This window comes from Rathayibacter oskolensis (genome assembly GCF_900177245.1).
Lineage (GTDB): Bacteria > Actinomycetota > Actinomycetes > Actinomycetales > Microbacteriaceae > Rathayibacter > Rathayibacter oskolensis.
In genome coordinates this window covers 166534-224204 of the sequence record NZ_FXBM01000003.1, presented here as the reverse complement: position 1 = coordinate 224204, position 57671 = coordinate 166534, and the positions used below count along the sequence as shown (strand labels likewise).

The window sequence follows — 57671 nt, the reverse complement described above, 5'->3', positions numbered from 1 at the left end:
GGCGAGAATCGCGTGCCAGCGATTCTCGGCAGCCGACGCGACCCGCTCCGTGGAACGGGCCGCTCCGACAAGCCGACTGCGGAGAGCCGCGCTAGGAGCGGCTCTCGCAATGGGCACCGTGGGGGTACCAGGACTTGAACCTGGGACCTCTTCATTATCAGTGAAGCGCTCTAACCGCCTGAGCTATACCCCCGAAATGGCCAGATGAGACTCTACCCGACGCCGGGTCAGAATCCCAATCGGCCGCTCCGCGACCCTACTGGTTGGTGAAGCCGACCAGGAGGCCGCCGGTGATCTTGACGCTGAGGTTGTAGAGCAGCGCCACGATCGCACCGAGGGCGGTGGTCACGATCGTGTTCAGCACCGCGACGACGACCGCGAAGCCCATGATCTGGGGCAGCGAGATGATCGTGTTGAGGTCGAACGCCTCCGCACCCGCGATGTCCTGGACCAGTCCGTTGACCTCGTCGAACACGCCCGTCTGCGCGAGGACGGTGTAGACGAGGTAGGTGACGACGATCGTGATGATCGCGAGCGTGAGCCCGAGCAGGAACGAGAGCTTCACGGACGACCAGAAGTCGACGTAGACGAGCTTGAGTCTGACCTGCTTGGCCGCCGGGCTCTTTGCGGACTTCTTGGCGAGCTTCTCGGCGACGGTGCTACTCATCTACGGACCCCTCCTCCTCCGACACCGGGTCGGAGTCACCGGACGCCACTGCGGCGTCGGGATCCTCGTCCTGGGCGTCGAGATTGCGTTCGGTGTTCTTGGCGAGTGCGATGATGCGGTCGTCCTCTGCGAATCGTGCGAAGACGACTCCCATGGTGTCGCGACCCTTGGCCGGTACCTCGGCCACGGCAGAGCGTACCACCTTGCCACTCGCGAGGACGACGAGCACCTCGTCGTCCTCTCCGGTGATGATCGCGCCGACGAGATCGCCCCGCTTGTCCTCGAGCTTGGCCACCTTGATGCCCAGGCCACCGCGCCCCTGGAGGCGGTACTGGTCGACCGCGGTGCGCTTCGCGTAGCCGCCCTCGGTGACGATGAACACGTAGCCCTCGTCGCTGACGACGTTCGCGTCGAGCAGGTGGTCGTCGCCTCGGAACGACATGCCCATGACTCCGGAGGTGGAGCGGCCCATCGGACGCAGGGCCGAGTCGGACGCCGTGAAGCGGATCGACATGCCCTTGCGCGAGACGAGCAGCACGTCGCTGTCCTCCTCGACCAGCAGTGCCGAGACGAGCTCGTCGCCCTCGCGCAGCTTGATCGCGATGATGCCGCCCGAGCGGTTCGTGTCGTACTCGGAGAGAGCGGTCTTCTTGACGAGGCCGTCACGCGTCGCGAGGACGAGGTAGCGCGCCGCTTCGTAGTCGCGGATGTCGAGGATCTGCGCGATCTGCTCCCCCGGCTCGAGCGCGAGCAGATTGGCGATGTGCTGGCCCTTGGCGTCGCGGCCGGCCTCCTGCAGCTCGTAGGTCTTGGCGCGGTAGACGCGACCCGTGTTCGTGAAGAACAGCAGCCAGTGGTGGGTGGTGGTGACGAAGAAGTGCTCGACGATGTCGTCGGCCTTCAGCTGCGCCCCGCGCACCCCGCGTCCGCCCCGGTGCTGGGCTCGGTAGGAGTCGCTGCGGGTGCGCTTGAGGTAGCCGCCGCGGGTGACGGTGACGACCATCTCCTCCTCGGGGATCAGGTCCTCGACGCTCATGTCGCCGTCGAAGCCGAAGAGGATCTCGGTGCGCCGGTCGTCTCCGAAGCGGTCGACGATCTCGTCGAGCTCGTCCGAGATGATCGTGCGCTGACGCTCGGGGCTCGCGAGGATCGACTTGTAGTCCTCGATCTCGGCCTGGATGCGGTCGTGCTCGTCGGTGATCTTCTGGCGCTCGAGCGCGGCGAGGCGGCGCAGCTGCATGTCGAGGATCGCGCGCGACTGCACCTCGTCGATGTCGAGGAGCTCCATCAGGCCGTCGCGCGCCTCCTCGACGGTGGGGGAGCGCCGGATGAGGGCGATGACCTCGTCGAGCGCGTCGAGCGCCTTGAGGTAGCCGCGCAAGATGTGGATGCGCGCCTCGGCCTCGTCGAGCAGGTACTGGGTGCGGCGGACGATGACCTCGACCTGGTGGTCGACCCACGCGCGGATGAAGCCGTCGAGCGAGAGGGTGCGCGGGATCCCGTCGACGATCGCGAGCATGTTCGCGCCGAAGTTCTCCTGCAGCGGGGTGTGCTTGTAGAGGTTGTTGAGCACGACCTTGGCGACCGCGTCGCGCTTGAGGACGACGACGAGTCGCTGGCCGGTGCGGCCGGAGGTCTCGTCGCGGATGTCGGCGATGCCGGAGACGCGGCCGTCCTTGACCAGCTCGGCGATCTTGATCGCGAGGTTGTCGGGATTGACCTGGTAGGGCAGCTCGGTGACGACGAGGCAGGTGCGGCCCTGGATCTCCTCGATCGAGACGACGGCGCGCATCGTGATCGAGCCGCGGCCGGTGCGGTAGGCGTCCTGGATTCCGCGCACCCCGAGGATCTGAGCCCCGGTGGGGAAGTCGGGTCCCTTGATGCGCTGGAGCAGCGCCTCGAGGAGCTCCTCGCGCGTCGCCTCCGGGTTCTCGAGCGCCCACTTGGCGCCCGCTGCGACCTCGCGGAGATTGTGCGGGGGGATGTTCGTCGCCATGCCGACCGCGATGCCCACGGAGCCGTTGACGAGGAGGTTGGGGAAGCGCGCCGGGAGGATCGCCGGCTCGCGGGTGCGGCCGTCGTAGTTGTCCTGGAAGTCGACGGTGTTCTTGTCGATGTCGCGGACCATCTCGAGGGCGAGCGGCGCCATCTTGGTCTCGGTGTACCGCGGGGCGGCCGCGCCGTCGTTGCCGGGGGAGCCGAAGTTGCCCTGCCCCAGCGCCAGCGGGTAGCGGAGGCTCCACGGCTGAACGAGGCGGACCAGCGCGTCGTAGATGGCGGAGTCACCGTGCGGGTGGAACTGGCCCATGACGTCGCCGACGACGCGCGAGCACTTCGAGAACGCCTTGTCGGGGCGGTATCCCCCGTCGTACATCGCGTAGATCACCCGGCGGTGGACGGGCTTCAGGCCGTCGCGCACCTCGGGCAGCGCGCGACCGACGATGACGCTCATCGCGTAGTCGAGGTAGGAGCGCTGCATCTCGAGCTGCAGGTCCACCGGCTCGATCTTGTCGTGCCCGTGGATCACGACTCCGGTCTCGGTGACGATGTCCTCGCCCTCGTCGGGGCCGGTGGGGGTGATGGGTTCGTCTGCCATGGTCTCTGGTCTCTCAGATGGTTCCGGTCCCCGGGTCGTGGTCGGGGGCGGTCGCGCTGGGTGTCAGTTGGTGTGGTGTGGAGGGCGAGTGAAGGTCGCTGTCGCGTTCTTGTCGGGGATGCGACCCATTGAGGGTCGCCGTCACGTGTTCGAGGTGGTCACCTGCCGCGGCCGTGTGCCGCGGGGCTGCCGCCTTTCGGATCGCGATGCGATCCGGGCAGCCGCCATGCTGGGGAACTAGATGTCCAAGAAGCGGACATCCTTCGCATTCTTCTGGATGAAGGAGCGGCGGGACTCGACGTCCTCGCCCATGAGGGTCGAGAACACCTCGTCGGCCGCAGCCGCGTCGTCGAGGGTGACCTGGAGCAGGGTCCGCGTCGCCGGATCCATCGTGGTCTCCCACAGCTCCTTGTAGTCCATCTCGCCGAGACCCTTGTAGCGCTGGATCCCGTTGTCCTTCGGCATGCGCTTGTTCGTCGCGGCACCGTGCGCGAGGAGGGCGTCGCGCTCGCGGTCGCTGTAGACGTACTCGTGCGGCGAGTTCGACCACTTGAGGCGGTAGAGGGGCGGCTGCGCGAGATAGACGTAGCCGAGATCGATCAGCGGGCGCATGTAACGGAACAGCAGCGTCAGCAGCAGCGTCGTGATGTGCTGGCCGTCGACGTCGGCGTCGGCCATCAGGATGATCTTGTGGTACCGCGCCTTATCGGGGTTGAAGTCCTCGCCGATCCCCGCGCCGAAGGCGGTGATCATCGCCTGGACCTCGTTGTTGCCGAGAGCCCTGTCGAGGCGGGCCTTCTCGACGTTGAGGATCTTGCCGCGGAGGGGGAGGATCGCCTGCGTCTCGGGGTTGCGACCCTGGACGGCCGAGCCGCCGGCCGAGTCGCCCTCGACGATGAAGATCTCCGAGATCGACGGGTCCTTCGACTGGCAGTCCTTGAGCTTGCCGGGCATCCCGCCGCCCTCGAGGAGTCCCTTGCGACGCGCGGTCTCGCGGGCCTTGCGGGCGGCCATCCGGGCGGAGGCGGCCTGGATCGCCTTGCGGATGATGTCCTTGGCCTGGTTCGGGTTGCGGTCGAACCAGTCGGCGAGCTGCTCGCCCGTCACGCGCTGCACGAACGCCTTCGCCTCGGTGTTGCCGAGCTTGGTCTTGGTCTGGCCCTCGAACTGCGGCTCGCCGAGCTTGATCGACACGACGGCGGTGAGGCCCTCGCGGATGTCGTCGCCCGAGAGGTTCTCGTCCTTCTCCTTCAGGAGGTTGTTGGCGCGCGCGTACTTGTTCACGAGGGTCGTGAGCGCCGCGCGGAACCCCTCCTCGTGCGTGCCGCCCTCGTGGGTGTTGATCGTGTTCGCGTAGGTGTGGACGCTCTCGGTGTAGGCCGTGGTCCACTGCATCGCGACCTCGAGCGAGATGCGGCGCTCGGTGTCCTCGGTCTCGAAGTCGATGATCTCGGAGTGGACGAGATCGGACTTCTTCAGCGAGTTGATGTACTCGACGTAGTCGACGAGGCCCTTCTCGTAGAGGAAGACGTCGGTGCGGGGGCCGGACGTCTCGTTCTCGCCCTCGCCGTCGAACTCGACCTCGTTCTCGTCGGTCAGCGCGATCCGGAGCCCCTTGTTGAGGAACGCCATCTGCTGGAAGCGCGCGCGGAGGGTCTCGTAGTCGAACTCGACCGTCTCGAAGATCTCGGCGTTCGGCCAGAAGGTGATGGTCGTGCCCGTCTCGTCGCTGGCCTCGCCCTCGCTGAGGGGAGCCTCCGGCACGCCGTCCGCAAAGGTCATCCGGTAGACGGCGCCCTGGCGCTTCACCTCGACCTCGAGCCGGCTCGACAGCGCGTTGACCACGGAGGAGCCGACGCCGTGCAGACCGCCCGACACCGCGTAGCCCCCGCCGCCGAACTTGCCTCCGGCGTGCAGCACGGTGAGCACGAGCTCGACGGTCGAGATGCCCTCGGTGGGGTGCATGTCGACGGGGATGCCGCGGCCGTTGTCGGAGACGCGGACGCCTCCGTCGGCGCGCATCACCACCTCGATGTTGTCGCAGTAGCCCGCGAGCGCCTCGTCGACGGCGTTGTCGACGATCTCGTAGACCAGGTGGTGCAGCCCGCGCGGGCCCGTCGATCCGATGTACATGCCGGGGCGCTTGCGCACCGCCTCGAGGCCCTCGAGGACCTGGATCTGGTTGGCGCCGTAGTCACCGGAGGACTTGGTCGACATGCCCGAGGAGGGGCTGGCGGAGCCGGTCGCGTCCAGGTCGTTCGCTGCGGGTGACGTGGAGTCGGTCGGCTCGGATGTCATAGCTGTTGAGTTCTCCTCTGACGGTCCGTCGCGGCGCGCGCAGCGATCTGGAGATCTCCTGCGGGGGAGGCGTCGCTGCGGTTCGGCGGCCCTCCATTCTACCGCGTGCGGGGTCGGTCCGAGGCGCTGGGAGGCGATCTGAAGCCCGATTCTCTCGCGGTCGACCGAAAATGCGTCCTCAGCCGTAGGTATCGCGCGGACCACGCCCTGGAATCGACCTGGGGCCCTTTTTCCAGTTCGGGGCGTCGGGCCCCTGGAAACGGATCGAGGAGATGCCCGCGTCGGGGTGGTTCACCGCGATGTGGTTCATGATCTCGATCCGCATCAGCCGCAGCTGCGTCGACCACGCCGTCGACTCGCACGCGACCGTCAGGACCCCGTCGACGACGCCGAGCGGAGTCGAGTGCTTCGCGGTCTCCTCCCCCGCTATCGCGGTCCACGACGAGATCAGATCGCCCTGCGCCAGCGGAGTCGTCCAGCCGAGCTTCTTCGTGAGCCCGTCGAGCACGTCGCCGAGATCGTGCGGGTCCCGGCCCTTGCCGAACGGGGCGGCGTCGCCTCGGGGTTCCGCACGCTCCACGGTCTTCCGGATGCGTCGCGGGCCGTCCCCGCCGAACACCTCCCTGAGGTGCCGGTAGACCCGGGCCGCCTCGGAGTCGGCAGCGGGGGATCCCCGCCGGGTCGGCTCAGGCACGGTCCGGCTCCTCCGGGGCGCCGTCAACGGCCGCGATCGCCGGGTCGGCTGCAGCGGGCTCGTCCGACGCGACGATGCTGCCCGCCTCGATGCGCACGGTGTGGGCGGCGAGAGCCGGGGGGACGTCGTCGAGCACGGCCGCCGTGATCAGCACCTGCTCGTAGTCACCGACCACGGAGGCGAGGCGCTCGCGTCGCCGCGCATCCAGCTCGGCGAAGACGTCGTCGAGCATCAGCACCGGATCGCCCATCGGCGAGTCCCGGCGCAGCAGCTCGGCCGCACCCAGCTTCAGGGCGAGGGCGAACGACCAGCTCTCGCCGTGACTGGCGTAGCCCTTGGCCGGCAGGTCGTTGAGCTCGAACTGCACGTCGTCGCGGTGCGGACCGACGAGCGAGATGCCGCGATCGAGCTCGCGGCGGCGCACCGAGGTCAGCGCCGTGGCGAATCCGGCGGCGAGGGCTGCGGAGTCGGCGGACGACGGGGCGGAGTCGGTCGCGTCGACGGGCTCGCCGTCGTCGTCGACCGCCCCCTCGATGCTGAGACGCGGGCGGAGGAGCGGCCGCTGGTCGGCGCCGGCGACGGCCTCGTAGGCCGCGCGGACCGGGACGGACAGCTCCTCCACCAGCGTGAGCCGCGACAGCATGATCTCGGAGCCGAGCGCGATAAGGCGCTCGTCCCAGATGTCGAGGGTGCCGAGCTTGGCCGTGTCGCGGATGCCGCTCGCCCTCGCCGACTTGAGGAGCGAGTTGCGCTGGCGGAGGACGCGCTCGTAGTCGGACTGCACCGCGCTCATCCGCGGCGATCGGAGCACGACCAGCTGATCGAGGAAGCGCCGGCGGGCCGATGGGTCGCCCCGGATCAGGAGCAGATCCTCGGGAGCGAAGAGGACGCTCGAGAAGAAGCGGGGCAGCTCGCGCGGCTTGATGCCGCCGCGGTTGATCTGCGCGCGATTGGGGGAGGAGCGGTTGAGCTGCACCTCGGCCAGCAGCTCCCGCTCGCCGTTCCGCAGCCGCGCGCGGATCACGGCGCTGTCGCGGCCGGCGCGGATGAGGGCCTGGTCGGTGGAGACCCGGTGCGATCCGAGAGTGGAGAGGTAGCCGAGCGACTCGACGAGGTTCGTCTTGCCCTGCCCGTTGCGCCCCACGAACAGGTTCGGCCCCGGCACGAGCCCGACATCGACGGAGGCGTAGTTGCGGAAGTCGCTCAGCGCCAGCTGCGTCACCTGCACGTCGCCACCTCCTCCACTCCTCCGGCCGCTGCCGATCGGACCTCCCCCGGTCCACGCCTGTCCAGCAGCGTGCCCCCGCACATCCGACCTTCTGGTGCCGGTAGGTCTCGAGACGCCCGCTGCGCTACTCGACCAGCATGCAGGGCGAGCGGGCCGGAACGTCCGACTCTCCGACCCGATGGGTCTTCCGTCAGATGGGGCAGCCTCCCTCAGGGATAGGCGGCCGTAGGCCCGCCGACGCCGTGAGAGCATCCCTTGTCTCACGGTGGCGGCGGGCCGTAGGTCGCCGTTCGGAACCGGCTCTCCGGGACGTCACCCTCTCGAGAAGCCGACTGCCGTGAGGACTGGCGCAGTCAGTCCGGACCGGTGGACTCAGTCCACCGCTTTGACGGAGTGCCCGCCGAACTGGTTGCGGAGTGCCGCGACGGCCTTCATCGCGGGGGAGTCCTCCTGGCGCGAGACGAAGCGCGCGAAGATCGAGGCGCTGATCGTGGGCACCGGGACGGCGTTGTTGATCGCCTCCTCGATGGTCCAGCGGCCCTCGCCGGAGTCCTGGACGTAGCCCTCGATGTTTTTGAAGTCCGGGTCCTGCTCGAGCGCGCGCACGAGGAGCTCGAGCAGCCAGGAGCGGACCACGGTCCCGCGCTGCCACGCCTTGAACGTGCCGGTGACGTCCTTGATGATGTCGTCGCGGGTCTCGAGGAGCTCGTAGCCCTCGGCGAACGCCTGCATCAGCGCGTACTCGATGCCGTTGTGGACCATCTTCGCGTAGTGGCCGGCTCCGACCTCTCCCACGTGCACGAAGCCCTCCTCGCGGGGGCCCTCGGGGCGCAGCGCGTCGAAGACGGGCATGGCGTACTCGACGAGCTCCTTCGGGCCGCCGACCATGAGGCCGTAGCCGTTCTGCAGGCCCCAGACGCCGCCGGAGACACCGGCGTCGATGTAGTGCACGCCCTTGGGCTTGAGCAGCGCGTCGTGCTTGAAGTCCTCGGTGAAGCGCGAGTTGCCGCCGTCGATGACGAGGTCGCCCTCGCTCAGCTTCTCCGACAGGTCCTTGACGACCGCGTCCGTGATGTCTCCGGCGGGGACCATGACCCAGACGATGCGGGGAGCGGGGATCGCGGCGATCATGTCGTCGAGGGACGCGGCGTCGGACACGTCCGGGTTGCGGTCGTATCCGGTCACCTCCACCCCCTTCTCACGGAGGCGGGAGCGCATGTTGTCGCCCATCTTGCCGAGTCCGACGAGTCCGATGTGCATGGTGAACCTTCCTGGAGTTCGATGTCCGGCGGGCGGGCGCTCGTCGGGAGCGGGTCGGTCGCGACGGTGCGAGCGGAGCAGCGGGGCTTCAGCGCAGGAGCAGGTTGGGCTGGAGCAGGTAGCGGTAGCTGTCGGTGCCCGGCTGGTCGCGGGACGTCTGGGCGGTGATGAGCACAGGACCGGGCTTGTTGGGGTTCTCGGTCTTCGTGAACGCGATCCGGACGAACTCGGAGTGCACGGCGGCGAGCCCGTCGAGCAGGAACTGCGGCTTGAGCGAGACGACCACGTCGGTGCCGGTCACGATCGCGTCGATCGTCTCGGAGGCCTGAGCCTGCTCGGATCCGATCGCCTCGAGGGTGAGCCCGTCGCTGCTGAAGCTGAAGCGCAGCGCGGCCTCGCGCTCGAGCACCAGTGAGACGCGACGGGTGGCCTCGATCAGGTCGCTCGTCGCCATCACGGCGTAGTTCTCGACGGAGGCGGGGAAGAGCCGCTTGACGGGCGGGAAGTTGCCCTTGATGAGCAACGAGGTGACGGTCTTGCGGTCGGCGGTGAAGGCGATGAGCTCGCGCTCGTCGCGGTTCGTGATCGCGACGGACACGATGCCCGAGTGGCCGAAGGTCTTGCCGACCTCCTGCAGAGTGCGTGCCGGCACCAGAGCGGTCAGGGGCGAGGCGGGGGCGGGGTTGTCGCCGTTGTCCCAGTCGATCTCGCGAACGGCGACGCGGTAGCGGTCGGTCGCGACCAGCCCGATGGTGTTCTCGGTGATCTCGAGCTGCACCCCGGTGATGACCGGGGTGACGTCGTCGCGCGAGGCGGCGACGGCGACCTGCGAGATGGCGGCCGCGAAGGCGTCGGCGGGGACGAGGCCCGTGGAGGCGTCGATCTCGGGGATGCTCGGATACTCCTCGACCGGCATCTGGAGGAGGGTGAAGTGCGCGGAGCCGGCCGAGACCGAGACGCGCGACTCCTGGGTCGAGACGCGGACGGGAGCGTTCGGCAGGCGGTTCGCGATGTCGGCGAGGAGCCGGCCCGAGACGAGGATCGTCCCCGTCTCCTCGACATCGGCGGCGATCTGCGTCTGCGCCGAGACCTCGTAGTCGAAGGACGACAGGGTCAGCCCCTCGGTGGTCGCCTCGATGAGGACGCCCGAGAGGATCGGCAGGGTCGTGCGCTGCGGGAGCAGCTTGACCGCGAACGACACCGCCTCGCTGAAGACATCGCGGTTGGCTTGGAACCTCACGAGAACACCCCTGACGAGTCGTGGACGAAGACCGACGCCCATCGTACTCGTCAGCGTTGCCGCGCCCGGAAGCGGTGCGGCCGGTGCTCGGCTCGGGCTCTGTGGAGAGGTTGTCGTTCGCCCCTGATTAAAGAGAGAACTGCGTTAACAGTGTTAACACGTGTGGAAACTGTGGAAAACCCTGCGGGCCCCTACTCCGGACGGGGATGCGGACCCCACCGCTCTGTGGAGGAGGTGTGAGCGCGTCGGTGGACGCCCTGGGGACAGATCGACGGCGCGGGTCGGGGTTCCACAGGCGGGGGCTCTCGGCGCACAGATCTCGGCCGGTTGTCCACAGTTATCCACAGGTTCCTCACACGTGTGGAAATCGACGGAATCCGTTCGATCCGTCGAACGCTGCGCGTGTCGGAGGCGCGGGGCGGAGGGACTGCGGGTCTCGGCACGCCGCTGCGCGACTACTCGGCCAGCGGAGACTGCGCGGTTCTTAGACCGGCCGCGGAGCGGACGACACGGATGCCGTGCCTGCTGGTCGAGCAGCCGCCGCCGGCGGGTATCGAGACCCGCCCGCCCGACGAGGGACGGCTAGCGGTTCGTCTTGATGCGGGTGGTCAGCTCCGTGACCTGGTTGTAGATGCTGCGGCGCTCCTTCATGAGCTCCGAGATCTTCTTGTTCGCGTACATCACCGTGGTGTGGTCGCGGTTCCCGAACAGCTGGCCGATCTTGGGCAGCGACAGGTTCGTCAGTTCGCGGCAGAGGTACATCGCGATCTGGCGTGCCGTGGCGACGGCCTGCGAGCGGGAGGAGCCGTACAGGTCGTCGACGGTCAGCTTGAAGTAGTCGGCGGTGTGATTGATGATGTCGACCGGCGAGATGACGTTGTCCTCGTCGAGCGTGATCAGATCCTTCAGCACCGTCTGAACGAGCGACATGTCGACCGGGGTGCGGTTGAGGCTCGCGAACGCGGTGACGCGGATCAGCGTCCCCTCGAGCTCGCGGATGTTGCTCGACACCTTCGACGCCATGAACTCGAGGATGTCGTCGGGAACGAGCAGCTTCTCGCTGACGGCCTTCTTGCGGAGGATCGCGATGCGCGTCTCGAGGTCGGGCGCCTGGACGTCGGTGATCAGACCCCACTCGAACCGGGAGCGCATGCGGTCCTCGAAGCCGGTCAGGGCCTTCGGCGGCAGGTCCGAGGTGATCACGACCTGCTTGTTGTGGTCGTGCAGCTGATTGAAGGTGTGGAAGAACGCCTCCTGCGTCTCCGCCTTGCCCTGCAGGAACTGGATGTCGTCGATCAGGAGGATGTCGACGTTGCGGTAGCGCCCGTGGAACGCGTTGCCCCTGTTGTTCGCGATCGAGTTGATGAAGTCGTTCGTGAACTCCTCCGACGACACGTACCTGACCCGGATGCCCGGGTAGAGGCTCATCGCGTAGTGGCCGATGGCGTGGAGGAGGTGCGTCTTGCCCAGCCCGGAGTCGCCGTAGACGAAGAGCGGGTTGTAGGCCTTGGCGGGGGCCTCGGCGACCGCGACCGCGGCGGCGTGCGCGAAGCGGTTGGAGCCTCCGATGACGAAGTTGTCGAAGCTGTACTTGGGATTGAGGCGCGTGTCGGTCGCGGGCACGGTCCGCAGCTCCTCGACGACGCGGATCGGGGTGACCGCCGCCGACGACCCGGTGATGGGCTCGAACGGGTTCATCGACTCCGAGGCGGAGGGCGAGCTCAACGGCTCGTGCTCGATGTCGGGATTCACCACGAAGGCGAAGGTCGACACCCCGAAGGAGTCGTCGAGCGTGCCGATGGCGCTGAGGAGAGGGACCCGGACGCGCTGCTCGAGCATGCCGCGGGTGAACTCGTTCGGGACCTCCAGATAGAAGGTGCCCGCCATGATCCCCTTGGGCTCGACGAGCGAGACGAACCCGTAGAGCGGAGCGGTGATGCGCTCGTCCTGCGAGAGGGCTCCGAGGATCACGTTCCAGGCGTCGACCATCGACGTGTCGTCTGCCATCTGTCCTCGGTCCTCGTCGCTGTCGACATCCTGGTCGCCGGTGGGGCGTCGTCCGCGACTGCGGACCCGCGTCTCTCTCGCGGTGATCCGGCTCCTGCCGGAGGCGGACTCCGTGCGCCGACTCGGTCGGACACGGGAGTGGTGCGGTGCGCGGGCCGACCGGTCGGTGGCTCGATCCATGCACAGGGTTATCCACCGGCTCGGCCCGATTCCAGCGCGGACGCGGGTCGGGGCCGTTCGTACCTGTGGATAACTGCGGCTCAACACGGTAACGAACGGAGCCGATGGGAGACAAATCCACCACAGCGACTCCCGCGTGTCAATGCGCGGAACGCGCGACGCCGCATGCAGAATCGAGGTTTCGCCCGTCCCACATTTGACCGCCGGGAGAACAGGCCGTAGTTTTAATCAGTTGACGCCTGCCCGGAGTCGCGCGCCCGTTCCTCACGGATCGAGCCGAGTCGAAGCCGGGCACCCCTTCTTCCCGGGAGACCGGAGCCCCCGCCACCGCGTGGGCCCCGCTGGGCCCGCGGAACACCCACGTGGAGATTGAACTATGAGCAAGCGAACCTTCCAGCCGAACAACCGCCGTCGCGCCAAGGTGCACGGCTTCCGCCTGCGTATGCGCACGCGCGCCGGCCGTGGCATCCTGAGCGCTCGTCGCGCCAAGGGGCGCACCGAGCTCTCGGCGTAGCCGAGCGATCCGTCCAGCGGTGCTGGCCAGAGCGAATCGCATCGTCCACGGAGGCGAGTACCGGACTGTCGTCCGTCGCGGTGTGCGGTCCACGGGACCGCACACCGTCACGTATGTCCGGAAGACCTCCGGGTCGACTCCGGTGCGATTCGGTTTCATCGTGGCCAAGACCGTCGGATCGGCGGTGACGCGGAACACCGTCCGCCGCCGCCTCAAGGCCGTGGCCTTCGAACTCGTGTCGCAGGTCGATCCCGGGACCGACGTCGTCATCCGCGCGCTGCCCGGCAGTGCCGACGCGTCGTGGCCGGAGCTCCGCGAGGAGGTCGTGACCGCGGTGTCGCGGCCGGCCCGCTCCGCCGGGCGTCGAGCATGAGCTCCGTGACGCTCGACGCCGCATCGCGGATCCCGTCGTGGCTCGTCCGCATCGGCTGGGGGATCCTCCTGCTCCCGCGCAACGTCGGCGTCCTGCTCCTCCGGGTGTATCGAGCCGTCGTGTCGCCTCTCTACGGCGACGTGTGCCGCTACTACCCCTCGTGCTCCGCGTACGCGCTGCAGGCGGTCCAGCTCCATGGGCTCGTCCTCGGCTCCGTCCTCGCAGCTCGCCGGCTCCTCCGCTGCCACCCGTGGGCGGCCGGCGGTGTCGACGACGTACCGACCTCGATCCCCCTGCACCGACCGGCTTCCGGCCGGAGCCGCTTCGCTGTCACGCGATTCGGCTTCGTCGTGAGTCCTCGAAAGGACTGACCCCCACCCATGGACCTCCTCGGCACGATTCTCTGGCCACTCAAATGGGTGGTCGAGCTGATCCTCGTCGCCTTCCATCAGCTGCTCACCCTGACCGGCCTGGAGGCGGCCGCCGGCATCACCTGGGTGCTGGCGATCGTGGGCCTCGTCCTCGTCATCCGCGCCGCCCTGATCCCGATCTTCGTCAAGCAGATCAAGAGCCAGCGGCGGATGCTCGAGGTGGCACCGCAGCTGAAGAAGATCCAGGACAAGTACAAGGGCAAGCGCGACCAGCTCTCCCGCGAGGCTATGTCGCGCGAGACCATGGAGCTCTACAAGAAGACGGGCACCAACCCGCTCGCCTCGTGCCTCCCGCTGCTGATCCAGATGCCGATCTTCTTCAGCCTGTTCTCGGTGCTGAACGACGCCCAGCGGAGTGAGGCCGGCGTCGGGCCGCTGAACGACACCCTCGCGCGTCAGTTCGGCGAGGCGAACCTCTTCGGCATCGCACCGCTGCATCAGTCGATCCAGGGCGCCCTGCAGGAGGGTGGCCAGGAGCTGGTCGTCGTCATCGCCGTCATCATGGTGATCCTGATGACCGCGTCGCAGTTCATCACCCAGCTGCAGATCGTCTCGAAGAACATGTCGCCCGAGGCCAAGGCCTCGCCGACCTTCAAGCAGCAGCGCATCCTGCTCTACATCCTGCCGCTGGTGTTCGCCTTCTCGGGCTTCGCCTTCCCCCTCGGCGTGATGTTCTACTGGCTGACCTCGAACCTCTGGACGATGATCCAGCAGTTCGTCGTCATCCGGAACATGCCCACGCCCGGCAGCGAGGCGGCGAAGGCCCGCGAGGAGCGCCTGCGTCGGAAGGGCAAGCTCGTCGAGGAGACGACCGACTCCGGAGAGACCACGCTCGTCGAGAAGAAGGCCGTCCAGCGGCAGCAGCCCGTCGGCAAGAACCGCTCCAAGAAGCAAGCCGGAAAGAAGTAGACCCGACATGACCGATTCGACGCAGACGATCACCGACGGCCACGGGCTCGCAGCCGAGCCCGTGCAGCGTGACGAGACCGTGCAGACGGATCCGCCGGTCGCCGAGCAGCGGGTCGAGAATCCGCCGTCGACCCTCTCGCAGCTCGAGGAGGAGGGCGACGTCGCCGCCGACTACATCGAGGAGTTCCTCGACATCTGCGACCTCGACGGCGACATCGACATCGAGGTGCGCAACGGTCGCGTCTACCTGTCGGTCACGGCGTCGGGTGACACCAATCTCCGGGTCCTCTCGCGTCCGGACGCCGTCCAGGCGCTCCAGGAGCTGACCCGCCTCGCCGTCCAGACGAAGACCGGCGCGTTCTCGCGCCTCATCCTCGACATCGGCGGCTCCCGCGACGCTCGCGAGGCCGAGCTCGCGCAGCTGGTCGACCGCGCGATCGAGCGGATCGAGGAGGGCGCCACGTCGGCCTCCCTCCCGCCGATGTCCTCGTACGAGCGCAAGCTCGTGCACGACATGGTGGGCGAGCGCGGGTTCGTCTCGGAGTCGCGGGGCGAGGCGCGCGAGCGTCACACCGTCATCACCCGCGGCTGACCCCGTGGAGCCGACCCTCGAGCCGGAGCCCGCAGTAGCCTCCGTCATCGCGGGGGAGCGGTTGCCGCTGCTCCGTCGCTTCACGCGGTCGCTCGCCGACCAGGGCGAGGAGCGCGGCCTCATCGGCCCGCTCGAGCTGCCGCGGCTGTGGACGCGTCACGTGCTCAACAGCGCCCTGGTCGCCCCTCTGCTGCGTCCGGGAGTGGTCGGCGACGTGGGAAGCGGTGCGGGCCTCCCCGGGCTCGTGCTGGGCATCCTGCGGCCGGATGTGCGGTTCGTCCTGATCGAACCGATGGAGCGCCGTGTCACCTGGCTCCATGAGCAGATCGAGGGTCTCGAACTCGAGAATGTCTCGGTTCTCCGCGCGCGAGCCGAGGAGGTCGAGCTGCCGGAGCCGCTCGATCAGGTGACGGCCCGCGCGGTCAGCTCACTGTCGAAGCTCATCCCGATCACCGCGCCGCTGCTGCGATCGGGAGGCGAGCTCGTCCTGCTCAAGGGGATCAATGCGGAGAAGGAGATCGACGCAGCGGCGAAGCAGATCCGCCGGTTCCGTCTCTCTCCGCCCGAGGTGATCGTCCTGGGCGACGGCGTGCTCTCCGAGGCGACGCGGGTGGTCCGAGCTACAGTGGGTTGATCGCTCCGGCCTCGCGTGAGATTCGAGAATCCGCCGACGTCGGTATCCGCGGTCCTGCTGCCCGATCCATCCGCTGAGCGAAGGTTTCACGTGAAACATCCCGATCCTGCCGCAGTGCCCGGCGGATTCGACTCCTCGACGCCCCTTGCCCGCGAGATCGCGGACATGACGCGGCGACGTGCGCTCCTCGCGGCCGAACCGCTCCCCAAGCCGGAGTCGACGCGGGTCATCACGATCTCGAACCAGAAGGGCGGCGTCGGGAAGACCACGACGACGGTGAACCTTGCCGCGGGTCTCGCTCGGGGTTCTGCCAAGGTCCTCGTCATCGACCTCGATCCGCAGGGCAACGCCTCGACGGCACTCGGCATCGAGCACCGCGCCGAGACGACGAGCGTCTACGACGTGATCGTGAACGACACTCCGCTCGCCGACGTCGTCCAGAAGAGCCCCGAGTTCGACACTCTCTACGGAGTGCCGGCCACGATCCACCTGGCCGGCGCCGAGATCGAGCTCGTGTCCCTGGTCGCGCGCGAGCAGCGCCTCCGACGGGCACTCGATCGCATGCTCGACGGGATGGACGAGCCGTTCGACTACGTGTTCATCGACTGCCCGCCATCGCTGGGCCTTCTGACGATCAACGCTTTCGTGGCCGCCCGGGAGGTCCTCATCCCGATCCAGTGCGAGTACTACGCGCTGGAGGGGCTGAGCCAGCTCCTCAAGAACATCGACCTGATCGAGCGCCACCTGAACCCGAACCTCGGAGTGTCGACGATCCTGCTGACGATGTTCGACGGGCGCACCAACCTGTCGCACCAGGTCGCCGCGGAGGTGCGCGAGCACTTCCCCAAGGAGGTCCTGAAGGCCGTGATCCCCAGGAACGTGCGGATCTCGGAGGCTCCGAGCTACGGACAGAGCGTCATCAGCTACGACCCGCAGTCGTCGGGTTCGCTGGCGTATCTCGAAGCGGCGGCAGAGATCGCCCGCCGCGGCGCACGCTCCGTCGTCGCAACCACGAAGGAAGGCGAGGCACGCTGATGGCCACCAAGCGAACCGGGCTCGGCCGCGGGATCGGCGCACTGATCCCGACGGGAGACGACACGCGATCGCGTCCGGTCGATGTGTTCTTCCCCGACATGAACGCCGACGCTGAGCAGTCGGACGAGCTGCTCCAGGTTCCCGGCGCACGGCTGGCCCGGCTGCCGCTTGACGAGATCGTCCCGAACGCCGCTCAGCCGCGGTCGGTGTTCGACCAGGACGATCTGGCCGAGCTGGTGCACAGCATCAGTGAGTTCGGAGTGCTGCAGCCCATCGTGGTGCGGCCCATCACGGGTCGCGGCGGGGCGAAGTACGAGCTGGTGATGGGGGAGCGCCGCTTCCGCGCCTCGAAGGCGGCGGGTCTCGACACGATTCCCGCGGTCGTCAAGGACACCGCCGACGAGAACATGCTGCGGGACGCGCTCCTCGAGAACCTGCATCGAGCCGAACTCAACCCCCTCGAGGAGGCGTCCGCCTACCAGCAGCTGCTGAGCGACTTCGGCATCACCCAGGAGGCGCTCGCGACGCGGCTGGGGCGTTCGCGCCCGCAGATCTCGAACACGCTGCGTCTGCTGCGGTTGCCCGCCGACGTGCAGGCACGGGTGGCGGCCGGTGTGCTCAGCGCGGGGCATGCTCGAGCAGTGCTATCGCTCGACGACGTCGAGCTGATGCGGCGCCTGGCGGACAAGATCGTGAACGAGGACCTGTCCGTCCGAGCGGCGGAGGCGGCCGCGGCTCAGCTCAAGGCGCCGCGCTCGACGAAGCGGGAGACGCAGGAGGAGCCGGGCGGTCACGCGGGACACCTCAGCTCGGTGGCGGATCACCTCGGCGACCGGCTCAACACCCGGGTCAAGGTCACGCTGGGCGCCCGCAAGGGTCAGATGGTCATCGACTTCGCGAGCATTCAGGACCTGAACCGGATCCTGTCCGAGATCGGCGAGCCCACCGAGGTCTCACTCGCGCCGTAGGCCTCGATGTTTCACGTGAAACATCGGGTTTGACCGGGCCGATGGCCAGAGAACGCCTCAGTCACGCGTGCCTGGATCGTCAGAAGGTCGGTCTCGATGCGCCAACTCACGGCTACTCGACCAGCGAGTGCCGGAGCCGGGCTGACACTGAAGAGCGAGCTGACGCGGGCTGACATCCGGTGATCGAGTGGCCCGCAGAGGTGACGTATGCCTGGCCCGAATTCGAGATCAACGCCACGAGCGATGTTTCACGTGAAACATCGGCGGGGTCACGCGCTGGCTGCGAGCTTCGCGAGGGTGGAGTACACGTCGCCGAGGTAGCGGCCCGAAGCCTCGATGGCCTGAGGAACGAGTGACGTCTCGGTCATGCCGGGCAGGACGTTCGCGTCGAAGAACCACGGGACACCCTCGCCGTCGACGATGAAGTCGATGCGGGAGAGGTGGCGCAGGCCGAGGAGGTCGTGGATCGCGACCGCGACACGGGAGACCTCGCTCAGCACCGACTCCGGGAGTCGCGCGGGAGTGTAGAAGCGGGTCTCACCCGCGTTGTACCGCGCCTCGAAGGTGTATCGGCCCTCGACCGGCTCGATCTCGACGGGAGGAAGCGCGAAGGCACCGTCACCCAGGTCGAGGACACCGACAGACACCTCGGTGCCGAGGATCTGCTGCTCGATGAGCACGACCTCACCGTAGGTGTAGGCCTCGACCATCGCGCGGGGGAGCTCACCGGAGGCGGAGACGACGCTGACACCCTGGGCAGAGCCGCCCTGAGCCGGCTTGACGACCAGCGGGCCCGGCAGGTGCGCCTCGACCTGCTCCAGGATGCCTGCGGCCCCGAGCTCGCGGAACGTCTCGCGCGGGAGGGTGATCGACCTCGGAGTGGCGAATCCGGCGCGCTGCACGAGGGTCTTCGCGGTCGGCTTGAACCAGGCGAGCCGTGCGGCATCGGTACGAGACCCGACGTAGGCGAAGCCGGCTGCCTCGAGGAGGCCCAGGAGCGCGCCGTCCTCGCCACTCGCTCCGTGCACGGCGGGCCACACGAGATCGGGCCGGTGTGCGAGGAGGTGCGACAGCAGGTTCGCGTCCGGCTCGCGGTGCGAGACGCGGTGACCCATCGCCGACAGGCGGTCGGCCACGCGGCGCCCGGACCGCAGCGACACATCCCGCTCATGGCTGATCCCACCGCTGATGACGACGATGTCGAGAGTACGATCGAGGACGGAGAAATCAGTCATGATCAGGCCTTTTGTGTTCGATCTTCTCGGCGCGGAGGGGTCAGGAGATGTTCGGCGGGAGGGCGCTGTCGCGCTCGTCGACCTCGACGGCCCTCATCGACCCGGTACCGGCGAAGGTCGACAGCAGGTCGAGCTCGCCGTTGATGACGGTGGCGAGCCTGCGGATGCCGTCGCCGATCCGCTCCGGCGTCGGATAGCAGAACGAGAGTCTGATGTTCTGACGGCCGTCGCCGTTCCCGTAGAACGCGGTTCCGGGGGTGTAGGCGACCAGCTCCTTCACCGCGCGGGGGAGCATCGCCTTGGAGTCGAGCTCGTCCGGCAGGGTGAGCCAGACGTAGAAGCCGCCGTTCGGGTTCGTCCAGGAGAGCGCGGGCAGGTGGGTCTGCAGTCCGCGCAGCATCGCCTCCTTGCGCTCCCGGTACACACCGCGGAAGGTGTCGATCTGACCGCGCCAGTCGGCGGTCTCGAGGTACTTCGAGATCACGAGCTGGCTGAAGGAGGAGGGGCTGAGGACGGCCGCCTCGTTGGCGAGGATGAGCCGCTCGCGGATGGCATGCGGAGCGAGTGCCCATCCCACGCGGAAGCCCGGGGCCAGGGTCTTCGAGAACGTGCCGAGGTAGATGACGCCGTCCTCCTCGAGCGATCGCATCGCCTTCGGCGGGACGTCCTCGAAGTAGAGCAGCCCGTACGGGTTGTCCTCGAGGACGAGGATCCCTTCGGACTTGCAGATCTCGAGGATCTCGACGCGGCGTTCCCACGAGACGGTTACCCCGGCGGGGTTGTGGAAGGTGGGGATCGTGTAGAGGAACTTGATCGTCTTGCCGGCGGCCCGCACCCGCGTGATGTGCTCGCGCAGCGCGGCGGGGATGAGGCCGTGCTCGTCCATCGGCACGTGCTCGATCTGCGCCTGGTACGAGCGGAAGATGACCATCGCGGTCACGTAGCTCGGCCCCTCCGAGAGCACGACGTCTCCGGGGTCGAGGAAGAGCTTGGAGACCAGCTCCAGAGCGTGCTGGGATCCGGTGGTCACGACGATGTCATCGGCGCTGGCCGAGATCCCCTCGAGGGCCATCACCTCGAGGATCTGCTCGCGGAGCACGGGGACTCCCTGCCCGGAGCCGTACTGGAGTGCCACCGGGCCCTGCTCGCGCATCACGGACTCGATGGCACCGGTCACGAGGTCCTGAGGGAGCGCGGAGACGAACGGCATCCCGCCGGCCAGCGACACGACCTCGGGGCGGGAGGCGACGGCGAAGAGGGCGCGGACCTCGCTGGCGGCCAGGCCGGCGGTGCGCTCGGCGTAGGAGTCGTACCAGGGGTCGAGATTGGTTCCGCGGTTGGTCACGATGGGTCGCTTCGCTCGGGGGACGGGGTGCCCGGGTGTCGGCTCCGGGTCTGTCCACTGTACCGGCCGGGTCGGCGAGGACGCCGGGAGAGGGGAGCGCCACTCGGGGAGTGGTGGATCGGGGGACCCCCATACGCGCCGCGCGCTAATCGACCAGCGGAGAGGGTCCGGACGGTGGGTTGCTCCTCCGTTTCACGTGAAACGCGGCATGGGACGACGAAGCCCCCGCATCCGGAGGGACGCGGGGGCTTCGACCGTGATCAGAGGATCAGAGGAAGGCGGCGAGGTCGGCCTCGAGAGCCGGCTTCGGCTTCGCGCCGATGACGGTCTTGACCACCTCACCCTTCTGGTAGACCTTCATCGCGGGGATCGACGTGATCTGGTACTTCGCCGCGGTCTGCGGGTTCTCGTCGACGTTGAGCTTGACGATCTCGATCTTCTCGCCGTGCTCGGCGGAGATCTGGTCGAGGATCGGCGAGACCATGCGACACGGTCCGCACCACTCGGCCCAGAAGTCGACCAGAACGGTCTTGTCGGAGTCGAGGACGTCGGTCTGGAACGACGCGTCGGTGACGCTCTTAGCGGTGGACATGGCGGTTTCTCCTTCGTGAGTCGGTCGTGCCGGCTCGATCGTGGGTAGTTGAGTCAGAGTGCGAGCAGCTCGGCGTGCGGCGTGCCCTCACTCGACGCGGTGCCGTCGGCGAGCGAAGCGAGGTAGTGCTCCGCGTCGAGGGCTGCGACCGTTCCGGAGGCGGCGGCGGTGACGGCCTGACGGTAGGTCGGGTCGATCACGTCGCCCGCGGCGAAGACGCCGGGAACGGAGGTCTGCGACGAGCGGCCGACGACGGCGATGTTGCCATCGGTCGTGAGGTCGAGCTTGCCGTGGACGACGTGCGTCCGCGGGTCGTTGCCGATCGCGATGAACAGGCCGTCGAGCTCGAGGTGGGACTCGGTGCCGGCGACCGTGTCGCGCAGCTTCACGCCGTTGACGTGGCTCTCGCCGGTGATGCCGATCACCTCGGAGTTCCAGATGAACTCGATCTTCTCGTTGTCGAAGGCGCGCTTCTGCATGACCTTCGAGGCGCGGAGCGAGTCCTTGCGGTGGATGATGTAGACCTTCGCGGCGTGCTTGGTGAGGAAGGTCGCCTCCTCCATCGCGGAGTCGCCCCCGCCGACGACGGCGATCGTCTTGCCCTTGAAGAAGAAGCCGTCGCAGGTGGCGCACCATGAGACACCGTGTCCCGAGAGACGCTCCTCGTCGTGGAGACCGAGCTTGCGATAGGCGGAACCCGTGGCGACGACGACCGTCTTCGCCTCGATGCTCTCTCCCGAACCGAGGTGCACGGTCTTGACCTCGCCCTCGAGATCGAGCGAGGTGACGTCGTCGTAGAAGGTCTCGGCGCCGAACTTCTCGGCCTGCTTCTGCATCGAGGTCATCAGCTCCGGGCCGAGGATCCCGTCGGGGAAGCCGGGGAAGTTCTCGACGTCGGTGGTGTTCATCAGGTCGCCGCCGATCTCGACCGACGAGGCGACCACGACGGGGTTCAGCTCAGCGCGTGCCGCATAGATGGCGGCTGTCCAGCCGGCGGGGCCGGATCCGATGATGACGATGTCGCGCACGGCAACTCCTCGAGGTCTGTGCTGAGCGATGGCTGTTCGGTGATCCGCACGGGGTGCGGAGCGTGGATCCGGCGCTCTGTTCTCTCCCGGCTCCGAGGTCTACAACACATCCTAGGTGGGGGCTATTCCGCCGCGACCCGGGCACTCGGTCGGCGGTCAGGGTCGAGTGAGCGGTCTCCGACGAGCTCGAGCGATCTGCTCAGTGACCGGGACTTCCTCGGCGTGGACGTCGTCGCTCCGGCGGCGACCGACTCCTCGTCTCGACAGGAGCACGGTCACCCATGCGGCGCCGGCGAAGACCGCGGTCATCACCACGACGTAGAACACCACGGCGATCAGGCCACCCGGGACGACCGGAGGGTCCGCCAGGCGCGGGTCGAGGAACGGGTAGGGGTACCAGACCTGCTCGTGCTTCATCTGGTCGTAGACCAGCGGGGCCCGGAGCATCGTGTAGAGGAACCACGCGACGGGGAACGCCAGGATCCCGGGCACGACCGCCCACGACAGCCTCCGTCGACCCGGGGCGAAGAGCCAGTCGAGGACGAGCGCGATCGGCGCGACCACGTGCATGACCTCGTTGGTCCACTCCTGGCCCGCGCCCGCGCCCGTGACCACCGTGCCGCGCAGCAGGAGGTTGTAGACCACGCCGATGACGACCATGTAGCAGACGACGGCCGCGCGCAGCCAGGCGAACCAGCGCGGCTCCGGGATCGTGCCGCGAGCGAGCACGACAGCGCCGATGAGGAGGACGACCGCGGCGACGAGGCAGGTCTCGACGGTGATGTAGCTGAAGAAGTTGACGATCAGCGTCGAGCGGTCGCGGAACCGCGCCTCGACCCAGAACGAGTAGGAGTCGACGAAGCTGACGGTCGTCGCCGCGAGGACGGCGAGTGCGACCAGCAAGCGGAGCAGGACGAAGGTGGAGCGCATCGTGCCTTCCGGGTGGGCGGGGCGGAGGAGGGCGGCTCTGCCGGAGACGCGCCCACCCTTCCACGTCGGGCGCGACGGCGCACCCCTTCCGGGGTGACCACTCAGGGTCGGAGTGGACGCGACGCGACGGTCAGCGCCCGAGGCGGCGGAGGAGCGGTGCCGCCATCGCGCGCAGCTCCGGGACGCGCAGCAGCCAGAGGACGGCGAAGTAGACGACTGCCATCGCGACGCCGGCGATGACCATCGACCCGAGCGCCCCGACGACTCCGGCGGTGGGGAGGCCGCCGGCGCGGGTGAGGAGGAACATCACCAGCACCCCCGCTCCCATCGTCGGCAGGGTCGCGAGCGCGTACTGGGCGAAGCGGAAGACGATGCGGGTGCCGCCCCAGCCTCCGAGCTTGCGCCGCAGCAGCACGCAGGCCAGGAGGGCCTGCAGCGCCACACCCGCCGAGATCGAGAGGGCGACGAAGAACGTCGTGGAGTCGGAGGGGAGGCCGAGCGCGATCAGGCAGCCCGCTGTGATGACGGCCGTCTGCGCGAGTGTGTAGAAGAACGGGGTGCGGCCGTCGTCGAGGGCGTAGAAGCCCCGCTGCACGATCGCGAGCGTCGAGAAGAGGGGGAGGACGATGACGTGGGCGATGATGATCTGCGCCATCTGGCCGGCCGCCTCGGGGTCGTCCGGCGCGAAGATCGTCGCGAACGATCCGGCGCAGACGACCAGGGCGGCGGCGGAGAAGAACAGGAAGAGACCGACCACCCTGATCGACGTGGAGACGTCGCGCCGGAAGTCGCCGATCTCGCCCCGCGACGCATGCCCGCTCATCTTGGTGAAGTAGGCGGTGGCGATGGACACCGCGACGATCGAGTGCGGCAGCATGAAGACGAGCCACGCCTTCTGCAGCGCCGTCGCGGACGCGTTCTCGCCCGACGCGCCGCTCACGGTGAAGTTCTCGAGGAAGCCCGCGGCGACGGTGAGCAGGAGTGTCGCGAAGGTCCAGCCGGCGATCTTCCCGGCCCGGCCCAGACCGACCCCGCGGAAGCTGAAGTCGGGACGGTAGCGCAGGCCCACTCGCTTCCAGAAGAAGACGAGCAGGATCGCCTGCAGTGCGACGCCGAGGGTCGCCGAGCCGGCGAGGACGACGATCATCTCCGGGGTCCACTCCGTCGCCGCGCGCTGCCCGCCGCCGTCGGCACCGAACAGCTGCTGGAAGGCGAACAGCCCCGCGATGGTGACGACGTTGTTGACGACCGGCGTCCAGGTGAAGGGGCCGAACGATCCCCGGGCGTTCAGTACTTCGCCGAGGACTGTGTAGAGCCCGTAGAAGAAGATCTGGGGGAGGCACCAGTAGGCGAAGGTCACAGCGAGGCGGGTCTGCTCGGGTCCGTACTGCCCAGCGGCGAGCTGGATGAGCAGGGGAGCCGCCAGGGTCGCGAACACGGCTGCGAGCACCAGGACGACCAGAGCGAGTGTCAGCAGTTTGTCGATGTACCGCCGCCCACCGTCGGCCTGCAGGCCCGCGCGCACGATCTGCGGCACGAGGACGGCGTTGAGGGCGCCTCCCGCGATGATCGCGTAGATCGTGTTCGGCAGGCCGTTGGCGACGGTGAAGGCGTCGGCGCCCTGACCGGTCAGTCCGACGGTCTGCGTGAAGATCAGCGACATCACGAAGCCGAGGACTCGCGAGACCATCGTGCCGGAGGCGAGGACGGCGCTCGCGCGTCCGAGGGAGAAGCTAGCCACGCGGGTCCGTCCGTCCGTCGTCGAGGCCGGGCTGGACCGCGAGCGGGGCGTTCGGGTCCTCCTCCTCCTCGACCGGGTCGCCACGACGGCGCCGGCGGATGTTGCGGAGGATGCCGGCGCCGAAGACGACGACGAGCACGATCCCGAGCACGAGGGTGCCGACGGTCTCCCAGTCGGCACGGACGCTGGTCACGACGCTCGACGGCGCACCGATCGCGGTTCCGTCGAGGGCGGTGAGCTGCATCCGCAGGCTGGTCTCGCCGTTGCCGACGCGCGCCTTGACGGGGATGAGCACGCGGCCCTGGGAACGGGCGTCGATGTCGGTCGGCTCGACGGAGGCCTCGTCGATGTCGAGGACCGCGTTCGACGTCGACGCCTGGATCCGGACGGAGACAGGCCACGGCAGATCGTTGCGGACGTAGACGGGGATGCTCGAATCGCGCGAGAGCTGCAGGACGCTGTCGGAGGCCTCGATCGTGACCGAGGACATCGTGCTGTCGGCCAGCTCCTCGCTCGCGGTCACCGCCTCGTCCCAGCCGGTGGGGTCCTCCCGCCAGGTCACGGCGAGCAGCGCCAGAAGGTCGTTCCGGCGCTTGCCGCTCAGCATCTCGGGCTCGGTGAGGACGGTGGAGAAGGACTCGATGCGGGAGGCGGCGGTGAGGAGGTCGGAGACGTTCGCGAGGCGCTCCTCCGACTCGGGCGAGTCGACGACCGCGACGTCGGCGGTCTGCGGCACGGTGAGGGCGACCGCGAGCGAGGTGCCGTCGGCGAAGGGCAGCGCGTCGATCGCGTCGAGCGTCTGCGAGAGCCGAACGCCGTCGATCGCTGCACCGCGATCGAGGGCGATCACGACATCGGGCGCCTCCCCCTCCCGCTGCACCTGCGCGAGGCCGGCGGTGATGCTCGTCACCGACGCCCGCCACTCCGCGTCGGTCGGCGAGCTGACGGCGGCGTCGAAGGCGGAGGAGAGGGCGCTGTCGGCGACGATCAGGTCGCTGCCGGAGACGCTGGCGGTGGTCGCCGTCGAGACGCCGTCGGGCAGCGTCAGGTTGGCGGAGGAGACGACAGTGCGGTTCATGCCACTCGTGACATAGACCCCGAGGTCGTCGGTGCGGACCGTCAGATCGTCGGGCCACGCGATGCTGCCGATGGTCGGCGACCAGTCGAACGCGAGCAGCGACTCCGTCGTCGGACGGGCGGGGAGGTCCTCGTCCTCCGTCGTGTCGTCGGCCGGCGCCTCGGTCCCGGTGGGGGCCGGGGTCTCGGTGCTCGGCGCCTCTGCGAAGAGGGTGCTGTCGACGCCGTACTCGAACGAGGTCGGGGTGAGCAGCGTCGGAAGGCCGGCCTGGGCCTGGGCCGCGACGTCGGCGTCGCCGTAGGGCAGCGCGAAGACCTCGTTCGGCGCGGCCTCGAGCCGATCGAGCCAGGCAACCGCCGACTCGGGGGCGGAGGCGCCCAGGATCCGGATGGACGCGAGGATGCGCGGGTCGACTCCGATCGCGACGGCGCGGCCCAGCACCGAGTCGAGCTGGCGCGAGAGGGTCCCGGTGCTCTGCGTGTAGTCGCGCAGCGTCTCGGCGGTGATGAGGCCGTCGGAGGTGTCGGGCACGGTGAGGGGGACGAGCACGCTCACACCGGTCTCGCGCTCGGCGGGGACGCCCGTGGTGAGCTCGACGGCGCTCCGGGCCGTGGCGACCGTGCCACCCGGGCTGGTGACGGTCACGGCGACGGCGTGCGAGCCGAGCGCGCCGGCGTCGGAGGAGAAGGGGATCGCCGCGGCAGGGACGGTGATCGTGACCTGCGCGGAGCTCGAGGGCAGCAGGCGGAGGTCGGCGCCGTCACCGGCCGCCGAGCCCTCGTCGTCGCCCTCGCCGTCGAGCCACTCGTCGAGCTCGACCCGGGAGTCGAGGGTGTCGGCGTCGAGGGTCACCTCGACTCGAGCGGCGTCGATGGACTCCGTCGTTCCGTTGCGGACCGACACCGAGAGCTGGAGATCCTGACCCGGGAGCAGCAGTCCGTCGTTCGCGGCGCCGAGGGTCGCGGTGACGGTGCCCGACGCGGGGTCGGACGGCTCCAGAGTGCCGGTGGAGGCGGTCGCCGGGGAGGCGACGCCGACGAGCGCGAACGACAGAACGGCAGCGCCGACGAGACGGAGGAGCTGCGGAACCGCCCGCCGTCGCCGGCGTCGGGGGAGGGTGAGGACGCGCCGATGCATCGAACTCACTCGGCCTCCATGCCGCTGATTCTACGTGCAGGCCTCCGAGCGGCAGGCGGTGCGTTCTCCGAACCCTCCGGACACCCCCCGGAGAGGGCTAACCCCGTCAGCTGGTTACGCGCGCACGGGGCCGCTTCCCCGCCCGTCCCGGGACACCCGCTCCGACTAGGATCGTGCGAATGCACAGCGTCCAGACCGCTCTCGAGACCCTCCGCTCCCTCGCGGAGACGCCGACGGTCGCCCGCCTCGCTGACGCCTTCGCCGCCCAGGGTCATGAGCTCGCCCTCGTGGGTGGACCCGTGCGCGACGCCTTCCTCGGACACGGCGTCCACGACCTCGACTTCACCACCTCCGCCCGTCCCGACGACATCGTGCGCATCGTCGCCCCGATCGCCGAGGCGCACTGGGACATCGGACGGGCGTTCGGCACGATCGGTGCGCGCATCGCGGGCGAGACGGTCGAGATCACGACCTACCGCAGCGACAGCTACGACGGGGTCAGCCGGAAGCCCGAGGTCCAGTTCGGCGACTCGCTCGAGGGCGACCTGGTCCGCCGCGACTTCACGGTCAACGCGATGGCCCTGCGGATCCCCGAGGTGGTCCTGGTCGACCCCTCCGGCGGCGTGGAGGATCTGCTCGCGGGCCGGCTGCGCACCCCCTCCGAGGCCGACCTCTCGTTCGGGGACGACCCGCTGCGGATGCTGCGCGCGGCGCGCTTCACCTCGCAGCTCGGCTTCCGCACGACCGACGAGGTCGAGTGGGCGATGGCCGAGCTGGCACCCCGGATCGAGGACGTCTCGGCCGAGCGGGTGCAGGAGGAGCTGCGCAAGCTCCTCGCGACGGCGTCGCCGCGGGCCGGGCTCGAGCTGCTCGTCGATACCGGACTGGCCGGCCACTTCCTCCCGGAGCTGCCCGCGCTGCGCCTCGAGCAGGACGAGCACCACCACCACAAGGACGTCTACGCGCACAGCCTGACGGTGCTCGAGCAGGCGATCGCGCTCGAGGAGTCGCGGCACCCCGGGGCGGCGCCGGACGTGGTGCTGCGACTGGCGGCGCTGCTCCACGACATCGGCAAGCCCGCGACGAGGCGGCTCGAGCCCGGGGGAGTGGTCAGCTTCCACCACCACGATCTGGTCGGGTCCAAGCTCGCGGCCCGACGGCTCCGCGCGCTCAAGTTCGACAAGCAGACCGTGACGGAGGTGGCGCGTCTCGTCGAGCTGCACCTGCGGTTCTTCGGGTACACGGACGGAGCGTGGACCGACTCCGCCGTGCGCCGCTACGTGACCGACGCGGGGCCCCTGCTCGAGCGACTCCACATCCTCACGCGCGCCGACGTCACGACGCGCAACCGGCGCAAGGCCGATCGCCTCGCGCACGCCTACGACGATCTCGAGCACCGCATCGCCGAGCTCGCCGAGAAGGAGGAGCTCGCCTCGAAGCGACCCGACCTCGACGGGACGCGGATCATGGAGATCCTCGACCTGGAGCCCGGGCCCGAGGTGGGGCGCGCCTACCGGTTCCTGCTGGAGCTGCGGCTCGAGGAGGGTCCACTGGGCGAGGAGGAGGCGGCGCGGCGGCTGCGGGAGTGGTGGGCGGGGCGCTGACCCCGAGGCGGTGGTGACTCGAGCCGGTGCTGCGGGATCTCGCGCTGCCCCTGCGGCGTCTCGCGCCGAGCCGCCGTCGATCCCGCGAGATTCCCCGGCGGGCCGACCCTGCTGGATGGTAGGGTCGTCAGGTTGTCCATGACCAGACGCACTCGCGTCCGCGGGAGTGGGCAGATGCTACATACCCTCCTGTCACGGAAATACCGTGGCCGTTCAGTCCGAAGGAGGTGGGTTAGTGACGCATCAGTACGAACTCATGGTGATCCTCGATCCCGAGATCGATGAGCGCACCGTCGCTCCGAGTCTCGACAAGTTCCTCAACGTCATCCGAACCGACGGTGGATCCGTCGACAAGGTCGACGTCTGGGGCCGCCGTCGTCTGGCGTACGAGATCAACAAGAAGTCCGAGGGCATCTACGCCGTCGTCGACTTCACGTCGACCTCGACCGCCGCGAACGAGCTCGACCGTCAGCTGAAGCTGTCGGAGGCCGTCATGCGCACCAAGGTGCTGCGTGCAGAAGAGGGCATCGCCCAGGTCGCCGCCGCCAAGAAGCTCGCCGACGAGAAGGCCGCCCGCAAGGCTGCCAAGGCTCCGGCCGCTCCCAAGGCGTAGCGCTCATGGCCGGCGAGACGATCATCACCGTGGTGGGGAACCTCACGTCCGACCCCGAGCTGCGCTACACGCAGAACGGGCTCGCGGTCGCGAACTTCACCATCGCCTCCACGCCGCGCACCTTCGACCGTCAGGCGAACGACTGGAAGGACGGCGAAGCGCTGTTCCTCCGGGCCTCCGTCTGGCGCGAGTTCGCCGAGCACGTCGCCGGATCGCTGACCAAGGGCAGCCGCGTCATCGCGACCGGTCGCCTGAAGCAGCGCTCGTACGAGACGAAGGAAGGCGAGAAGCGCACCAGCATCGAGCTCGAGATCGACGAGATCGGGCCCTCGCTGCGCTACGCGACCGCTCAGGTCACGCGCGCCGCCGGTGGAGCCGGTGGTGGACGCGGCCAGGTCGGCGGCGGCCAGGGTGCGAGCCAGGGCAGCGGCGGTTTCGGCGGCGGCAACCAGGGGGGCTCCGGCGGCAACGCGGGAGGCAACCGTGGCGGCCAGGCCGAGGAGCCGTGGGCGCCGAGTGCGCCGGCCGGTGGCGACGTCTGGAGCACGCCGGGCAGCTACAACGACGAGACGCCGTTCTGAGCCTCGAGCTCGAACGCGCCCTCACCTGAATCACGCCTCGATCGCTCCGCGCACTAGCGCGGGGCGACCAGGGGGCGAACCAGAATCTCAAAGGAAACCACTATGGCTGGAAAGAGCAGCGGCGACCGCCGCAAGCCGATCCGCGGCAAGGGCGCGAAGAACGCGGCCCCCGCGAAGTCGGTCCGCGTGGGCGTCATCGACTACAAGGACGTCCCGACCCTCCGCAAGTTCATCTCGGAGCGCGGGAAGATCCGCGCCCGTCGCATCACCGGCGTCTCCGTCCAGGAGCAGCGCCTCATCGCCCGTGCCGTCAAGAACGCCCGTGAGATGGCGCTCCTGCCCTACGCCGGCAGCGGAAGGTAGGTAACGGTATGTCCAAGGTCATCCTGACCCACGAGGTCGACGGTCTCGGCTCCGCCGGCGACGTCGTCGACGTCAAGAACGGGTACGCCCGCAACTACCTCATCCCGCAGGGCTTCGGCGTCGCGTGGTCGCGCGGCGGCGAGAAGCAGGTCGAGCAGATCAAGACCGCTCGTGCCGCTCGTGAGCACAAGACCATCGAGGAGGCGCAGCACACCAAGCAGGTCCTCGAGGCCAACCGGGTGAAGCTGACGGTCAAGGCCGGCAAGGACGGCCGCCTCTTCGGTTCGGTGAAGACGTCCGATGTCGCCTCCGCGGTGGCAGCGGCCGGCTTCGGCGATCTCGACAAGCGCAAGATCGTCATCGCGAACGCGATCAAGACGGTCGGCGAGCACGAGGCCGTGGTGCGTCTTCGCGACGACATCCAGGCCACGGTGAAGCTGCAGGTGGTCGCGGCCAAGTAAGGTCGCGAGACTGCCGCTGAGGGCGGTGCGGTGGGGCTTCCGGGCCCTGCCGCACCGCCCTTCGTCGTTCAGTTCTCCACAGCTTCATCCACATACACCCTTTCCCGACAGCAACCTTCAACGTGGTCTGGAGACTCTTTTCCACACACACCTGTGGAGAGGAGGAAAGTGCTGGTCAGGAGCCCGGAAAAAGTTCTCCTCGGCCGCTGTTCCCACAGGGTTGTCCACATGTTGCCCACAGAGCACGCGGCGTTTCCGGTCCGTTCTCCACAGTTCTCTCCACAGGCTGGTTTGACCGTGGTGTCGCGTGGTCCGTAGGGTGGCGCAGCGCCCCGCGAGGGGAGCGGGACAGGCGTTCGGGACGACCGGCGCGTGCGCTGTCGGAGGTCGCTGGTAGACCGGACCCGACGCTCGCGATCACGGCTCCGCCGAGACGCTCACCCGTTCCGCGAGGCACCCGACAGGAGGAGGCGAAGCATGACGATCGCGCACCTGGCGGTTCCCGGTTCGGACGGACGCGACGGGCGGGGCGACTCGCCCCGGACGAACGAGCGGACGCCTCCGCACGACCTTCTGGCCGAGCAGTCGGCCCTCGGCGGCATGCTGCTCTCGAAGGACGCGGTCGCCGACGTCGTCGAGAGCGTCAAGGGCACCGACTTCTACATCCCGAAGCACGAGATCGTCTTCGACGCGATCCTGGCGCTGTACTCGCACGGCGAGCCGACCGACGTCATCGCCGTCACCGACGAGCTGACCAAGCAGGGCGAGCTGCAGCGCGCGGGTGGCGCCGACTACCTGCACACACTCACGAGCATGGTGCCGACGGCGGCCAACGCCGGGTACTACGCCTCGATCGTGGCCGAGCGCGCCCTGCTCCGCCGGCTGGTGGAGGCGGGCACCCGCATCGCGCAGATGGGCTACCAGGGCGAGGGCGAGGTCCTCGACCTCGTCAACACCGCGCAGGCCGAGATCTACAACGTCACCGGCACCGAGACGGCCGAGGACTACGTGCCGCTGACCGACGCGGTCACCGTGGCCATCGACGAGATCGAGGCGGCCGCGCACAAGGGCGGCGCCTTCACCGGCGTGCCCACCGGATTCGCCGACCTCGACGATCTGACCAACGGCTTCCACCCCGGTCAGATGATCATCGTCGCCGCGCGACCCGCCCTCGGAAAGTCGACGCTCGCGCTCGACTTCGCCCGCGCGGCGGCGATCAAGCACGACATGGCCACGATCTTCTTCTCGCTCGAGATGGGGCGCAGCGAGATCGCGATGCGTTTGCTCTCGGCCGAGGCGTCGGTGCCGCTGCAGCACATGCGCAAGGGCACCGTCGACGCCCGCGACTGGACGACGATCGCCTCCACCCGGGGCCGGATCAACGACGCCCCGCTCTACATCGACGACTCGCCGAACATGACGCTGGTCGAGATCCGGGCCAAGTGCCGTCGGCTGAAGCAGCGCGTGGGGCTCAAGATGGTCGTCATCGACTACCTGCAGCTGATGACCTCGGGCAAGAAGGTCGAGAGCCGCCAGCAGGAGGTCTCGGAGTTCTCCCGTGCGCTGAAGCTCCTCGCGAAGGAGCTGCAGGTGCCGGTCATCGCTCTGTCGCAGCTGAACCGAGGTCCGGAGCAGCGCGCCGACAAGCTCCCGGCGATCTCCGACCTCCGCGAGTCCGGCTCGATCGAGCAGGACGCCGACATGGTGATCCTCCTGCACCGCGAGAGCGCCTACGAGAAGGACAACCCGCGCGCAGGAGAGGCCGACCTGATCGTGGCCAAGCACCGCAACGGACCGACGCGCACGGTGACCGTGGGCTTCCACGGGCACTTCTCGCGGTTCGCCGACATCCCGGCGGTGTGACGCCCGTGAACGACGCGGCTCCGGTCGAGGAGGTCGCGATCGGCGGCGAGTCCATCCGTCTCGGGCAGTTCCTGAAGTTCGCCGGCATCCTCGATTCCGGTGGCGAGGTCAAGGAGGCGATCGCCGACGGTCTCGTGACCGTGAACGGCGAGGTCGATCGGCGTCGCGGGCGTCAGCTGGTCGTCGGCGACGTCGTCGGGATCGGCGGGCGCGGGTTCCGCGTCAGTGCGTGAGGGGCCCGGCGTCGACGCCGGAGTGAGCACCCCTCCTGAGGAGGGTTCTCCGCTCAGGAGGGACTCCGTCCAGCAGGGAATGCGTCGGGGGAGCGCGGGTTCGCGGCCCCGTGCGTGACAGGCTCGGAGGACGACCGACGTCAGGAGCGCACGCATGCAGGTAGGCATCCACTTCATGAACTTCACGCTGCCGGGCGGCAGTGCGGGGATCGCTCCGATCCTCGGGGCCACGGCGCGGACGGCGGAGGACATCGGCTGCGAGTGGTTCACGCTGATGGACCACTACTTCCAGATGGAGCAGTTCGCGACGAGTGAGGACCCGATGCTCGAGGGATACACCTCGCTGGGGTTCGTCGCGGGCCGCACGGAACGCCTCCGGCTGGGGCTTCTGGTGACCGGGGTGACCTACCGGCACCCGGGGCTGCTCGCGAAGATCGTGACCACGCTCGACGTGCTGTCGGGCGGTCGCGCGATGCTCGGCATCGGCGCCGCCTGGTACGAGCGCGAGCACCTCGGGCTCGGGGTGCCGTACCCGGCGCTGAAGGAGCGGTTCGAGCGGCTCGAGGAGACCCTGCAGATCTGCCGGCAGATGTGGAGCGAGAACGACGGGCCCTACACCGGTACGCACTTCCAGCTGGCCGAGACGCTCAACCACCCGGAGCCGATCCAGAAGCCGGGTCCGCCGATCCTGATCGGCGGCGGGGGCGAGAAGAAGACGCTGCGACTGGTCGCGGAGTACGGCGACGCCTGCAACCTGTTCGCGACCGGTGCCGAGGGAGTCGCGCACAAGCTCGACGTGCTGCGGCGGCACTGCGACGATCTCGGTCGCGACTACGACTCGATCACGAAGACGATCATCGGAGGCGGCGACCCGATCGGCGACCCCGACGGTTTCGTCCGGGCGATGGAGGAGTACGCGGCGCTCGGGATCTCGCTGGTCGAGCTGGCGCCGCAGGGTCCCGACCCGGAGGGGTACGTCGCGCGGCTGGGCGAGGGCGTGATCGGCCGGCTCTCCGCGATCGGCTGAGCCCGGCTCCCCGCAGGCGCGGGGGCTGGACTGGCGGGTCGAAGGAACCCGTTCGCGCCGAGGTGGCCCGCCGGAGGTGGTGTCTCGGCGAGAACGGGTTCCCTCGGCAGGGGCGGGGCGGGGCGTGCGGGACGGGTCAGGCGGGGGGCGGGCAGCCGCAGGTCTCGCCGAGGACGAGGGTCGTCGGCAGGAGGACGTGGCGGGGACCGGAGTCGGAGAGGGACTCCTCGAGGAGCTCGAAGGCGATGCGGGCCATGTCGCGCACGGGGACGGCGACGGTCGTGACGCGGACGCCTCCGAGGAGCGCCTCTCGGATGCCGTCGAAACCGACGATCGCGAGCTCGGACGGGACGTCGATCCCCTCCTGCGACGCAGCGCGCAGCAGGGCGAGCGCATGCTCGTCGGTGGTGGCGAAGACAGCGCGAGGGCGCTCGGTCCGCAGGACGAGGCGGAGCGCCTGCTCGGACGACACGCGGTCCATCGGCACGCGGTGGAGGCGGCCCTCGCCGTGCGGGAGGGCCTCGGACACGGCCTCGGCCCAGTAGCGCGCGCGGAGACCGGAGGGGCCGAAGTCGTCAGGTCCGGTGACGCAGTGCAGATCGTCGTAGCCGTGCCAGAGCAGGTGCTCGACGGCCGCGCGGGTGCCCTGCTCGTCGTCGAACGCGACGCTCGGCTCCGCGTCGGTCGGCGGGGCGGAGTGCAGGAAGACGCGGGGGCCGGAGTCGGCGGCGCTCGCCGGGTCGATCGTGACGAGGAGGGTGCCCGCCGTGCGCAGGTCGGCGAAGGTGCGCTCGTAGCCGCGCTCCACCTCCGGGTCGTACTCGGTGTTGCCGAGGAGGGTCAGCAGGGAGCGGCCGCGGGCCTCGTGCTCGATGTGGCGGGCGAGCTCGCCGAAGAAGGCGTTGGAGGAGTCGGGGACGAGGAGGCCGACGAGGTTCGAGCGACCGACGCTGAGCGCCTCGGCGAGGGAGTTGCGGCGGTAGCCGAGCTCGGCGATCGCGGCCTCGACGCGGGAGCGGAGCTCGTTCGACACGGGGCGGGGCCCGTCGTTGACGACGTAGCTGACCACGGTGGTCGAGGTGCCCGCGGCGCGTGCGACATCGGCGAGGGTGGGGCGCCGCGGCCGGGGGGACATCCGGTCAGCCTAGAACACGGCCCGAGGGAGAGGATCGACGCGGCCGCGCTCGGTGTCGCACCCCCCGAAAGAGTCACTATATAAACGACATCGGCGGGAACCAGGTGATCTCGCGAAGCAGGGCCGCCGAGGCGCCTGTACGCATGCGTTCGCACAGGCTTACTCTTCGAGCCACTCACCTCGGGTGTACGGGCTCACGCTGACGTGAGCAGATCGTTGGCCTTGCATGCCGAACATGACCGAACGTTCGACGGCCGTCCGCGCCGGACGACGAGCCCGAGGGGTGCGAGGCGCTCGAGGCGCCGTCGCCGCCACCGCGGGCATCGCCGTTCTCGCCGTCGGATTCATCATCGGTTCGCCCGCTCAGGCGGCGACCGCGCCGAACCTCGGCACGGCGGGCGACTTCTCGGTGCTCGGCGGCTCGACCGTGACCAACACGGGCCCGACCGTCCTGCCCGACGACCTGGGTGTCAGCCCGGGAACGGCGATCACCGGGTTCCCGCCGGGAACCGTGAGCGGGGAGATCCACGCCTCCGACGCCATCGCGATCCAGGCGCAGTCGGACCTCGTCGTCGCCTACAACCAGCTCGCCTCCCAGGCGCCGGACGGCGACATCGAGGGAGACCTGGTCGGACGCACGTTCCTGCCGGGCGTCTACAAGGCGGCCGGCCCCATCGGGATCACGGGGACGGTCACCCTCGACGCGCAGGGGTCGCCCGGATCGATCTTCGTCTTCCAGGTGGGAAGCACGCTGACGACCGGGTCGGCCAGCTCGGTCTCGCTCATCAACGGAGCGCAGGCGTGCAATGTGTTCTGGCAGGTCGGGAGCTCGGCGACCCTCGGTACGGGGACTGACTTCTCGGGCTCGATCCTCGCGCTCACCTCGATCACCCTGACCACGAGTGCCTCCGTCGACGGACGGACGCTCGCCAGGAACGGAGCCGTGACGCTGGACACCAACCTGTTCCAGTCGTCGGCCTGCACCGCTACCCCTGAGCCCACGATCACTCCTACGGTGACGCCGACCGTGACTCCGACGGTCACGCCGACCGTCACCCCCACGGTGACGCCGACTGTGACCCCGACGGTCACTCCCACGGTGACGCCGACTGTCACCCCGACCGTGACCCCGACGGTCACCCCGACCGTGACGCCGACGGTCACTCCCACGGTGACGCCGACGGTCACGCCTACCGTGACCCCGACGGTGACGCCGACTGTGACGCCGACTGTGACCCCCACGGTGACCCCGACCGTCACGCCCACGGTGACCCCGACGGTCACGCCGACGGTGACTCCGACCGTCACCCCCACGGTGACTCCGACGGTCACCCCGACTGTGACGCCCACGGTGACCCCGACGGTCACGCCGACTGTGACGCCCACGGTGACCCCCACGGTGACCCCCACGGTGACCCCCACGGTGACCCCCACGGTGACCCCCACGGTGACCCCGACGGTCACGCCGACGGTGACGCCGACCGTCACTCCCACGGTGACGCCTACGGTGACGCCTACTGTGACTCCGACGGTGACGCCCACGGTGACTCCGACGGTGACGCCTACTGTGACTCCGACGGTGACGCCCACGGTGACTCCGACGGTGACGCCTACTGTGACTCCGACGGTGACGCCCACGGTGACCCCGACGGTGACGCCTACTGTGACTCCGACGGTGACGCCCACGGTGACCCCGACGGTCACGCCCACGGTGACCCCGACGGTCACGCCCACGGTGACCCCGACGGTCACGCCCACGGTGACCCCGACGCCGACTCCGACCGTCACACCGACGGGCACACCGACGGTGACCCCGACGCCGACTCCGACCGTCACACCGACGGTGACGCCGACGCCGACTCCGACCGTGACGCCGAGTCCCACGCCGACTCCGACCGTGACGCCCACGCCGACGCCGACGGTCACGCCGACTCCGACGGTCACCCCGACGGTCACCCCGACGGTGACGCCGACGGTGACTCCGACGGTCACGCCGACGCCGACGGTCACGCCGACGGGGACTCCGACGGTCACGCCGACGCCCACGGTGACGCCGACGGCTACGCCGACTCCGACGGTCACCCCGACGGCTACGCCGACTCCGACGGTCACCCCGACGGTGACGCCGACGGCCACGCCGACCCCGACGGTCACCCCGACGGTGACGCCGACCAGCACGCCGACGGCCGTGCCGCCGGTGGCCGGACCGCGACCCTCCGCCTCCGACTCGACGACGGTCCCCGTCGCCGGACCCCGGGGACCGCAGGGACCCCAGGTCGGACTCGCCTCGACGGGCACCGACGGCACGTCGATGGCCGTGACGGCATCGGTCGCGATGCTCGTCCTGCTCGGCGGTGCTGCACTCCTGATGCTCGCCCAGCGCCGAGGACGTGAGAAGCACCTGAAGGGCTGACCGAACTCCTGACGACAGCGATGCACCGGATCCCCAGGGGTCCGGTGCATCGCTGCGTGCGGGTGAGGGGGAGTGCATCGGCGGAGGTCGTCGCGAGGTGGGTCTCGGCACGCCGCCTTCGGCAGCTGCTCGACCGGCACGGGCGAATGTTTCACGTCGTCGTAATAAACGAGCGGTCGGTCGAAATACGGCGCGACTATGGTCACACGCTAACCGCTTAGAAGCGCTCCGCCGCCGGCCCCGCCCCGGCGCGATCGCCACCACCTGGAGCTCCCGATGTCCGCCACCCTCACTCCGCTGCGTCGCGAGCACGAACGATCCCTCCTGCTCGAGCGGCTGGCCGACGCCGACGCCGCCGCTGCACCGACGGAAGCCTCGCGAGTGGTCGCGGCGCTCACCCGCTCCGCCTGGGCCCAGGCCGTCCTGCGCGCGGCGGCGAGCGCGAGCAACCTCTCCTTCGCCCACACCCGCGTCGCCGTGCTCGGCTCGGGTCGGCTCGCCGCCGAGCTGGCGACCCGCACGGCGGCCATGGGTGCCCGCGTCGTCGTGGTCGGAGACGACCCCGTCGCTCTCGTCGAGCTGGCCCAGCAGGGCCTCGACGTCGCGACCACGGAGTCCGCCCGGCTGGGCGACGCGGTGATCGCCTTCGCGACCGGCGAGCTCGCCGACCCGGTGACGCCCGGTGCGCTCGGAGGCGGCGGTCCCCTCCTCCTCGTCGACGCCGGCGAGCAGGAGGAGCCTCCGACCGTCATCGCGCCGACCGACCCCGCCTCCGGCCGGCCCGGTATCGCTCGGCTGATGACTGCCGACCGCGAGGCCTTCCTCCTGGTGGCGCGCGAGGTCGCCGACGCGTCGACGCGGCGCACCGGAGAGAGCCTCCGCGCCCGCTTCGCGCTCGCGCTCCGCGACGCGACGGCCGCCGATCCCGCCGCGCCCCTTCACGAACTTCACGCCCGCGCCGATCGCGCGCTCGCTCTGGAGCTGCTCGCGTGAGCGCCTCCATCCGCGACGCCTCGCTCTGGCAGCAGGGGCAGGACAAGATCGACTGGGCCGCGCGGTTCATGCCGGTCACCCGCGGTGTCGTCGGTCAGCTGCGCGAGAGCGGCAGCGTGCGGGGGCTGCGCATCGGCCTGGTGCTCGTCCTGGAGCCCAAGACGGCGACTCTGGCGCTGGAGCTCGCGGCGGCGGGCGCCGAGGTGAGCGTGATGTGCGGCGCCTCCAACACGCACGACGACACGGCCGCCGCCCTCCAGCACGCGGGGGTCGCGGTCTTCGCGCGGTCCGACGCGACGGCGGCCGACGACCGGGCCTTCGCGCTCGACCTCCTCGACCGGAGGCTCGACATCCTGGTCGACGACGGCTCCTCGGTCACCCGCCTCGCGCACACCGAGCGCCCCGAGGCCCTCGAGACCCTCCGCGGGGCGACGGAGGAGACCACGAGCGGACTCCGCCCGCTGCGGGTCATGGAGCGCGAGGGCGCCCTGCGGATCCCGGTGCTCGCCGTCAACGACGCCCGCTGCAAGACGCTGTTCGACAACCGGCACGGCACCGGCCAGTCGACGCTGCTGACGATGCTCGACCTGCTCGCGACCCCGCTCGACCGCGCGCACGTCGTCGTCGCCGGCTTCGGGCCGGTCGGCCGGGGAGTCGCGCAGCACGCCCGCGCGCTCGGCGCCCGCGTCACGATCGCAGAGGTCGACCCGGTCCGGGCGCTCGAGGCGGTCTTCGCCGGCTACGACGTCGCCGAGCTCGAGGCGGCGGCCGCGACCGCCGACCTGCTCGTCTCGGCGACCGGCATCGCGCACACCATCGACGTGGAGCACCTCCTGGCGCTGCCCGACGGCGCGGCGGTCGCGGTCTCGGGAGGCGTCGCGCAAGAGATCGCGATCGACGCGGCGCTCGCCGCCGGTGCCACCCGCGAGAGCGTCGGGCACGCACTCGAGCGCTTCGTGCTCCCCACCGGTCGCTCGATCGTCGTGCTCGATGACGGCGGCTGCATCAACTGCACGGCGGGCGAGGGCAACCCGATCGAGATCATGGACCTCTCGTTCGGCGTGCAGGCGGCAGCGATCGACGTGCTGGCGCGCGAGACCCTCGTGCCCGCGGTGCACCTGCTGCCTCCGGAGGTCGACGACCGCGTCGCGCGCGCCAAGCTCGCGGCGCTGGGCATCGGCATCGACCGGCCGAGCCTCGCGCAGCAGGAGTTCCTCGGCAGCTGGACGTCGACCGGCCGCCGCGCCGCGCCGCAGCGGGACGGAGCACGCTCGTGACCGAGCTCCTCCGCCTCGAGGGCGTCGGCGTCACCTACCGCAACGCCGAGCAGCCCGCCCTGGTCGACGCGAGCTTCTCGGTGTCGCGCGGGGAGGTGGTGCTCGTCGCCGGCCCGTCCGGCTGCGGCAAGAGCACCCTCCTGCGCGTGCTCAACGGGCTCGTCCCGCGCTCGTACAGGGCGGAGGTGACCGGGCGCGTCGAGGTCGACGGGCGCGACGCGACTCCGCTCGCCCTGCGCGACATCTCGGAGGTGGTGGGCACCCTCCTCCAGGACCCCTCGAAGCAGGTGGTCGGCCACAGCGTGCTCGCCGAGATCGCGTTCGGGCTCGAGAACCGCGGGACCGCGCCGGCCGAGATCCGCGAGCGCGCGCACCGGGTCGCGGAGCGGCTCGGGCTTACCCCGCTGCTGGCGACGCCACCGCACGAGCTCTCGGGCGGCCAGCTGCAGCTCGTCGCGTTCGCCGGGATCCTCGTGCTCGAGCCGCAGGTCATCGTGATCGACGAGCCGCTGGCGAACCTCGACCCCGATGCGGCCGACGTGCTGCTCGGCGCGGTGCGCGACTACGTCGACGGAGGCGGGGCGGCCGTGATCGTCGAGCACCGGGTCGACGAGGTGCTCGCACTGCGACCCGACCGCGTGGTGTACCTCGAGGAGGGGCGGGTGGTCTTCTCCGGCGACGCCGCCGGGTTCCTCGAGGTCGCGTCGCCGGAATCGGTGAAGCTCCCATTCTCGGCGCTGCTCGCCCGCGATCACGGCGAGGAGGAGCCGCTTGCCGAGGCCCCCGCCGTCGTCCCCGGCGGGGTGGCGCGCCTCCACTTCGAGGCAGCGGAGCTCGGCTACGGCGCCCGCACCATCGTCTCGGCCGTCGACAGGCGGTTCGAGCCGGGGGAGCGCGTCGCGATCCTCGGCCGGAACGGCGCCGGCAAGTCGACGCTGATGCGCGCCGCGGTCGGCCTGGTCGCCCCGCGCCGGGGCCGCGTGCTGCTCGACGCGCGCCCGGTGCACGAGCTGACCGCCGCCGAGCTCGTCTCGACCTGCGGCTACCTCTTCCAGAACCCCGGGCAGGCGCTGTTCAGCGAGTCGGTCGAGGCCGAGCTGGCCTTCGGCCCGCGCAATCTCGGCGTTCCGGAGGAGGAGATCCCGGCGATCGCCGACGCCGCCCTCCGCGCCGTCTCGCTGCACGACGTGCCCGGCATCCTGCAGCGGCCGCCGCGCACCCTGTCCTTCGGACAGCAGCGCCGGCTCGCGGTCGCGCTCGCCCTCACCCTGCAGCCGCGGACGCTGATCCTCGACGAGCCGACAGCGGGGCAGGACGAGCGCTCCTCGAGCCACTTCCTCGACGCGGTCTGGGCGATCGACGGGATCGACAGCGTCTACTTCATCACCCACGACATCGACATGGCGCTCGCCAGGGCCGACCGCATCGTGGTCGTCGACGGAGGCGGGATCGTCGCCGACGCGACTCCGGCCGAGATCGTGAACGACGCCGACCTCTGGCACGTGCCGGGCGCCCGGGCGGAGCACGCCCGCGCGGTGCTCCGCGAGACCGACTTCGTGCGCGCCGCGCGGCGCCACGGACCCCAAAGCGGACGCCTCCCGCGCCCGCTCGACCTCGCCCGGCGCCTGCGCCGCGCGGAACCCACCGCCCCACCCCACCCCCTCGAAAGGACGCACCCGTGACCGCCTCCTCCACCGCCGCGAAGACGGGCCCCTGGGCCGTCTCGTCGCGCACCATCGTCTTCGGCGCCGTCGGCGCCGCGCTCTACGGCGCGCTCGGCGCCCTGAGCTTCGTGATCCCCGGCACGATGATCTCGATCCGCCCAGCGATCGCGATCATCCCCTTCGTGGGCCTGCGCTTCGGACCGGTCGCCGGCTTCTTCACCGGCGCAGTCGGCAACGCGATCGTCGACCAGATCCTGGGCTACGGGTTCCTCACCTACTGGAACTGGAGCATCGCGAACGGCCTCGTGGGCCTGCTCGCCGGGCTGATCGGCTACTACGCGAAGGAGCCGCGCACGACCGGCCGCCAGCTCGTCTGGGCCGCCGCGATCGCGGTCGCCGCAGTCGTCGTCGGGCTGCTCTTCACGGTCACCGACCTGCTGCTGGGCGCGACCTTCGAGTACTGGTTCTTCGGCTCCTACCTCCTCGCGATCCTCGCGACGGGCATCACCGCGATCATCCTCGTCCCTGTGCTCGACCGGGTCTGGAAGCCGCTCCAGAACCTCGCCGGACGCTGACGGGCGCGCGAGATGGAGGTATCGCCTCGCTATCTCGGCGGTGACTCCTTCCTCGGTCGTCGGGATCCGCGCGTGCTGATCCTGGTCCCGGTGATGTTCGTCATCGCCGCGACCCAGGTGCGCGATCTGCGGTGGATGGCGGCGCTGCTCGCCGTGGCGCTCGCCTACTACCTCAGCGCGCGGATCCCGTTCCGCGAGGTCCGCTCCAACTGGGCGGTCGTCGCCGTGTTCGTCGTGGTCTTCGCGGGGATCAACGGGCTGATCGTCGGCGCGACGAGCTCGGGCGAACCTGAGTCGGGCGCCACGCTCTTCACCGTGCCGGTGATCGGTCTGCCGATCACCGAGGGGGCGGTCTCGTACGCGGTCAACATGCTGCTGCGCTTCGTCGCGCTGGTCGCGGTCGGGTTCCCCCTGGCCTTCGCGATCCGCCCCGGCGATCTCGCGGTCGCATTCGCGCGGCTCGGACTGCCGGCGCGCTTCGCCTACGGCATCGACCTCACCTTCAAGTTCCTGCCGAGCGCCGCGGCGAACCTGAGCGAGACCGCGGCGGCCCAGCGGCTCCGCGGCTACGAGAGGTCGTCGACCCGCAATCCGGTGCGGCGCCTGCGCGAGGTGACGCCGCTCCTGGTGCCGGTGACGATCACCTCCTTCGTCGACGCGGAGGACACGGTCGACGCGCTCGATCTGCGCGGCTTCGGGACGCGCAAGCGCACCTGGCTGCGCGAGATCCGCTACACGCCGGCCGACTGGGCGGTGACCGGCGTCGCGGTCCTGCTGGCCGTGGCGGCGAGCGTCGCGAGCATCGCCGGAGTCATGCCCTCGGCGTGGATCCCGTGAGCGCGACGCTGCACCTCGCCCCGTGGGTGCTGCCGGTGGCCGGCGAGCCGATCCGCCGCGGAGGCGTGCTCGTGCGCGACGAGCGGATCGTCGCGGTCGGCACGGGCGACGAGCTGCGCGCACTCGACGAGGGCGCGGCGGTGACGGAGTGGGACGGCGCGATCGTGCCGGGCCTCGTGAACGCGCACTCGCACCTCCAGTACACCTGCATGGCCTCGGTGGGCGCCGGTCGCTACGACGGGTTCGAGGACTGGTCGCGGGCGTTCCAGGTGGTCTACGAGGAGCCGCACGACTGGGGCGCCTCCGCCGCCGCCGGGCTCGAGATCGCCGTCTCGACCGGCACCACCGCCATCGCCGACATCGTCACCGACCTCGACGCGCTGGGCGTGCTCGAGGCGGGCCGCGTGCACGGGATCGCCTACTGGGAGCTGATGAGCCTCCTCGAGGACGACTGGCGCGGGAGCGGCCGCGCGATCACCGCGGAGCTGGTGCGCACCTCCGGAGTTACCCGCATCGGGCTCTCGCCGCACGCCCCCTATTCGCTCGACACCCCCGTGCTGAGCGACCTGACTCCGCTGTCGCAGGAGCTCGGCGTGCGCCGGCACCTGCACCTGGCCGAATCGGCGTGGGAGGCGGAGTACACGATGCACGGCCGCGGCGACCTCGCCGAGCAGTGGCGGCGCTGGGGGTACGACGGGTTCCACCTGCTGCGCAACGGCGGCAGCGCCCTGCGGCCGGTCGCCTACGCCGAGACCATCGGAGCGCTGGGCGACGACGTGCACATCGCGCACGGCATCTACGTCGACGCGGACGACCGCGCGACCCTGCGACGCAGCGGCACCTCGGTCGCGCTTTGCCCGCGCTCGAACGCGGTGATCGGGCTCGACGAGGCGCCGGTGGCCGACTACCTGCGCGAGGGCAACGCGATCGCCGTCGGCACCGACTCGCTGTCGTCGACGCCGTCGCTCGACCTGCTCGGCGACGTGGCCGAGCTGTACCGGATCGCGCGCGCCCAGGGGTACGCGGCCCCCGATCTGCACCGTCGGCTGCTCGCGGCGGCGACGCTCGGTGGGGCCGTGGCCATGGGGGCGGCGGAGTCGTTCGGCACGCTGTCGCCGGGGTCGCTGGCCGATCTCGCGGTGCTGGACGTCGCGGGATCCTCCGCCGACGACGTGGTCGCCGCGATCGTCGAAGCCGGCGAGGGGACCGCCCTCGCCACGATCATCTCCGGGGAGGTCCGATGGCAGAGCTGACGAACGAGGTGGTCGACCGTCTGAGCGTCGACGGGCGGGTGCTCGAGAGCGTCCGACGTCCGGCCCTCGCGGTGTCGATGGGGCTCGAGCCGCATCCGGAGGGGGGCTGGTACCGGCGCACGTGGACGTCGCCGGAGCAGGTGGTGCTGCGGTCGGCCGACGGGTCGGTGCGCGAGCGGCCGGCGGCGACTCTGATCGTGTTCCTGCTGCCGGCGGGCGAGTGCTCGGCGTGGCACCGGGTGTCGTCGACCGAGACGTGGATCTGGAACGGGCCCGGCCGGGTGGCGCTGCAGTACGGAGGGCTCGGCGAGGCTCCGGACGAGGGCGAGACCGTGGTGCTCGGCTCGGCTGTCGAGGGGCTCCCGGTGCAGGCGGTCGTGCCGGCGGACGTGTGGCAGCGGACGCTGCCCTCGGGCGACGACTCGGTGGTGAGCTGCCTGGTGTCGCCGGGGTTCGACTTCGCCGACTTCTCGATGCCGGAGTAGGGCTGCCGCTGCGAGGGAACCCGTTCGCGCCGAGATGCCGCGTTCAGCGCGGTGTCTCGCCGAGAACGGGTTCCCTCGGCCGGTAAGTCCTCTTACAGTGGCTGCGACGGCGGTGCCGTCCTCGAGCGGAAGGAAGTCATGTCCCAGACCGCTCCCGCCTCCGCGACCGCCGATCCCGGCGCCGCGAAACTCCGGACCTTCCACCAGATCCTCGTGAACACGGCCGTCGCGAACGTGACGACGAGCTTCCTCTGGTTCGCACTCACCTTCTGGGTGTACCTCGAGACGCGGTCGGTGCTCGCCACCGGCATCATCGGCGGCGCCTACATGCTGCTCGTCGCGATCTTCTCGATGGCCTTCGGCACCATCGTCGACCGGCACCGCAAGTACCGGGTGATGGTGTTCGCGGGCGCGGTCACGCTGGTGTCGTTCGGCGTCGCCGGCGGCCTCTACCTGGCGCTTCCGGAGTCGGCGCTGCTGGATCTCGGCGGCCCGTGGTTCTGGCTGTTCTCGGGCGTGATCCTGTTCGGCGCGGTCATCGAGAACATGCGCAACATCGCCCTGTCCACGACGGTGACCCTGCTCGTTCCGACCGAACGCCACGCCAACGCGAACGGCCTGGTCGGCACCGTGCAGGGGCTCGCGTTCGTGGTCACGAGCGTCTTCAGCGGGCTGTCGATCGGCTTGCTCGGGATGGGCTGGACGATGCTCATCGCGATCGTCGCCTCCGCAGCGGCCCTTCTGCACCTGTTCTTCCTGCGCATCCCCGAAGACGCGCCTGTCGTCGGCGACCGGGCCCCGCTCATCGATCTGCGCGGCAGCATCACGGCGGTCCGAGCGGCGACCGGCCTGTTCGCGCTCATCGTGTTCTCGACGTTCAACAACCTGATCGGCGGCGTCTACATGGCGCTGATGGATCCGTACGGGCTCGAGCTGTTCCCGGTCGAACTGTGGGGAGTCGTGCTCGGCGTGACCGCGACGGGCTTCATCATCGGCGGTCTGCTGGTCGCCAAGTTCGGCCTCGGGAAGAACCCGATCCGCACGATGCTGCTGCTCGTGATGGCGATGGGGCTGATCGGCGCGCTGTTCACCCTCCGCGACTGGTGGTGGCTCTACGCCGGCGGCATCTGGATCTACATGACGCTGATCCCCGCGGTCGAGGCCTCCGAGCAGACGGTCATCCAGAAGGTCGTCCCGTTCGAGACCCAGGGCCGGGTCTTCGGCTTCGCCGCCGCGTTCGAGTCGGCGGCGGCGCCGGTCACCTCGTTCCTCATCGCCCCGATCGCCGAGTTCGCCCTCATCCCCTACATGGAGTCGTCGGCCGGGCGGTCGACCTTCGGCTGGCTCCTCGGCGACGGCATCGGGCGGGGCATCGCGCTCGTGTTCCTCATCGGAGGGATCATCATGGTGGTCGCGGCCGGAGCGGCGATGCTCACGCGGTCGTACCGGGTGATCTCGGCGGAGTACCTGAAGGGGGAGTCGGCCTCGAAGGACGCCGCGGAGACCGGGACCTCCGGGGTCGTCGGCGGTGATGCTCTCGAGTCCGCAACGGAGAAAAGAACTGCCAAGAGCACGCTCGATCACCACCCGTGAAAGGCATCGTCTCCGGATGAAGAGGATGCAAGGGCTCGTCTGCGGGATACTCTCATCGCATGGATCCCACAATCTTTCTTGTGCTCGCGATTCTCGTCGTCGCGATCGTCTTCTTCGTGCGTGGCAGAAGGAAGCGGGCTGGGAGTGGTGCCAGCGACGACGGAGCAGTCGTGCGTCGACGGAATACGCCGGTACATCTTCCGGGCTACCTGCAACCGAGATCCTTCTCAGTCCCGGCCACCCCCGCTGAGTTCTTCCTGGTTCTGTTCTCCGGAGTGAACAGCTTCGGCGGCAACAGGCAATTCGCGACCTTCAAGAGTGACTACGACACCTGCATCAACGCCGGAACCGACCCAGCGGCTCCTCGACTGGTGGAATCAATCTATATCTCGTCGCTCAGCGAAAGAGCGATCACTCTGACTGCGGGTAATCGCGTTGCCATCTTCTGGACTCTCACCATCTCTCTCACCGGCTCACTCCCTGCCGATGGCGAAGTCGAAGGCACCATACCCGACCAGACGAACTTCAAATGGTCCGGGAGCATCCTCCGAATCCAAGCGGATATCGAAGCCGCTGTTCGCAGTATCGGCGGGACGACCGGGCCCTGGCCTCTCTCCGGGTGAGGTACCCTCCTGCGGACGAGGTGGTTGCTTCCACTGCTGCCACTCTCAGAAGGGTGCGCAGCGGAGGCGGCAAGCCTTAACGGGGGATCGCCCCGCCCCGCCCCTCCCTGCCACGCTGAGCCAGATACCCCGTGCCCTCGCGCGGGAGCACCTCCCCAGGAGTACACAGTGGCCTTGACGGCGATCCGCGGCACCTTCCTCGACTTCATCGACGACCCGTGGAAGCATGTGGGCGACGAGGAGGCGGCGACCAGGTTCCACTCCGACGGGCTGCTCGTCCTCGAGGACGGCATCATCGTCGACTTCGGCCCGTACTCCGAGCTCTCGGAGAAGCACCCGGACGTGCCGGTCACCGAGATCGCCGACCGGATCATCGTGCCGGGCTTCATCGACGGCCACATCCACCTGCCGCAGACCCGGGTGCTCGGGGCGTACGGCGAGCAGCTGCTGCCGTGGCTGCAGAAGTGGGTGTTCCCCGAGGAGCACAAGTACGCCGACCGCGACTACGCACTCGAGGGCACGACGCACTTCTTCGACAACCTGCTCGCCTCGGGAACGACCACGGCTCAGGCGTTCACCACGGGCAGCCTCACCTGCAACGAGGTCTTCTTCGAGGAGGCGGCCAGGCGGAACATGCGGATGATCGGCGGCCTCACGGGTATCGACCGCCACGTGCCCGACTACTTCGCGAACACTCCCGAGCAGTTCTACGCCGACAGCAGTGCCCTCATCGAGAAGCACCACCGGGTCGGCCGCAACCTCTACGCGATCACGCCCCGCTTCGCCTTCGGCGCCTCCGAGGAGCTGCTCGACGCCTGCCGACGGCTGAAGGAGGAGCACCCCGACGTCTGGATCAACACCCACATCTCCGAGAACCCGGCCGAGATCCACGGCGTGCTCGCGCTGCACCAGGACTGCCACGACTACCTCGCCGTCTACGAGAAGTACGACCTCGTCGGCCCGAAGTTCACCGGCGGGCACGGTGTCTGGCTCTCGAACGACGAGTTCCGGCGCTTCTCGCAGTCGGGAGCGGCCGTCGCGTTCTGCCCGTCGTCGAACCTCTACCTCGGCTCCGGTCTGTTCCGTCTGGGCCGGGCGACGGACCCCGAGCACCGGGTGCTGCTCAGCTTCGGCACCGACATGGGCGGCGGCAACCGCTTCAGTCTCCTCAACACGCTCGAGGACGCCTACAAGGTGGGCATGCTCAACAACACGATCCTCGACGGCAGCATCGTTCCGAGCGAGATGGACCTCGCGGAGTCCGAGCGCAACAAGCTCTCGCCCTACCGCGCCTTCTACTCCGTCACGAAGGGCGGTGCGGAGGCGCTGTACATCGACGACCTCGTCGGCAGCTTCGACATCGGCAAGGAGGCCGACTTCGTCGCGCTGGACTGGACGGCCGGGCCCCCCGCCGCCTCCTGGCACCAGAGCCTCGCCCACGACGGCGGCGAGCTGACCCAGGACGTGGTCCGCGAGCTGCTGTTCGGCATCATGATGGTCGGCGACGAGCGCGCCGTCGATCAGACCTGGGTGATGGGCGAGCTCGCCTACAAGAAGGCCTGACGGTGGCCGACGCCACCGCCGTCTCGGCTCCTGTGTCGCTGGTCGCGCATCGACGCCTCGCCGAGTCGGACTACGCCCGGTACGAGGCCTGGCAGGAGGCGGTCGGCGAGCGGCTCGAGGGCCGGCCCGGCTTCCTCGGCCGCGAGGTCCTCCGCCCCGATCCTCCGCACCAGGTCGACTGGATCGTCGTCGAGCGATTCCGCGACCGCGACGCCGCGCGCAGCTGGCTCCAGAGCCCCGAGCGCGCGACGCTACTCGAGGAGATGGAGGGGGTGCTCGTCGGCAACGACTCGGTGCACCTGTTCACCGAGGAGGCGAAGCACCCCTCCGAGGCGGCATCGGTGCTGATCACGAGCCGGGTGGCACCGGAGGACGAGGCCGCCTTCCTGGCCTGGCAGCGTCGCATCTCGGCGGCGGAGTCGCACTTCGAGGGCTTCGTCGGGCACAGGGTCGAGCGCCCGATACCGGGCGTGCAGGACGACTGGGTCGTCGTGCTGAGCTTCGACACCGAGGCCGACCTGGACCGCTGGATCGAGTCGCCGGAGCGGACGGCGCTGCTCGCCGACGGCTCGGCCTACAACCAGCAGCTCTCGCTGACCCGGGCGAGCTACGGCTTCGGCTTCTGGGCCGGTCGCGACAAGCCGGTGCCGGATCCGGTGTTCAAGAGCAATCTGCTGGTACTGCTGATGCTGTACCCGATCGTGTTCCTCTGGAGCTACTTCATCGCGGATCCGCTGTTCGCCGCACACGGCGTGCCGTTCTGGCTGTCGCTGTTCATCGGGAACGTCGTGTCGACGCAGCTCCTCGGCTGGATCTTCGTCCCCTGGGCGTTCCGGAGGTTCAGCTGGTGGACCGCGCGGGGCCGCCCTGCACGCGTGTACGTCGCGGGCTACGCGATCATCGCCGGCTGCTACCTCCTGTCGATGGCGCTCTACGCCTGGCTGCTGGCCCTGCGGGCCGGCTGACCGCACCGGCGACGTCTCCTCGGCCGTCGGCATCTGGGACGCCTCGGCCTCCGTGGGCGCCCGCGCGGTGCTGTGGACCGACAACGGAGCGCTCGACCACCCGTGGGTCATCGCACCGTACCCCGGAGGCGGTTTCGCCATCAGCAACCGTCCGACCGGTAAGCGCCTCGAGATCCATCGCGCTTCGACGGCGGTCGGCCCAGGGATGCGAGGGCGGGGGTGCTGATCATCGGGCTTCTTTCCTGTTCGACGGTCGGTCGGCGGGTGAGGGGCGGCGGCTGGAGGGGAAGACCCGCCGAGGACGGCGGTGCTCTCGCGTCCGGCAGCGAGGTCGGGAGCCTCTATCGCTCGACGGGCTGCTCGGTCGCGGTGCGCGCCGCTCGCGCCTGTCTCGCCGCGGTCGGGTCGGCGGCACGCGGGATACTCTCGGTGGATGGACGACTTGACTCCGGTACCGGTGCTCGCTGACGTGGCGGCACAGGCCGGAGTCAGTCTGTCGACGGTGTCGCGGGTGATCACCGGCCGGACCCCGGTCAGCTCGCGAACGCGCGAGCGTGTCGAGAAGGCCATCGCCGAGCTCAGCTACCGCCCCAACGCCGCGGCTCAAGCACTGGTCAGCGGCAGATCGTCCGTCGTGTCCGTGATCGCGAAGAACACCCTCCGCTGGGGCTACGCGGCGACGCTGCAGGGCATCGAGGAGGCCGCACGCGCCGCGGGCTACGTGGTCATGATCACCGTGGTCGAGTCGGCCGACCCGGCCGACCTCGAGCGCGCGGTCGACAGCGTCGCGACGCGGTCGATCGCGGGTGCGGTCGTCATCGACTTCGACGCCGTCGGATCCCAGACCCTGGCCGCGCTGCCGCGATCGGTGCCCGTCGTCGCCTCGGCCGGCGCCGTCAAGCAGGGGGAGGACCTTCCTCACGCCTACCTCGACGACTTCGAGGGCGGCCGGCGCGCGACCGAGTACCTGCTCTCCCTCGGGCACCAGACCGTCCATCACGTCGCCATCCCCTCCACTCGGGAGCGGAGTGGTCGCGAGTGGGGCTGGCGGCAGGCGCTCGAGGAGGCCGGAGCGCCCGTGCCGGCGGTCGTCAGTGCCGACTACGACCCCTCCTCCGGCTACCGGGCCGCGAAGCTGGTGCCGGCGGGAGCGACGGCGATCCTCTGCGGCAACGACGAGGTCGCGATCGGAGTCATCAGGGAGCTCACCGAGCGGGGTGTGCGGGTGCCGGCCGACGTCAGCGTGATGGGCTTCGACGACCAGTCGTTCGCAGCGATGTGGTCGCCCGCACTGTCGACCGTCCGTCAGGACTTCTCGGACCTCGGACGGCGCACCTTCGCCCTGCTGCAGGAGTGGATCGAGACGGGCGTGCGCCCCCGCGACAGCATCGCGACCGCCGAGATCGTGATCCGCGAGAGCACCGCGCCCCCTCCCGCGCCCTGATCGTCCTCAGGTTCACTGCGCTCCCGGCACCTGGTCGCCCACAGCTGCCGACCACTTGACGTACGTTTGCAGACCTGCTCATCCCCGTGCTACTTTCCTGACCAACGTTTGCAGAGCGAATCCGGCTCGCGACGGACGTCTGTTCGTACAAGGGAGTAGGACGCATGGTGATGACACCACCGCGACAGGAAGAACCGTCGATCGCACCGACGACGGCGCCCCGGCTGGTGCGCCTCGCCGCCGGGGGAGTGAGCGTGATCGTCGAGATCCCGCGGGACTCGCTCCCCCGGATCGTGCACTGGGGAGCGGACGCGGGCGATCTCGCCGACGACGAGCTGCGCGACTTCGCGCGTGCCGTCGACGGTCCGAACGCCGCGAACGGCGTCGACGTCGCTCCGAAGGTCGCGCTCGTTCCCGAGGCGTGGACGGGATGGACCGGCACCCCCGGCCTCCGCGGTCACCGCCTGGGCGAGGGCTGGTCGCCCCGGTTCGTCCCGACGAGCGTCGAGAACGACGACCTCCCGGCGGGCGGTGGCGTCCTCGTCGTCGAGTCGATAGATCAGGCCACCGACTTGAGCCTGACGCTCCGGCTCGAGCTCCTCGCGACGGGGCTCCTGAGGGCCCGTGCCGCCGTGACGAACCTCGCAGCCAGCCCCTACATCGTCGACGGCCTCGATGTCGCACTCCCTGTGCCCGGCAATGCCGACGAGCTGCTCGACTTCGCCGGCCGCTGGTCGAAGGAGCGGATCCCGCAGCGCTCGGCGTTCCAGGTCGGGGCCCGCACCCGCGAGGGCAGGCACGGACGCACAGGCGCCGACGCCGCCTTCCTGCTGACGGCGGGCGAGCCCGGCTTCGACTTCCGCGGCGGCGAGGTGTGGGGACTGCACGTCGCCTTCAGCGGCAACCACCGCTCCGTCGCCGAGCGCATCTTCACCGGCGAGCGCCTGCTGCTCGGCGGCGAGTCGCTCCTGCCGGGCGAGATCGTCCTGCAGCAGGACGAGACCTACACGGCTCCCTGGATCTACGGCGTCTACGGCGTCGGCCTCGACGACGCCGCTGCACGGGTGCACGGTCATCTCCGGGCCCGAGACACCCATCCGACGTCGCCCCGCCCTGTCGTCATGAACGTCTGGGAGGCCGTCTACTTCGACCACGATCTCGACCGGCTCACCGGTCTCGCCGACCTCGCCGCACAGGTGGGAGTCGAGCGGTTCGTCCTCGACGACGGCTGGTTCGGCGCGCGTCGCGACGACACGGCCGGCCTCGGCGACTGGGTCCTCGCCGAGGAGGTGTGGGGTGGAGGCAGGTTCCGCGCTCTCGTCGATCACGTGCAGTCGCTCGGCATGCAGTTCGGGCTCTGGGTCGAGCCCGAGATGGTCAACCTCGACTCCGATCTGGCCCGGGCCCACCCTGAGTGGCTGCTCCAGGTCGCTGGACGCCTCCCCGTCGAGGCCCGGCACCAGCAGGTCCTCGACCTCACGCACGAGGGCGCGTTCCGGCACGTGCGCCACAGCATCTCGGCGCTCGTCCGCGAGTACGGGATCTCCTTCCTCAAGTGGGACCACAACCGCGACCTCATCGACGCCGGGTCGACCCGCACCGGTCGTCCGGGCGTGCACGAGCAGACACTCGCGACCTACCGGCTTCTCGACGAGCTCCGTGCCACGCTGCCCGGCCTCGAGATCGAGTCCTGCTCGTCGGGCGGCGCACGCGTCGACCTCGAGATCCTGGAGCGGACCGACCGCGTCTGGGCCTCCGACTGCATCGATGCGCACGAGCGCCAGCACATCCAGCGGTGGACGCAGCAGCTGCTCCCGCCCGAGCTCGTCGGCAGCCACGTCGGCTCTCTGCAGGCTCACACGACCGGACGACGGCTCGACCTCGACTTCCGCGCCGCCACCGCGCTCTTCGGGCACTTCGGCATCGAGTGGGACCTCGGGGCCGCGACCGAGCAGGAGCGCGAGGCTCTCGCCGAGTGGGTCGCGCTCTACAAGCGCCACCGCAGCCTCCTGCACGCGGGTACCGTCATCCGCGACTCGTCCGAGGACGACGCCCTCTGGCTCCACGGAGCCGTCAGTGCCGACAGGCACGAGGCGCTCTACGCGGTGACCCTCCTCGAGCGCACCGTCACCTGGCCGGCTCGGCGTATCCGCCTCCCCGGTCTCGATGCGGGCACGCGGTACCGCGTCACTCCGGCGGGGCCGGGGGCGCAGGCTCCGTTCGACGCCCGAGTGCATCCGGCCTGGTGGTCCGCGGAGGGCGTGACCCTGCGGGGAGCGCTGCTCGGCACCATCGGGATCGAGGTCCCTGCCCTGGACCCGGATCACTCCGCTCTCGTGCACGTGACCGCCGTCCGATGACCCCGCGCACCGCCTCGGCCCTCCTCCGTCCGATCGCCGCGGACACCTCTCCCCTTCCTGCCGCTCCACTGGAGGCGCTGTCATGAGCACCATCACCCGACCCGCCTCACGGGAGGGACAGCGTCGCCGGCACTCGCAACTCCCCGTCGCGCTGTTCTTCATCGCTCCCGCCGCAGTGGGCTACCTGGCCTTCTACCTGGTGCCTTCACTCCGCGGCTTCTGGTTCAGCTTCACCGACCAGAACCTCGTCGGCGGAGGCGAGTTCATCGGCATCGACAACTACACGCGGATGCTCGCCGATCCGCTGTTCTGGAACGCGCTCTGGGTCACCCTGCAGTACGTCGTCATCAACATCGGCGTGCAGACGGTGCTCGCCCTCGGAGTCGCCGTGCTCCTGCACCGGCTGACCCGCTCGGTGATGATCCGCGGCATCGTGCTGCTGCCCTACCTCGTGGCGAACGTGGTCGTCGCCCTGGTCTGGTTCTGGATGACCGACTACTCCACCGGCATCATCAACGTCGCTCTCGAGTGGCTCGGCACCGACCGGGTCGCGTTCTTCGGCAACGAGGCCACGGCGATCCCCACCATCGCACTCATCAACGTGTGGCGGTTCCTCGGCTACACCGCGCTGCTCATCTTCGCCGGGCTGCAGACGATCCCCGAGTCCTACTACGAGGCGGCGTCACTCGACGGCGCCTCCGAGTGGCGGATGTTCCGGACGATCACGCTCCCGCTGCTGCGCCCCGTGCTCGCACTGGTGCTGGTGATCACCATCGTCGGCTCGTTCCAGATCTTCGACACCGTCGCCGTCACGACCGAGGGCGGACCGGTCAACGCGACCCGGGTCATCTACTACTACATCTACCAGCAGGCCTTCGAGCGGTTCGATCTCGGCTACGCCAGCGCGATGGCCGTGTTCCTCGTGATCGTCCTCTCCGTCGTCGCGTACTTCCAGCTGAAGATCATGCGCTCCGACTCATCCGACCTCGCCTGACCGGGAGCCCGACATGACTTCGACACTCACCCCCTCCGTGTCCGCCGGACCCGATGCGGCCGCTCCGGCCTCCGCCGAGCGAGCCCGCCGCCGTCGCCCCTTCTCCTGGGGACGCTTCCTCGCCTGGGCGTCGCTCACGGTGATCCTCCTCATCACGCTGTTCCCCTTCTACTGGATGCTCCGCACGGCGCTGTCCACCAACAGCGCCCTGTTCCAGGACCCCGGCAACCTGCTGCCGGTCGAGTTCAGCTGGGGCGGCTTCCGCCGCGTGCTCGGCCTCGCCTCCCCCGCGGAGGCGGCAGCCGACGGCGGCAGCACGGGCTCGATCAACTTCTGGCTGTACCTGCGCAACTCCGTCATCGTGGCGACCGCGATCACCGCGGGACAGGTGTTCTTCTCGTCGATGGCCGCCTACGCCTTCGCCCGCCTGCAGTGGAAGGGGCGCGACGCCGTCTTCTTCCTCTTCCTCACCGCGCTGATGATCCCGCCGATCTTCGTCCAGCTGCCCAACTTCATCCTGATCCGCGATCTCGGGCTGCTGAACACGCTCGCGGGCATCATCCTCCCGTTCTTCTTCATGACGCCGTTCGCCGTGTTCTTCATGCGCCAGTTCTTCCTCGGCATCAGCCACGAGATCGAGGAGGCGGCGATGATCGACGGCGCCGGACGTATCCGGGTCTTCTTCCGCGTCATCCTCCCGATGTCGTCCACGCCGATCGCGACCCTCTCGCTGCTCACCTACATAACGGCGTGGGGCGAGTACTTCTGGCCCCTCCTCGTCGGTCGCGCCGACGATTCACGCGTGCTGACGGTCGCCCTGGGCATCTTCCGCTCGCAGACCCCGCAGACCGGCCCCGACTGGGCCGGGCTGATGGCCGGGACGCTCGTCGCCGCACTCCCCGTACTCCTGCTCTTCCTCGTCTTCGGACGGCGCCTCGTCAACAACCTCGGCTACTCCGGCATCAAGTAGCGCCGCCCGGACCTCCCCACACCCACCTCACACGAAAGAACCCTGCAATGACGCACACACGCACCAGACGCTCCCTGATCGGGATCGCATCCGTCCTCGCCTCGTCGGCGCTCCTGCTGAGCGGCTGCTCCGCCTCGGGCAGCGGTGGCGACGCCGACGCGTCCACCATCTCGTACTGGCTCTGGGACTCGAATCAGCAGCCGGCCTACCAGCAGTGCGCCGACGACTTCCAGAAGGAGACCGGCACGACGGTCAAGATCGAGCAGTACGGCTGGTCGGACTACTGGCAGAACCTCACCACCGGGTTCGCCTCGGGCACGGCCCCGGACGTGTTCGCCGACCACCTCTCCTACTACCCGCAGTTCGTGTCGCAGGGCCAGCTGCTCGACATCACCGACCGCATCGAGGAGGACGGCGTCGACCTCGACCAGTACCAGGACGGACTCGCCGACCTGTGGCAGGACCAGGACGGCAAGCGCTACGGCCTCCCGAAGGACTTCGACACCGTCGGGCTGTTCTACAACGAGCAGATGGTGACGGATGCCGGCTACTCGGCCGATCAGCTGTCGGATCTCGAGTGGAACCCGGCCGACGGCGGCTCGTACGAGAAGCTCATCGCGTCGCTGACCGTCGACAAGAACGGCGTGCACGGCGACCAGCCCGGCTTCGACAAGAGCAACGTCGCCGTCTACGGCCTCGCCCTCTCGGGTGGCGGACTCAACGCCTCCGGCCAGCAGACGTGGGCGCCGTACGCGCTCTCGAACGACTGGTACTTCGGCGACAAGACGCCGTGGACGAGCTCGTGGAACTTCGACGACCCGAAGTTCGTCGAGACGATGACCTGGTACAAGAGCCTCGAGGACAAGGGCTACATGCCCACCCTCGACGTCGCCCTCTCGGAGCAGGACCCGCTGAACGGCTACCTCGCCGGTCGGTACGCCCTGGTCACCGACGGCAGCTGGATGAACTCCTCCTACCTCGGCCAGAGCGACGTCACAACCAAGGTCGCACCCACACCGGTCGGCCCATCGGGTGAGCGCGCGAGTGTCTTCAACGGCCTCTCGGACGGCATCTGGTCGGGCACGAAGAAGGCCGACGCCGCGTGGAGCTGGGTCAAGTACCTCGGCTCGACGGCCTGCCAGGACGTCGTCGCCTCGGAGGCGGTCGTGTTCCCCGCGATCAAGACGTCCACCGAGAAGGCGACCACCGCTTTCACCGAGAAGGGCTGGGACGTCTCGGCGTTCACGGAGCAGGTCGACCAGGGCACGACGAAGCTGCTCCCGATCGCCGATCACTGGTCCGACGTCAACGACACCCTGACCGCCACCATCGAGTCCTACCTGAAGGGGAGCGCCGAGACCGACGCGTTCGCGACCGCGAACGACCAGATCAACGCACTCTTCGAGTGATTCCTCCGACCGAGGCATCCTGACCGGCCGGGAGCGCTGAGCTCCCCCCGGTCGCCTTCTCTGACGGGTCCGGGGTCATCCACCGCAGGGATGCCCCCGGACCCACCCCACCGCGAGACCATCCCCGGTCTCCGCGCCGCCCCGCCCGCACGAAGGAGTGCACACATGCCGTTCCCCCGATTCCGAGCGTCTCAGCAGGGACGCCTCCCCGGCCGTTCCCGCCTCGGACGCCCACTCGCCCTCGCGACGACCGTTGCACTGATCGCCACCGGTGCCGGCCTCGCCTCGCCCGCCTTCGCCGCCGACGAGGACCTCATCACGGTTGACTTCGCCTCCTCCACGGGAACGTTCAGGGGCGGCGCGTCGGGCATGCTCTACGGACTCAGCGACGACGGAGTCCCGACCGACGCCATCACCGAGGGCGCTCATCCGACGAACGTCACCCAGAAGGCGCCGCACGGAGCCCAGCACCCCAACGGCGACCCGCTCGAGATCGAGGACCAGTTCTTCGAGTCCGGCGGGCAGTACATCATGACCAACATCCAGGACTACTACCCCGACTGGGCCTACAACGGCGGCAAGCGCCCCACCGACTTCACCACCTACCTCGACATCGTCCGCACGGTCGTCACCAGCATCAAGACCGAGTCGGACCACCCGGAGAAGTACATCTTCACGCCCTTCAACGAGCCCGACGGCGGCAACTGGTATGCCGACTGGGGAGCGATGAAGGACACCTACCTCGCCGACTGGAAGGCCGTCTACCAGACCATCAAGTCGGTCTACCCCGAGGCGAGGATCGCCGGCATGGGCGACACGAGGTGGCAGCCCCAGCGCACGCGCGACATCCTCGCGTACGCCAAGGCCAACAACGTGCTCCCCGACATGTTCACCTGGCACGAGCTCGGGATCGACAACCTCGCCACCTTCCGCTCGCACTTCGACGAGTACCGGCAGATCGAGCGCGACCTCGGCATCCCGACGCTGCCCGTCAACATCACCGAGTACGCCATGCGCCGCGACATGTCCGTCCCGGGCCAGATCGTGCAGTGGCTCGCGATGTTCGAGGACAAGAAGGTCGACGCGCAGACCGCCTACTGGACCTTCGCCGGCAACCTCAACGACAACATGGCGAAGAACAACGACGCCAACGGCGCCTGGTGGATGCTGAAGTGGTACGCCGACATGAGCGGGAACACCGTCGCGCTGACGCCTCCGAGCCTCAACGTCGCCGACACCGTGCAGGGCATCGCGACCGTCGACACCGCCAAGAAGGAGGCGGAGGTCGTCTTCGGCGGCGGCTCCAAGAACGTGCACCTCGACCTCGCCAACCTGCCGACCTCCGTCTTCGGAAGCACCGTCGACGTCCAGGTCCGCGAGGCGGAGTGGACGGGCCAGGAGGGCGCCGCGCAGAGCCCGAAGGTCGTCGCCTCCCAGCGCGTCACGCTCGGCAGCGGCGCGATCGACATCACCGTCCCCAACGACGACCGCCTCTCGGCGTACCAGCTCGTCGTCACGCCCGCCCAGGCCGCTCAGCCCGTGGTCGACGGCACCTGGTCCACCAGCATCGAGGCCGAGAACACCACCCTCGCCAACGTCACCGCCTACAACCAGCCGATGAGCGACGCGTGGTCCTTCGCGGCCTCCGGTCAGCGCGACGT

50 protein-coding genes, 1 tRNA gene and 1 pseudogene (1 of these 52 running past the window's edge) are annotated in these 57671 nt (G+C 69.4%); 35 read left to right on the top strand and 17 right to left on the bottom strand.

The features are described from left to right. Nucleotides 1-119: 119 nt before the first annotated feature. The 9 genes from B9Y99_RS16095 to dnaA form a co-directional block, all read right to left on the bottom strand. Nucleotides 120-193 (bottom strand) — tRNA-Ile (locus B9Y99_RS16095). Nucleotides 194-256: 63 nt separating this feature from the next. After that, on the bottom strand, nucleotides 257-667 hold the full coding sequence (locus B9Y99_RS16090; protein ID WP_085477640.1) for a DUF3566 domain-containing protein: 411 nt from the start codon (nucleotides 665-667) through the stop codon (nucleotides 257-259). Beyond that, complete coding sequence (gene gyrA / locus B9Y99_RS16085) at nucleotides 660-3263, bottom strand: DNA gyrase subunit A (RefSeq protein WP_085477639.1); 2604 nt, start codon at nucleotides 3261-3263, stop codon at nucleotides 660-662. Before gyrA ends, B9Y99_RS16090 begins: the two co-directional genes overlap by 8 nt. A gap of 237 nt (nucleotides 3264-3500) precedes the next feature. Next, nucleotides 3501-5561, bottom strand: coding sequence for a DNA topoisomerase (ATP-hydrolyzing) subunit B (gene gyrB, locus B9Y99_RS16080; protein ID WP_085477638.1), 2061 nt, complete (start codon nucleotides 5559-5561; stop codon nucleotides 3501-3503). Between the two features lie 178 nt (nucleotides 5562-5739). Beyond that, nucleotides 5740-6255 carry a DciA family protein gene (locus B9Y99_RS16075; protein ID WP_085477637.1) on the bottom strand — a complete coding sequence of 172 codons (516 nt, stop codon included), beginning with the start codon at nucleotides 6253-6255 and terminating at the stop codon, nucleotides 5740-5742. Beyond that, a complete protein-coding gene (gene recF, locus B9Y99_RS16070) occupies nucleotides 6248-7483 on the bottom strand; it encodes a DNA replication/repair protein RecF (RefSeq protein WP_085477636.1) in 1236 nt (411 codons plus the stop codon). The genes B9Y99_RS16075 and recF overlap by 8 nt, the downstream gene beginning before the upstream one ends. A 372-nt stretch (nucleotides 7484-7855) precedes the next feature. Continuing rightward, complete coding sequence (gnd, locus tag B9Y99_RS16065) at nucleotides 7856-8743, bottom strand: phosphogluconate dehydrogenase (NAD(+)-dependent, decarboxylating) (RefSeq protein WP_085477635.1); 888 nt, start codon at nucleotides 8741-8743, stop codon at nucleotides 7856-7858. Nucleotides 8744-8831: 88 nt separating this feature from the next. Further along, nucleotides 8832-9983, bottom strand: a complete 1152-nt coding sequence (gene dnaN / locus B9Y99_RS16060) for a DNA polymerase III subunit beta (protein WP_085477634.1) — start codon at nucleotides 9981-9983, stop codon at nucleotides 8832-8834. A gap of 582 nt (nucleotides 9984-10565) precedes the next feature. After that, entirely contained in the window at nucleotides 10566-11870 is a 1305-nt protein-coding gene (gene dnaA / locus B9Y99_RS16055; protein ID WP_425298493.1) for a chromosomal replication initiator protein DnaA, read from the bottom strand. Between the two features lie 676 nt (nucleotides 11871-12546). On the opposite strand from dnaA, the gene rpmH reads away from it, so the two are divergent. From rpmH to B9Y99_RS16015, 8 genes are all read left to right on the top strand, one after another. Beyond that, the gene (gene rpmH, locus B9Y99_RS16050) at nucleotides 12547-12684 is read left to right on the top strand and encodes a 50S ribosomal protein L34 (RefSeq protein WP_055784512.1); all 138 of its coding nucleotides are present in this window, start codon (nucleotides 12547-12549) and stop codon (nucleotides 12682-12684) included. A gap of 19 nt (nucleotides 12685-12703) precedes the next feature. Beyond that, nucleotides 12704-13057, top strand: a complete 354-nt coding sequence (gene rnpA / locus B9Y99_RS16045; RefSeq protein ID WP_085477632.1) for a ribonuclease P protein component — start codon at nucleotides 12704-12706, stop codon at nucleotides 13055-13057. Nucleotides 13058-13062: 5 nt separating this feature from the next. Then, nucleotides 13063-13428: a membrane protein insertion efficiency factor YidD gene (gene yidD / locus B9Y99_RS16040; protein WP_244275002.1), complete on the top strand. Its 366-nt coding sequence runs from the start codon at nucleotides 13063-13065 to the stop codon at nucleotides 13426-13428. Nucleotides 13429-13437: 9 nt separating this feature from the next. Next, entirely contained in the window at nucleotides 13438-14397 is a 960-nt protein-coding gene (gene yidC / locus B9Y99_RS16035) for a membrane protein insertase YidC (RefSeq protein ID WP_085477630.1), read from the top strand. Nucleotides 14398-14404: 7 nt separating this feature from the next. Then, nucleotides 14405-14989 (top strand): Jag family protein, encoded by a 585-nt coding sequence (locus B9Y99_RS16030; protein WP_085477629.1) that lies wholly within the window; start codon nucleotides 14405-14407, stop codon nucleotides 14987-14989. A gap of 4 nt (nucleotides 14990-14993) precedes the next feature. Beyond that, a complete protein-coding gene (rsmG, locus tag B9Y99_RS16025) occupies nucleotides 14994-15623 on the top strand; it encodes a 16S rRNA (guanine(527)-N(7))-methyltransferase RsmG (protein WP_085477628.1) in 630 nt (209 codons plus the stop codon). Between the two features lie 90 nt (nucleotides 15624-15713). Next, a complete protein-coding gene (locus B9Y99_RS16020; protein WP_085477627.1) occupies nucleotides 15714-16658 on the top strand; it encodes a ParA family protein in 945 nt (314 codons plus the stop codon). After that, complete coding sequence (locus B9Y99_RS16015; RefSeq protein WP_085477626.1) at nucleotides 16658-17626, top strand: ParB/RepB/Spo0J family partition protein; 969 nt, start codon at nucleotides 16658-16660, stop codon at nucleotides 17624-17626. Before B9Y99_RS16020 ends, B9Y99_RS16015 begins: the two co-directional genes overlap by 1 nt. Nucleotides 17627-17895: 269 nt before the next feature. Here the strand turns inward: B9Y99_RS16015 and B9Y99_RS16010 are convergent, their stop codons facing one another. From B9Y99_RS16010 to B9Y99_RS15980, 7 genes are all read right to left on the bottom strand, one after another. Then, nucleotides 17896-18861, bottom strand: a complete 966-nt coding sequence (locus B9Y99_RS16010; RefSeq protein WP_085477625.1) for a D-alanine--D-alanine ligase family protein — start codon at nucleotides 18859-18861, stop codon at nucleotides 17896-17898. A 40-nt stretch (nucleotides 18862-18901) separates the two neighbouring features. Next, nucleotides 18902-20206, bottom strand: coding sequence for an aminotransferase-like domain-containing protein (locus B9Y99_RS16005; RefSeq protein WP_085477624.1), 1305 nt, complete (start codon nucleotides 20204-20206; stop codon nucleotides 18902-18904). Between the two features lie 268 nt (nucleotides 20207-20474). Beyond that, the gene (gene trxA / locus B9Y99_RS16000) at nucleotides 20475-20798 is read right to left on the bottom strand and encodes a thioredoxin (RefSeq protein ID WP_085477623.1); all 324 of its coding nucleotides are present in this window, start codon (nucleotides 20796-20798) and stop codon (nucleotides 20475-20477) included. A 53-nt stretch (nucleotides 20799-20851) separates the two neighbouring features. Beyond that, complete coding sequence (trxB, locus tag B9Y99_RS15995; RefSeq protein WP_085477622.1) at nucleotides 20852-21826, bottom strand: thioredoxin-disulfide reductase; 975 nt, start codon at nucleotides 21824-21826, stop codon at nucleotides 20852-20854. Nucleotides 21827-21982: 156 nt separating this feature from the next. Further along, complete coding sequence (locus B9Y99_RS15990; RefSeq protein WP_085477621.1) at nucleotides 21983-22756, bottom strand: Pr6Pr family membrane protein; 774 nt, start codon at nucleotides 22754-22756, stop codon at nucleotides 21983-21985. A gap of 130 nt (nucleotides 22757-22886) precedes the next feature. Continuing rightward, nucleotides 22887-24497: a murein biosynthesis integral membrane protein MurJ gene (gene murJ, locus B9Y99_RS15985; RefSeq protein ID WP_244275000.1), complete on the bottom strand. Its 1611-nt coding sequence runs from the start codon at nucleotides 24495-24497 to the stop codon at nucleotides 22887-22889. After that, the gene (locus tag B9Y99_RS15980) at nucleotides 24490-26712 is read right to left on the bottom strand and encodes a DUF6049 family protein (protein ID WP_085477620.1); all 2223 of its coding nucleotides are present in this window, start codon (nucleotides 26710-26712) and stop codon (nucleotides 24490-24492) included. Before B9Y99_RS15980 ends, murJ begins: the two co-directional genes overlap by 8 nt. A 179-nt stretch (nucleotides 26713-26891) precedes the next feature. Between B9Y99_RS15980 and B9Y99_RS15975 the strand changes: the two genes are divergently transcribed. The 8 genes from B9Y99_RS15975 (at nucleotide 26892) to B9Y99_RS15940 (ending at nucleotide 33457) form a co-directional block, all read left to right on the top strand. Further along, complete coding sequence (locus B9Y99_RS15975; protein ID WP_085477619.1) at nucleotides 26892-28316, top strand: CCA tRNA nucleotidyltransferase; 1425 nt, start codon at nucleotides 26892-26894, stop codon at nucleotides 28314-28316. A gap of 235 nt (nucleotides 28317-28551) precedes the next feature. Then, complete coding sequence (gene rpsF, locus B9Y99_RS15970; protein ID WP_085477618.1) at nucleotides 28552-28929, top strand: 30S ribosomal protein S6; 378 nt, start codon at nucleotides 28552-28554, stop codon at nucleotides 28927-28929. Nucleotides 28930-28934: 5 nt separating this feature from the next. Continuing rightward, entirely contained in the window at nucleotides 28935-29510 is a 576-nt protein-coding gene (locus B9Y99_RS15965) for a single-stranded DNA-binding protein (RefSeq protein ID WP_085477617.1), read from the top strand. A gap of 102 nt (nucleotides 29511-29612) precedes the next feature. After that, nucleotides 29613-29873 (top strand): 30S ribosomal protein S18, encoded by a 261-nt coding sequence (rpsR, locus tag B9Y99_RS15960; protein WP_056039813.1) that lies wholly within the window; start codon nucleotides 29613-29615, stop codon nucleotides 29871-29873. Nucleotides 29874-29881: 8 nt separating this feature from the next. Then, a complete protein-coding gene (rplI, locus tag B9Y99_RS15955) occupies nucleotides 29882-30334 on the top strand; it encodes a 50S ribosomal protein L9 (protein WP_085477616.1) in 453 nt (150 codons plus the stop codon). Nucleotides 30335-30811: 477 nt separating this feature from the next. Then, nucleotides 30812-32197: a replicative DNA helicase gene (gene dnaB, locus B9Y99_RS15950; protein ID WP_085477615.1), complete on the top strand. Its 1386-nt coding sequence runs from the start codon at nucleotides 30812-30814 to the stop codon at nucleotides 32195-32197. Beyond that, a complete protein-coding gene (locus tag B9Y99_RS15945) occupies nucleotides 32194-32430 on the top strand; it encodes an RNA-binding S4 domain-containing protein (protein ID WP_425298490.1) in 237 nt (78 codons plus the stop codon). The genes dnaB and B9Y99_RS15945 overlap by 4 nt, the downstream gene beginning before the upstream one ends. Nucleotides 32431-32584: 154 nt before the next feature. After that, a complete protein-coding gene (locus B9Y99_RS15940) occupies nucleotides 32585-33457 on the top strand; it encodes an LLM class F420-dependent oxidoreductase (RefSeq protein WP_085477614.1) in 873 nt (290 codons plus the stop codon). A 136-nt stretch (nucleotides 33458-33593) separates the two neighbouring features. Here the strand turns inward: B9Y99_RS15940 and B9Y99_RS15935 are convergent, their stop codons facing one another. Continuing rightward, the gene (locus B9Y99_RS15935) at nucleotides 33594-34592 is read right to left on the bottom strand and encodes a LacI family DNA-binding transcriptional regulator (protein ID WP_085477613.1); all 999 of its coding nucleotides are present in this window, start codon (nucleotides 34590-34592) and stop codon (nucleotides 33594-33596) included. Between the two features lie 226 nt (nucleotides 34593-34818). Between B9Y99_RS15935 and B9Y99_RS19100 the strand changes: the two are divergent. The 19 genes and pseudogenes from B9Y99_RS19100 to B9Y99_RS15855 form a co-directional block, all read left to right on the top strand. Next, nucleotides 34819-35493, top strand: a pseudogene (locus B9Y99_RS19100) (ice-binding family protein); the annotation flags it as partial. Between the two features lie 1260 nt (nucleotides 35494-36753). Next, complete coding sequence (locus B9Y99_RS19095; protein ID WP_208857005.1) at nucleotides 36754-37005, top strand: hypothetical protein; 252 nt, start codon at nucleotides 36754-36756, stop codon at nucleotides 37003-37005. Between the two features lie 276 nt (nucleotides 37006-37281). After that, nucleotides 37282-37998, top strand: a complete 717-nt coding sequence (locus B9Y99_RS18600; protein WP_129588084.1) for a Rossmann-fold NAD(P)-binding domain-containing protein — start codon at nucleotides 37282-37284, stop codon at nucleotides 37996-37998. Beyond that, nucleotides 37995-39275 (top strand): adenosylhomocysteinase, encoded by a 1281-nt coding sequence (locus tag B9Y99_RS15925; protein ID WP_129588083.1) that lies wholly within the window; start codon nucleotides 37995-37997, stop codon nucleotides 39273-39275. Before B9Y99_RS18600 ends, B9Y99_RS15925 begins: the two co-directional genes overlap by 4 nt. Beyond that, a complete protein-coding gene (locus tag B9Y99_RS15920; protein ID WP_085477610.1) occupies nucleotides 39272-40957 on the top strand; it encodes an ABC transporter ATP-binding protein in 1686 nt (561 codons plus the stop codon). The genes B9Y99_RS15925 and B9Y99_RS15920 overlap by 4 nt, the downstream gene beginning before the upstream one ends. Then, nucleotides 40954-41514 (top strand): ECF transporter S component, encoded by a 561-nt coding sequence (locus B9Y99_RS18890; protein WP_165759652.1) that lies wholly within the window; start codon nucleotides 40954-40956, stop codon nucleotides 41512-41514. The genes B9Y99_RS15920 and B9Y99_RS18890 overlap by 4 nt, the downstream gene beginning before the upstream one ends. Before the next feature lie 72 nt (nucleotides 41515-41586). After that, a complete protein-coding gene (locus B9Y99_RS15910) occupies nucleotides 41587-42351 on the top strand; it encodes an energy-coupling factor transporter transmembrane component T family protein (protein ID WP_165759651.1) in 765 nt (254 codons plus the stop codon). Next, nucleotides 42348-43604, top strand: coding sequence for an amidohydrolase family protein (locus B9Y99_RS15905; RefSeq protein ID WP_085477865.1), 1257 nt, complete (start codon nucleotides 42348-42350; stop codon nucleotides 43602-43604). The genes B9Y99_RS15910 and B9Y99_RS15905 overlap by 4 nt, the downstream gene beginning before the upstream one ends. Next, nucleotides 43592-44089 (top strand): cupin domain-containing protein, encoded by a 498-nt coding sequence (locus B9Y99_RS15900; protein ID WP_085477608.1) that lies wholly within the window; start codon nucleotides 43592-43594, stop codon nucleotides 44087-44089. The genes B9Y99_RS15905 and B9Y99_RS15900 overlap by 13 nt, the downstream gene beginning before the upstream one ends. 138 nt (nucleotides 44090-44227) lie before the next feature. Further along, entirely contained in the window at nucleotides 44228-45682 is a 1455-nt protein-coding gene (locus tag B9Y99_RS15895; RefSeq protein WP_085477607.1) for an MFS transporter, read from the top strand. A 59-nt stretch (nucleotides 45683-45741) separates the two neighbouring features. Then, complete coding sequence (locus B9Y99_RS18595) at nucleotides 45742-46305, top strand: hypothetical protein (RefSeq protein WP_129588082.1); 564 nt, start codon at nucleotides 45742-45744, stop codon at nucleotides 46303-46305. A gap of 174 nt (nucleotides 46306-46479) precedes the next feature. Beyond that, nucleotides 46480-47868: a guanine deaminase gene (gene guaD, locus B9Y99_RS15890; protein ID WP_208856997.1), complete on the top strand. Its 1389-nt coding sequence runs from the start codon at nucleotides 46480-46482 to the stop codon at nucleotides 47866-47868. A gap of 2 nt (nucleotides 47869-47870) precedes the next feature. Continuing rightward, nucleotides 47871-48833, top strand: a complete 963-nt coding sequence (locus B9Y99_RS15885) for an antibiotic biosynthesis monooxygenase (protein ID WP_208856996.1) — start codon at nucleotides 47871-47873, stop codon at nucleotides 48831-48833. Nucleotides 48834-49266: 433 nt separating this feature from the next. Then, nucleotides 49267-50277, top strand: a complete 1011-nt coding sequence (locus B9Y99_RS15880) for a LacI family DNA-binding transcriptional regulator (RefSeq protein ID WP_085477605.1) — start codon at nucleotides 49267-49269, stop codon at nucleotides 50275-50277. A 170-nt stretch (nucleotides 50278-50447) separates the two neighbouring features. Next, the gene (locus B9Y99_RS15875) at nucleotides 50448-52637 is read left to right on the top strand and encodes an alpha-galactosidase (protein ID WP_085477863.1); all 2190 of its coding nucleotides are present in this window, start codon (nucleotides 50448-50450) and stop codon (nucleotides 52635-52637) included. Between the two features lie 82 nt (nucleotides 52638-52719). Beyond that, nucleotides 52720-53631, top strand: coding sequence for a carbohydrate ABC transporter permease (locus B9Y99_RS15870; protein ID WP_085477604.1), 912 nt, complete (start codon nucleotides 52720-52722; stop codon nucleotides 53629-53631). 13 nt (nucleotides 53632-53644) lie between these two features. Beyond that, complete coding sequence (locus tag B9Y99_RS15865; protein ID WP_085477603.1) at nucleotides 53645-54601, top strand: carbohydrate ABC transporter permease; 957 nt, start codon at nucleotides 53645-53647, stop codon at nucleotides 54599-54601. A gap of 47 nt (nucleotides 54602-54648) precedes the next feature. Beyond that, nucleotides 54649-56010, top strand: coding sequence for an ABC transporter substrate-binding protein (locus tag B9Y99_RS15860; RefSeq protein WP_085477602.1), 1362 nt, complete (start codon nucleotides 54649-54651; stop codon nucleotides 56008-56010). Nucleotides 56011-56175: 165 nt separating this feature from the next. Next, nucleotides 56176-57671, top strand: partial view of a carbohydrate-binding protein gene (locus B9Y99_RS15855; protein ID WP_085477601.1) — the 5' portion only. The gene runs 1435 nt beyond the window's last position; only the first 1496 of its 2931 coding nucleotides appear in the window; the start codon lies at nucleotides 56176-56178; the stop codon falls past the right edge of the window.

Bases quoted from the DNA above. Each gene is read 5' to 3' on its own strand.
- B9Y99_RS16090 (WP_085477640.1), bottom strand. From the start codon at position 667: ATGAGTAGCACCGTCGCCGAGAAGCTCGCCAAGAAGTCCGCAAAGAGC.
- gyrA (WP_085477639.1), bottom strand. From the start codon at position 3,263: ATGGCAGACGAACCCATCACCCCCACCGGCCCCGACGAGGGCGAGGAC.
- gyrB (WP_085477638.1), bottom strand. From the start codon at position 5,561: ATGACATCCGAGCCGACCGACTCCACGTCACCCGCAGCGAACGACCTG.
- gnd (WP_085477635.1), bottom strand. From the start codon at position 8,743: ATGCACATCGGACTCGTCGGACTCGGCAAGATGGGCGACAACATGCGC.
- dnaA (WP_425298493.1), bottom strand. From the start codon at position 11,870: ATGGCGGGCACCTTCTATCTGGAGGTCCCGAACGAGTTCACCCGCGGC.
- rpmH (WP_055784512.1), top strand. From the start codon at position 12,547: ATGAGCAAGCGAACCTTCCAGCCGAACAACCGCCGTCGCGCCAAGGTG.
- yidC (WP_085477630.1), top strand. From the start codon at position 13,438: ATGGACCTCCTCGGCACGATTCTCTGGCCACTCAAATGGGTGGTCGAG.
- B9Y99_RS16030 (WP_085477629.1), top strand. From the start codon at position 14,405: ATGACCGATTCGACGCAGACGATCACCGACGGCCACGGGCTCGCAGCC.
- B9Y99_RS16015 (WP_085477626.1), top strand. From the start codon at position 16,658: ATGGCCACCAAGCGAACCGGGCTCGGCCGCGGGATCGGCGCACTGATC.
- B9Y99_RS16010 (WP_085477625.1), bottom strand. From the start codon at position 18,861: ATGACTGATTTCTCCGTCCTCGATCGTACTCTCGACATCGTCGTCATC.
- trxA (WP_085477623.1), bottom strand. From the start codon at position 20,798: ATGTCCACCGCTAAGAGCGTCACCGACGCGTCGTTCCAGACCGACGTC.
- B9Y99_RS15990 (WP_085477621.1), bottom strand. From the start codon at position 22,756: ATGCGCTCCACCTTCGTCCTGCTCCGCTTGCTGGTCGCACTCGCCGTC.
- B9Y99_RS15980 (WP_085477620.1), bottom strand. From the start codon at position 26,712: ATGCATCGGCGCGTCCTCACCCTCCCCCGACGCCGGCGACGGCGGGCG.
- B9Y99_RS15975 (WP_085477619.1), top strand. From the start codon at position 26,892: ATGCACAGCGTCCAGACCGCTCTCGAGACCCTCCGCTCCCTCGCGGAG.
- B9Y99_RS15965 (WP_085477617.1), top strand. From the start codon at position 28,935: ATGGCCGGCGAGACGATCATCACCGTGGTGGGGAACCTCACGTCCGAC.
- rpsR (WP_056039813.1), top strand. From the start codon at position 29,613: ATGGCTGGAAAGAGCAGCGGCGACCGCCGCAAGCCGATCCGCGGCAAG.
- rplI (WP_085477616.1), top strand. From the start codon at position 29,882: ATGTCCAAGGTCATCCTGACCCACGAGGTCGACGGTCTCGGCTCCGCC.
- dnaB (WP_085477615.1), top strand. From the start codon at position 30,812: ATGACGATCGCGCACCTGGCGGTTCCCGGTTCGGACGGACGCGACGGG.
- B9Y99_RS15940 (WP_085477614.1), top strand. From the start codon at position 32,585: ATGCAGGTAGGCATCCACTTCATGAACTTCACGCTGCCGGGCGGCAGT.
- B9Y99_RS15935 (WP_085477613.1), bottom strand. From the start codon at position 34,592: ATGTCCCCCCGGCCGCGGCGCCCCACCCTCGCCGATGTCGCACGCGCC.
- B9Y99_RS18600 (WP_129588084.1), top strand. From the start codon at position 37,282: ATGTCCGCCACCCTCACTCCGCTGCGTCGCGAGCACGAACGATCCCTC.
- B9Y99_RS15900 (WP_085477608.1), top strand. From the start codon at position 43,592: ATGGCAGAGCTGACGAACGAGGTGGTCGACCGTCTGAGCGTCGACGGG.
- B9Y99_RS15895 (WP_085477607.1), top strand. From the start codon at position 44,228: ATGTCCCAGACCGCTCCCGCCTCCGCGACCGCCGATCCCGGCGCCGCG.
- B9Y99_RS18595 (WP_129588082.1), top strand. From the start codon at position 45,742: ATGGATCCCACAATCTTTCTTGTGCTCGCGATTCTCGTCGTCGCGATC.
- B9Y99_RS15880 (WP_085477605.1), top strand. From the start codon at position 49,267: ATGGACGACTTGACTCCGGTACCGGTGCTCGCTGACGTGGCGGCACAG.
- B9Y99_RS15875 (WP_085477863.1), top strand. From the start codon at position 50,448: ATGACACCACCGCGACAGGAAGAACCGTCGATCGCACCGACGACGGCG.
- B9Y99_RS15870 (WP_085477604.1), top strand. From the start codon at position 52,720: ATGAGCACCATCACCCGACCCGCCTCACGGGAGGGACAGCGTCGCCGG.
- B9Y99_RS15865 (WP_085477603.1), top strand. From the start codon at position 53,645: ATGACTTCGACACTCACCCCCTCCGTGTCCGCCGGACCCGATGCGGCC.
- B9Y99_RS15860 (WP_085477602.1), top strand. From the start codon at position 54,649: ATGACGCACACACGCACCAGACGCTCCCTGATCGGGATCGCATCCGTC.